Here is a 54779-nt window from a genome sequence, read left to right on the forward strand (position 1 = left end):
GGTCCACCGTGGGCGCCGCCACCTTCGCCGTGGACCCCGCCCAGCCGCTCAACCAGGCCCTCACCCAGTCGCTGCGCGTCACCACGAGCGCGGCCGGGGACGGCGTCGCCAACGAGGGCTTCTGGGGCATCCCGGTCCGCCCCGCCACCACCTACCGCGCCTCCCTCCACGTCAAGTCCCCCTCTCTCAAGGGCAGGTTGACGGTCTCGATCGTCGGCGCGGACGGCACGGTCCACGCCACCGCGACCACGGGGGCGCTGACCGGCTCCTGGCGCAAGCACGAGCTCACCCTGCGCACCGGACGCGCCGCCCCCACCACCCTCGACGCCCGCCTCGTCGTCACCGCCCCGGCCGCCGGCACGCTCTGGCTGAGCCAGGTCTCCCTCTTCCCGCCGACGTACAAGGGCCGCGACAACGGTCTGCGGGTGGACCTGATGGAGAAGCTCGCCGCCCTGCGGCCCGCGTTCCTGCGCTTCCCCGGCGGCAACTACCTCGAAGGCAACGTCATCGCCGACCGCTTCGACTGGAAGAAGACCATCGGCCCGGTCGAGCAGCGGCCCGGGCACCGCAACTCCGCCTGGGGCTACTGGTCCACCGACGGCCTGGGCCTGCCCGAGTACCTCCAGATGACCGAGGACCTGGGCTGCGCGCCCCTGCTGTGCGTCTACGCCGGATACTCCCTCCAGGGTGCCCATGTCACCGGGGACGCCCTGAAACCCTTCGTGCAGGACGCCCTCGACCAGATCGAGTACATCACCGGGCCCGCCACCTCCACCTGGGGCGCCCGGCGAGCCGCCGACGGGCACCCGGCGCCCTTCCCCCTGACCCATGTGGAGATCGGCAACGAGGACTGGTTCGACAGGTCGGGCTCGTACGAGGAGCGCTACGCGGCCTTCCACGACGCCATCAGGGCCCGGTACCCGAAGCTCAAGCTGATCGCCACGACGCCGGTCGCCTCCCGCCCGTACGACCTCATCGACGAGCACTACTACCTGTCGCCGTCCGCCTTCCAGGCGGGCTCACACAAGTACGACGGCCGGGACCGGCGCAGCCCCAAGGTGTTCGTCGGGGAGTGGGCCGCGCAGGAGGGCCGCCCCACCCCCAACCTCGACGCGGCACTCGGCGACGCGTCCTGGGTGGCCGGGCTCATCCGCAACTCCGACCAGGTCCTCATGGAGTCGTACGCGCCCCTGTTCAGCCATGTCAACGACAACACCTGGGCCACCAACCTCATCGCGTACTCCGGTCTGACCAGCTACAACTCACCCAGCTACTACGCCCAGCAGATGCTGCGCACCCGCCGGGGCACCGTGGTGCTGCCCACCGAGGTGCGCGCGCTGCCCGGCCTCAACGTCGTCACCACCCACGACCCCGCCACCCGCCGGGTCTATCTGGCCGTGGTCAACACGGGCGGCACGGCCCGCAGGACGGCCGTCTCCCTCAAGGGGATCGCCCGCACGGCGTCGGCCGGTACGGTCACGGTCCTGACCGCGGCGGACCGGAAGGCCACCAACACCCTCGCCGACCCGGAGGCGGTGGTCCCGCGCAGCCGGTCCGTCCGCGGTATCTCCCCGGCCTTCACGGCGACCTTCGCCCCGTACTCGGTCACGGTCCTCGAATTGCGGACCGCCTGAGCGGACGCCGCGCGGCCGCCACCGGCCGCCAGGCGCCCGGCCCCGGCCGCATCGCCCGAAGGACACGCAGACCGCGACCGGTCCTTCGGGCGGTGCCGCCCGGTGTGCGAGCCCCCACGGTGACGGCAAGGCGAAACACCCTGGTTGTCGTGCCTTCGCCGCCTTCGTGGGGGGCGCAATGCGGCGATTCGTGCACATCGGACGCCCGGGGACCCCGGTGGCCGCGGTCACCCACCGCTGCCGCATGATGACGCGCATGTCCCACACTTCCAGGCGCAGCCTGCTCGGTATCTTCGCGGCCTCGGCCGCCACCGTTCCGCTCGGCGCTCTCGCCGCCGCCCCGGCGCGCGCCGCCGTCTCCACCGCTTCCACCGGCTCCGCCGCCCCCCTCGCGGCGCCCGCCGGGCTCGCCTCGCCTCGTTCCTCGGTCACGCTGCCGCCGCTGAACGCGTCCTACTTCAGCCAGCTGACCCTGGCCGCCCCCCTCACCACCTCGGTGCTCGCGGGCACCCCGGCGCGCACCGAGGTCACCTCCGGCGGCAAGCGGGTGGCCCTGCTGACGCACGGAGCCCGTACCGTCGTCCTGCCGGGCCCGTCGCGGACGTTCACGGAGAACAAGAAGTCCTTCGTGGACGACTTCGCGCGCACCCTGCCGGACCCCTCCCTGCCCGAGGCCGACCGCGTGTACTGGGGCACCTCCCCGGGCGGCGGCAGTTGGTCGACGCTGGGACCGGCCGTCACCGACTACTCGGTCGTGCCGGGCGCCGGTGTCATCAGCCTCACCACCGACTACGCCAGCCGTCATGTCACCCTGCGCGACGGGGAGATCACCGACTTCGACGCGCGGTCCGTGGCGCACTTCGACAAGGTGCCCACCGGCCAGGCGTGCTCCTACGCCCTGTCCTTCGGCTACCAGGACACCAGCAACAACTACCGGGCCCGGCTGTCCTTCCTGACGACCGGCGCGGTCGAGCTGCGCGTGGAGAAGGAGGTCGCCGACAAGGTCGACCTGCTCGCGGGGTCCAGCGCCGTCACCCTCGCCACGGGCGTGACCGCGGGCACCGACTGGACGATACGGGTGCGCCGCGAGGGCACCCGCGTCCAGGTCAAGGCCTGGCGCACCGCCTCCACGGAGCCCACCGCCTGGAACGTCGACCTCAGCGACGACACCTTCGGCCGCAAGGGACGGGTCGGCCTGCGCGCGCTGGCCAACGACGGCTGCACCAACCTGCCGGTCAAGCTCTCCGTGAAGCGCTTCCAGGTCGACCAGTCGACCTGGGCCACGCCGCCGAGCGTCACGCACGGCGACTGGGTGCGGGTGCTGCCCGAGCCCTTCGACGGGACCTGGACGCCGGAGCTGGAGAAGACGATCCGCGCCTGGGCGGGCTCCACCGCTCCGGACGTCCTGGCGTACGCGGCGATGTTCCTCGCCGACGGTCCCGCCGTCACCAGCGGATCCGGGCCCGCCAAGGACAAGCCGGTCCTGGGCGAGGCGGGGTACGGCTATCTGGACCCGCAGGGCTTCCGCTACGAGGGCGCCGACTTCCACGAGTACATGAACACCGGCTGGACCTTCCCCGACGGCACCTACACCGGCCCCTCCAGCAAGCAGGTCGGCAATCTGGACTGCTCCGGCTTCACGCGCATGGTGTACGGCTACCACATGGGCGTACCGATGGCGGCGGGGCAGGACACCTCCCGCACCCGGCTGCCGCGCAAGTCGCGGGACATGGTGGACTACGCGCCCGGTGCGCGCATCGACCGGACCGACGGGACCAACCCGCCCGCGGCGGCGCTGCTCCAGCCCGGTGACCTGCTGCTGTTCAACGCCGACTCCGGTGACGACAACCCCACCGTCACCATCGACCACGTCGGCATCTACCTGGGCCTGGACGCCGCCGGACAGCGCCGCTTCGTCTCCAGCCGCAAGACGAACAACGGCCCCACCATGGCGGACCTGGGCGGCGCCTCACTGCTGGACGGCACGGGCACGTACGCCACGAAGCTGCACACCGTCCACCGCCTCTGACGGGAGGGCAGCGTGGGACGCCCGGGGCCGTGCGGGGAGCGCGGCCCGGGCGTCCGGGGGCGGTCAGTAGGGAAGCGGGCGTCCGCTGGGGGTGCGCAGATCCAGGGGCGGCCTGGGCGCGGGCGGCCGCGGCCGCCTGATCACTGTCTGTCGCATCACCGTCACCACCTGAACCGGGCCGGACCACCGGCCCCTCGGGTTCACCCCTGTCCGGGAAGGTGAATACCCCGATATCCGGGCCGCAGTCATCCGCGCCCGGTACGACTCGGCCGGAATGACTGGCCCGTCGCCGGGACACCCGGCGGGCGAGCGGGGAGCGAACCGGCAGAGCGGCCGGTGAAGGGCGGTGGACGACCGTGGCGGAGCGGGGTTCGGACGGACAGTCGGTGGACGGCGGCGGCCGTGCCGAACCTGCGGCACGGCGGTCGCGCGCGCCCCCGCCCGGCGCGGCCACGTGCCGGGGCTAGGCGGGCTGGTTGGTGACGTAGAAACCGGGGTCGTGGATGGGGGTGATCTCGGCGTCCTCGCCCTGGGCGGCCAGCCATTCGGCGCGCAGGCGCGCGGCCTCGTCGTCGGCCTGGGAGGCGGGGACGAGACGGCCGTCGGGGGTCAGACGCATCGGCGTGTCGCCCGCGGGGCGCCAGTCGAAGCGAGCGGCGATCTTGAAAAGGTCCTCCTGGGTGAGCGGACCGCCGTTGTCCTTCTCCGCCTGGAGCGCGGTGGGGTGGTAGTCCTCGTAACCGCCGGGCATGTGCAGGGTCAGGAAGTGGCAGCCCTCACCGGGCGGCGTGGCCCAGGTGTGGCGCGTGCCGCTGGTGATGTGCGCGAGGGCGCGCGAACGCAGCTCCACGACCTCGTCGTCGACCTGGACCAGGAGGGTGCCGGAAACGACGTAGTAGGTCTCCGTCGACTCGGCGTGGGTGTGCAGCGGAGGGCCCGACCAGGCCGGGCCCTGGCGGGTTTCCACCCAGGAGGCCGCTTGGCCGGTCATCTTGCTGGAGAGGACGATCTCGAACCCGCGGCGGCCTTCGGGGCGTTGGCCGGGGAGGACGATGTGCGTCATAGGAGGGCTTCTCTTTCCGCTTGATAATGGCTTGAGTTCTGATCTACCGCACAGCGGGCCTGTTCGTCTGCGGGCAGCCGTCCGCAGTCGAACGCGCCCGCCCCTGCCCGCCCCGCGCTGTTCCGCCGGTGCCTGGGACGCCCGTCACCTCCTGGGATTCGCCGGAGCGGACCCGGGAGAGGGTTCCCCGAAGCGGCCCGGTGCGGGGCGCGCCTGTGGTGAGGTGGGCTTCCTGACCGTTGCCCGCGCCCCGGGAGCCCGCCGTGTCCCGTTCCCCGCAGGAAATCCTCGGGGTCCTTCGTCCGCGCCGGCACGCCGACGCGGAACGCCGACGCCCTTGCCGAACTGTTTACCGGGGACGGCGTAGTTGGCGCCGGGACAGGTGAGTCGAAGGACGCGGCCCCCAGGGGCGGGGCGCTGCCGCCCGGTGTCTCGGCCCGCGTGGGATACTCGCGCTCATGACGGCCGCCGCCCCCGACACCGCACCCCTGTGGACACGCGCGGACGCCTTCCTGCGCGCCCGGGGGGCCGCGCGGCTGCCCCATCCGGGCGGGACGCTTCTGGAGCACCTCGGCCGGGTGCGCGGCCTGTTGACCGCGTGGGGAGCCGATCTGCGGACCCAGGCGGCCGGGCTGTGCCACGCGGCGTACGGAACGGACGGCTACGACGAGGCCCTGCTGCCGGTGACCGAACGGCACGTGCTGGCGCAGCTGATCGGCGCGCGGGCCGAAGCGCTCGTCCACCTGTACGGCAGCTGCGACCGCGGCGCGCTCTACCCGCGACTGGGCCGCACCGGCCCGGTGGTCTTCCGGGACCGCTTCACCGGCGCCGAGCACACGCCGGACGAGGCCGACCTGCGCGCGTTCCTGGCCATCACCGCCGCCAACGAACTCGATGTACTGGCCCACAACGCCGAACTGGCCGCCCGGCACGGTGCGGCGCTCCACGCGCTGTTCACGCGCTGCGCCGCGCTCCTCCCGCGCGCCGCCCAGGAAGCCTGCGCGCGACAACTGGGTCCGTACGCCGCGTAAGCCCCCGCCACCGTGCCGACCACCGCCACCCGCTCTCAGGTGTCCCGCCGTACCGGCCGCCTCCACAGCAGCACCGCCGTGGTGGCCGCCAGCAGCGCGACACACCCGCTGAAGACCAGCCCCGCCGGACGCAGGCCCAGGGTGACCGCCATGGCCCCCACCCCGACCACGGGGATCGAGATCGCCACGTACAGCACGACGAAGAGCGCGGAGGTGATCTCCGCCCGGCGTTCGGGCGGGCTGTGCTCGCCCACCTCGGTGACCCCGGCCCGGAACGACAGGCCCTGGCCCGCGCCCGCGGTGAGCGCCCCCGCCACCAGCAGGGGCAGCGAGGCCGCGAGCAGCGCCCAGGAGATCAGCGCCATGCCGGCCACCAGGACCACACAGCCCCACGGCAGCGCCCGGCGCACCCCCACCCGCCCCATCAGCAGCTGACCGGCCGTCGAGGCGGCGAAGACCGTGAAGACCACCGCGCCGGACACGGCCGGTCGGCTCACCCCGACCACCTCGCTCAGGAAGCTCGGTGCCACCGACGTGAACAGCCCCATGGTGGCGAACCCCGCGAAGCCCGCCAGGGCCGCGGGGACGAAGGCTGGGCGCACCGTCGGGGGCACGCGCAGCCGCCTCGGGCGGCGTGACCCGCCCCGCCGGTTCCGTACGGTCTCCGGGATCAGCAGGACGCCGACGACGCCCGCCGCGACGAGGCCGAGGTCCACGAGGAAGACCTGGCGCAGCGGGTCGGAGGCGAACTGGGCGATGAGCCCCGCAAGGAGAGGGCCGCTGCCCAGGCCGCCCATGTTGGCCGCGGTGGCGAGCAGCGTGGCCGACGTCGCCCACCGCGCGGGGGCGAGCTCCACCACGGCGGCGGTCGCGGTGCCCGTGAACAGGCCCGCCGACAGGCCCGACAGCACCCGTCCCGCGAACAGCTCCGGCAGCCCCTGCTCGAAGAGGAAGCACACCGCGCTGAGCGCCGAGGCCACCAGCCCCGCCAGCAGGACCGGCCGCCGGCCCACGGAGTCCGACAACTGCCCCAGCAGGAGCAGGGCCGCGATGACACCGACGGCGTACACCGCGAAGATCACCGTCACCATGAACGAGGAGAAGCCCAACTCCCGCTGGTATGCGCGGTACAGGGGAGTGGGCAGGGTCGTGCCGCACATCGCTACGGCGAAGGCGTAGGCGGCCACGGCGAAGGGCCAGGCGCGCCCGGTACCGCTGTGGCCGGTACCGGCGTCGTCCGCCTCGCGCGCGAATACGTGGTTGCTCACCCGCGACTGCCTATCAGGAAGATCGCGGCGAGGGCCGCGCGCCCCGCGCACCGGCGGTCATGACGCACCGGCTGGGCGAAGGCGCCGGCCGGCGGCCCGGCCCCCACGCCTAACCGGTCACCGCCGCGGCCCCCTACCGGCCGCTCTCGCCGGTCCCGGACGCGATCGGCCTCCGGAGCGGCTTCGAGAGGGCCCACCAGTGTGCTCTGCGGGCCACGCTCGTGCCCCTGGGCTCACGGGGCCCGCCGCGGTGACGGCTGGGGGCGGATCCGGCGTTCACGGTTCCCGCCCGCGCATACGTGGTCGGGGCCGACCGGCCCGCGCGTGCGGCACCGGCCCGCCCGTCCACGTGCGCGCGGCGGCCCGCGGCCGTGTACCACTGCCGGGCCAGGACGACGGCCAGCGCGATCTCCACCAGGTCACCGCCGTAGTACATCGCCTCCGCCGCGCGGGCCGCGTCGGGGCCGGGGAAGGCGGTGCCGGGCGGGGAGGCGCCGTAGAGGGTCTTGGCCAGGACGGCGTGGGCGGTGGCCGCGGCGACCAGGGTGGCGGCGCGCAGGGGCAGGCCGTGGCGGTGACGTACGGGGTCGAGCCGGCAGACGGCGAAGGTGAACAGCAGCCCGGTGGCCAGGACATGGACCAGGACGGCGGCGTGCAGCCACGGGTGGCCGTGGAGCCGGGCGAAGAGACCGGTGCGGTAGAGCAGCCACAGACCGCCCATGTCGAGCACCGCGGCCACCGGCGGCAGGAACAGCAGACCGAGCGGGCGGGAGCGGACCACGGCCCGCAGGCACCGCCGCAAGGAGCCCGCGGGCAGGGCACGCAGGACGAGGGTCACCGGGCGTCCCAGCACCAGCAGCAGCGGTGCCACCATGCCGATGACCAGGTGCTGGACCATGTGTGCCGTGAACTCCCCGCCCGGCAGGGGGGCCAGGGCGGCCAGGACGAGGCTCGCCTGGCCCGCGGTGAAGGAGGCGTTCCGTGCCCACGGCCACGCGTCACCGCGGCGCCTCAGCCGCCGCGTGGCCAGCAGGTATCCGGCTGCCCCGACGAGGGCGAGCACCGCGGCCGCCGCCGCCGGGGCACCCGCGGCCTGTCCCGTGTGCGTCGGCGTCACCCGCGCGGCTCCCGGGCCCGCGCCGCTTCGTCGTCGGGCGCCTCACCCGTGCCGGAGCGCCTCACCAGCACCGCGCCCACGACCAGCAGGACCACCGCAAGCACGTTCCACGTCCAGTCGTAGGGGACCAGGTCGACGTGGTAGCGGATCTGGTGCAGCTCGAGGAGCTTGTGCTGGACCGTCCCGTCGTAGAGCTGGAAGAACCCCGCGCCCAGCAGGATGCCGCCGGTCAGGCCCCGGCCGCTCAGCGCGGCGCGCCGACGCAGGTCCGCCACCAGCATCAGGCCGAGGACGACGGCCAGCCAGCCGAAGGCGTGGAAGAGGCCGTCGGAGACCAGTCCCACGCCCGGGGTGGACTTGTCGTAGAAGTGGTGCCAGTGCAGGAGCTGGTGGAAGACCGTCTCGTCGACGAACGCGGCGATCCCGACCCCGATGAGCACCCCCGACCACACCGAGCGCTTCGGGCGGACCGTCCCGTAGTCCGGGGGCGGCAGGCGACGAGGAGTTGAAGGGGTGGCCACAGGAGGCCTCCTGACGGGAAGTGGGACCGTACTCGCTCCCCTGCGGCTACCCTCCCCCGCCCGCGCCCACCGCCCACCGTCGCATTGCGGCGCACTTCCGCCCCTGTGGCCGCCCGCTCCGGGTCAGTCCCGCTTCGTCTGGTCCATGCCGACGACCTTGAAGTACGCGCGGTCGGTCGCCGCGTCCTCCAGGCAGCCGCGCAGCCGCATACGGTCGTGATCGGCGAGAGCGGGGTGGACGACACCGGCGTAGAGGCCGTCGCCGAGACTGCCCAGGGTGGTGTCGTAGAGGGGGACGGCGGTGGAGTGGCGGCAGCGGGTCCAGATCTCGTGGGCCAGCAGGCTCCGGTACTCCTGGCCGGAAACACCCCGGGTGGCGAGGCGTACCACCACGGAGGTCGCCACGGTGTCCGGGGCGCGCTCCTCGGGGCGGGTCTCAGTCAGCTCGCCGAGGCCGAGAACGAGTGCGGCCAGTGCGGTGCTTCCGGCGACGAAGCCGGTGACCCGGTGCCGGGTGCGCCGCCGGTCCGCTCGCGTCGGGGGCAGGGCGTCGAGGTCGGTGCCGAGGGGCGGGGCGGCCAGGATCGCGAGACGGCCCGCCACCCGTCGCTCGGCGGCGGGACGGACGGTGCTCCGGGCGATCTTCTGGACGAGCCGCGCGAGCCCCGAGAGCACGGCGCCCGCCGCCATCAGGACGGGAACGAAGACATGGGTGCGCTCCACACGGACGTCGTCCAGCCACCGGAAGCGCGTGGTGGGATCCGGGGCGTGGGGCTGTTCGAGCCGGGCCAGGACGTCGGCGTGACGGCGGTCGCCCTCGCCGATGCGCTCCTCGATACGGCTGAGGCGGCCCAGGACGATCAGGCCGAGCAGCAGCACCTCGGCGACGAGCAGCAGGACACCGCACATGATCGCGCGCTGCCACTGCCAGCGGTAGAGGTAGATGACGACATAGGTGCCCGCGCCGAGCCCGGCCGCGCCCGCGAAGAGGTGCGCCAGTCGCTTCACCGGTCGGCCGCCTCTGGGGTGCGGGTTTCGTCCAGCCGTATCTCGCCGCTCGTACCGTCGACGGTCAGGCGGGTTCCCGGGGTGAAGCGCCGCACGGCGTCGGCGGCGCCCACCACGGCGGGCACCTTGTACTCGCGTGCCAGGACGGCCAGATGGGACAGCGGGCTGCCGGTCTGGGCGACCAGCGCGGTCAGGTGCGGCAGCAGGGGAGCGAGGGCCGGGTCGAGGGTGCGGACGACCAGGACGGCGTCCTCGGGGCGTTCACCCCGGCCGTCCCAGGCGGTCCCGGTGGCACGGCCGCCGCAGACGCCCCGCGCCGGGGCGTCAGCGGCGCGCGGGCGCTCGGCGACCACCACCGCATCCTCGGCCAGACGGAAGGCGTCGGGCAGGGGCGGGGTGTCGGGGCGGGGGAGCCGCTGGGCCATGTCCTGCGGCAGGCCGTCGCCGTCGAGGGTGCTCAGCAGCTCGTGCCAGCGCAGCAGCGCGACGGCGCGGTGGGACAGGGTGATCCGGCGTGCGGCGTCGTGGACGAGATGCGTCTGGAGCTGATGGATCCAGCGGATGCGCAGCCGCAGGGCCTCGCGGGCGGGCAGGGCGTCGAGCCCCGGACCCTTCTCCGCGGCCGCGGGTCTCTCCCCGTTCTCCCGCCCGGTCGGCGGCAGCCGCAGCGGACCGGTCAGCCGCGGCGGGGTGAGCGCCAGGACGACGGGTGCGCCCGCGACGATCTCGGCGTCCGTGAGCCCCCGGGAGCGGTGCTGGGCCAGGGCGGTGAGTGCCGCGCTCGCGGCCGTACGGGTGCTGTCCTCGCGCAACAACGCGCCCGCCAGCGCCTCCTGGGCGTGCAGGGCTGCCAGGGCGGCGCGGGTCCAGCGCAGCAGGGCCGCCAGGTCGGCGCGGGAGAGCTCGGCCGGTGGCGGGGTCTCGGCCAGCCGGCGGTCGATGTCCGCCGTGAGGTCGAGGGCCAGGCCGGGCAGGGCGCGGGTCAGCCGCCCGGTGCGCCACGCCGCCGCCAGCCGACGGGCCCCCGGCAGCGGGTTGAGCCGGGCGAGCAGCCGGTGGCGCGGCGGGACGACGCCCAGCAGGCGCAGGTCGGCCGCGGCGCGACCGGCGACCGTGGTCACCACGGGGTGCGTGCGCAGCAGACGGCGCGGCGCGCTGCCGCCGATGTCCAGCGCCGCCGCGATCCCCCGGGCCATCGGTGCCACCCACAGGTCCTCCTCCAGGGGTTGCAGGGTGGCGGGGAGGGTCTCGGCGACGGGGCCGGGGCCGAGCAGCCGGGCGCCGCGTGCGGGCCGCGCGGTCATGGCCGTGATGGGACGGGCCTGGAACAGCCACAGCCGCCCGGTGCCGTCGAAGCCGAACTCCATGTCCTGCGGCCCGCCGAAGACCCGTTCCACCCGTCGGGCCAGCCGGGCGAGGCGGTACAGCTCGCCACGGGTCAGCAGCCGCTCCCCGGCGGTGTGCGGGGGTGCGGGGCGCAGCAGGCGGCCGGAGCGCGACAAGTGGTAGCTCGTGCCGTCCTGTTCGCCGCTGACCAGGGTGTCGGGTCCGCCGCGCACGGCGCTGACCAGCATCCGGTCCAGTCGCCCCTCGACGGGATCGGCGCCGAAGAGCACACCGCCCACGCGCGCGTCGAGCAGCGGCTGGACGAGGACGGCCATGGGGCCCCGGGTGCCGTCGGGCCGGTCCGCGGAGCCGAGGACCGTACGGACCGCCGCGCGGAAGGCGGGCCAGTCCCGGACGTCCAGCACGGACGCGAACTGCCCCGCCAGGGACGACTCCTCGGTGTCCTCCTGCGGGGACGAGGAGCGGACGACGAGCGGGACCGCGCCGTCCTGGGAGAGCTCGCGCCAGGCGTGCCGCAGGGCCTCGGCGTCGTCACCGGCGCCGTGCGGGACGACGAAGCCGGGCAGCACCGGCAGCCCGGCGACGGCGGCGCGCGCCAGGTTCGCGGCCTTGGAGCCCGCCGACAGCGGCAGCCGGGCGGCGGGGTGGTCGAGGGCGACGGCGGCACCGGCGGGGACGGCGGATTCCTCGCGCCGCGCCTTGCCGTGCTCCCCGCCGCGTTCGCGGCCACCGCGTTCGGCGAGGGCGGTCATCGCCCACCGCCCGTGGCCACCGCTGACGGGCGCTCACGCGCCGCGGCTGGGGGTCCGGGTGGGAACGTCGGCCTGATCCACGGCAGTGCGAGCATGTCTCTCCCCCTCCGACCCGGGGCGGGGATCGGGCCGATCCTTCGCGGCGGGTGCTGTGCGGCCTACGTGGGAAGCGGGAGGCCAGGGCCCTCGCCCGTCACTGCGGGGCCGTGGGTCGACGGCGTCCCGGGAGAGTGACGGGAGTCCCCGTGCGACGACCCGCTCCTTGGTTGTTCATGTCAGCTTCCGCTCGAGTCTGCCTTGCCTTGCGCAGGAGGTGGCGGCCGAGCAGTGCGGAACAAGCCACGGGCGCAACGACGTCCGCGCCGAGGCCGCGGATGGGCGGCTCGGCGCGGTGCGGGTGGCGGCGCAGGTCGTGCGGGCGGGTGGGGCCTACTCCTCGAAGTAGGCGTTCAGCACTTCTTCGAGCTGCTCGGACCACTGGTCGAGGTGGGCCCGGTCCTCGGCCTGGACGTCGTTGCGGAACCAGCGCGGGCGGGGCAGATGCACGGTGATCGTGAACCGGCGGGTCCAGCGCGAGGTCGCGTACTCGACGGCGCTCAGCTCGTCCCATCCGAACTCGGCCTCCTCGCCGTCCAGGCGGAGCCGGATCCCCGAGCGGTCGGCGCTGATGCCGCCCCTGCGGTCGGAGACGGAGAAGACGGGCCCGTCGTCGGCCCCGTCGGGCGCGGCGCGTTCGGGAGCGGGATCGTCGGTGGCGGCGTCCGGCGCCGGCGCGGGGACGGCTCCTTCGGCGGCGTGCTCCCCGGAGGCGCCCTCCCCGGCGTTGTCCGTCACCGCGTCCGTCACCGTGCCGTCGGTCACCGCGTCCTCGGGCTCCGGCTCCGGCTCGGTGCCGCCCTGCCGGTCCGTCGAAGCCCCGGGCGCCGGAGCGGGCGCGGGCATGAGCCCGGGGACGTGCGCCGGGTTCAGCGCGGCGGCGTTGAGGGCGGGGCTGAGGGCGGTGTGCTGGTCATCTGTTCGCTGGTCCACGGCGCGAAGTATGGCGAACACAGCTGTGTGAGAGCCATAAGGGGGTCGTCATCCATCCGGTCCGCGCTATCCGATCATGTCCGGGACTCGCCGTTCCCGAGTGCTCCGGCAGGCGGTCGGGTGACCCGCCGCCGGTCCGCCCGGGCTGCACGAGGGCCCGGGTCCGGCCGAGTTCGGGACGTTCCTGGTGCTGTTCTCGGGCGCGGCGGCGGTCGGCGCGTGCGGTCGGCGCCCCGCCTGGTGGGCGTGGGGGAACCTGAGAGCCTGTCTTTTTGAACCCCCGCCCGCGCCCCGACTCCCCCCTGCTCGCCAAGCCGTCGAGGTGGCGCACCCGGAGCGGGGCGGTGCCGGGGTGACGGGGCGACAGCGGTCCTCGCCGCAGCACCGATGAGTTTCCGCGGCCCCGGCCGTCTTCATGGAGCAGGCCGCAACGGCGGCCCTTCTGGGAGGACATCATGAGGAAGATCACGGCTGGCCTCTTCATCTCGCTCGACGGGGTCGTCGAGGCGCCCGACCAGTGGCACTTCCCGTACTTCGACGACGAGATGGGGGCGGCCGTCGGCGCGATGCTGGGCACGGCCGACACCGTCCTGTTCGGCCGCAGGACCTACGAGAGCTTCGCCGGGGCCTGGCCCGAGCGGGAGGCGGCCGGGGGTGAGGACGCGGGCTTCGCGAAGACGCTCGGCGACGCCCGCAAGATCGTCGTCTCGCGCCGGAAGCTGGACTTCACGTGGCGCAACTCCGAGCAGCTCCAGGGCGACCTCGTCGAGGCCGTCACCGCCCTGAAGAACGGTCCCGGCGGTGACATCGCCCTCAGCGGGTCGATCTCGGTCGTCCGCCGGCTCCTGGCGTCCGGCCTCCTGGACGAGCTGCACCTGCTGGTGCACCCCCTGGCCGTACGCAAGGGCATGCGCCTGTTCGACGAGGGGGAGCCCACGATCCCGCTGAGGCTTCTCTCCTCCGAGGCGTTCCGGTCGGGGGTGCTGCACCTGGTGTACGCACCGGCCGGGTCCACGGACGAGGGCACGTACGACGAGGCCAGGACGCATCTGCCGCAGAGCGACCAGGAGTGACCCCGGCACCCGGACCCCGCCCGTGCCCCGGCGGCCGGGATGTCAGTTGTTGACGTAGGCGAGGCTCGTCGCGTCGTAGCGGGTGCCGGCGACCTGCTCCGGCGGGGCGGCGGCCTCGATGGCCGCGAGGTCCTGCGGGGACAGCTCGACGGCCAGGGCCGCGAGGTTCTCCTCCAGGTACTTCTGGCGCCGGGTGCCGGGGATCGGCACCACGTCCTGGCCCCGGTGCTGGACCCAGGCGAGGGCGAGCTGCCCGGCGGTGACGCCCCTCGCCTCCGCCAGCTCGTTCAGCTTCGCCACGATGGCCAGGTTGCGCTCCAGGTTGCCGTCGGCGAAGCGCGGCTGGGTGCGCCGTACGTCGGTGGCGTCCAGTCCGTCCACCGAGCTGTACTGGCCGGTGAGGAAGCCGCGCCCGAGCGGTGAGAACGGGACGATGCCGATGCCCAGCTCCCGGCAGACCGGGGCGATCTCCGCCTCCAGGTCGCGGGTCCACAGCGACCACTCGCTCTGGAGGGCCGCGATGGGGTGCTCCGCGTGCGCCCGGCGGATGGTGTCGGCGCCCGCCTCGGAGAGCCCGAGGTGGCGCACCTTGCCTTCGCGTACCAGCTCGGCCATGGCGCCGACGGTCTCCTCGATCGGTACGGCGGGATCGACCCGGTGCTGGTAGTAGAGGTCGATGTGGTCGACCCCGAGCCGGCGCAGCGAGGCCTCGCAGGCCTGCCGTACGTAGGCGGCGTCACCTCGGATGCGGACGGGCTCGCCCAGACCGTTGGCGAAACCGAACTTCGTGGCCAGCACCACCTCGTCCCGCGGCCGCCCGGCGACCGCCCGTCCGATCAGCTCCTCGTTGTGCCCGGAGCCGTAGAAGTCGGAGGTGTCCAGCAGGGTGACCCCGAGGTCGAGGGCGCGGTGCAGGGTGGCGATGGACTGGGCGTCGTCCGTGGCCCCGTAGCCGTGGCTCATGCCCATGCATCCCAGGCCCTGTGCGGCGACCTCCAGGCTGCCCAGGTGTCGGGTGGGGAGAGCGGGGACGGTGGTCATGGTGGTGCCTCCTGAACTCGGAAACGATCTGTTCAGGACGCTAGGTGCTGGAGTGCGCTCGAAGTCAACCGCCGGTGCGGCCGGCCCCTTTCGGTGCCCCGGTCCGTGCAGCGAGTTCGCACACCGTCCGACGATCCGACCTAGGTCTCCCCTCGTGTCGCGCGGGCGCGGGCGTCGTTGTCCGGGTGGGCGAGGCGATCCGGCCTCGCCGTCCGTAGTTCCACCGTGTTCACCAGGGGATACCTCATGCGCCTCATCCGTCCGTTCACCGTCTGCCTCGTCGGTCTCGGCATGGCCCTCACCCTCTCCGCGGGGACGGCCGTCGCCTCCAAGGGCCCGTTCACCTTCCAGAGCGGCGGCCAGGTGTTCTACGTGCAGGACGTGCCGGACGGCAAGTGCTTCACGATGTCCCGGGGTTCCTTCGCACCCCACAACGGGACGCGGTCGCCCGCCACGGTGTTCGCCGGCAAGGACTGCAAGGGCAAGGCGACCCCCATCGCTCCCGGCCGGCAGGCGCCGAAGGGGCTGCGCTTCTCCAGCGTCCGGTTCGGCCGGTAGCCGCGCGGCGGGAGCGTCGAGGTGGGAGCGGCGGGGAGAAGGGTCAGCGGCACAGCGCCGTCTCGTGCCGCATGTGCGACAGCTTCGCGGGGTTGCGTACCGAGTAGAGCCCGCTGATGAGGCCGTCGTCGATGCGTACGGCCACGACCGTGTCGATCTCGCCGCCCACCCGCAGGACGAGCGCCGGGTAGCCGTTGACGTGTACCGGGCGCAGTGACGGCGCGGAGAACCTGCCGATCCTGGCCAGCAGACCGGCCACGTCGCGGGCCCCGGTGACGGGGTGGAGGATCGCCTGCCTGACTCCGCCGCCGTCACCCATGAAGACGACGTCCGGCGCGAGGATGTCGAGCAGGCCCCGCAGATCGCCCGTGGCGGCGGCCCGCTGGAAGGCGTGGAGCGCCTCGCGGGTCTCGGCCGGGGAGACCGTCCCCCGGGGCCGGCGCGCCGCGACGTGGACGCGGGCCCGGCGGGTGATCTGGCGGACCGCGGCAGGGCTCTTGCCGACGGCCTCGGCGATCTCCTCGTACGGGAGGTCGAACACCTCGCGCAGCACGAACACCGCCCGCGCGGTCGGTGCCAGGGTCTCCAGCACCAGCATCATCGCCATCGAGACACTGTCGGCCAGCTCGACGTCCTCGGCCACGTCGGGCGCGGTGAGCAGCGGCTCGGGCAGCCAGGTGCCCACGTACGACTCCCTGCGGCGGCCGAGGGTGCGCAGCCGGATCAGCGCCTGGCGCGTGGTGATCCGTACCAGGTACGCACGGGGGTCGCGCACCGCGGCGATCTCGACGCCCGCCCACCGCAGCCAGGTCTCCTGGAGGACGTCCTCCGCGTCGGCGGCCGAGCCGAGCATCTCGTAGGCGACGGTGAACAGCAGGTTGCGGTGGGCGACGAACGCCTCGGTGGCGCGGTCCGCCCATATGTCCCGCGCGGGCGCGCCCGCCGTGTCCCCGCTCCGCTCGTGCTCGCTCTCCACCGGCCGCTCCCGCCTGTTCGTCTTAGCTGCTGCCATGCGCACAGGACACCGGCCGCCGCGGTTGTGTGACAGCCCGCGGCGGTGGCCCTCGTCACAGCGCGGCCGCGTCACAGGGAGCGGGCCGCCGGCATCTCCTGGTCGTCAGTACGACACCACACGTGAGGACGACATCATGGAACCCCGTTTCCTCCTGTTCGAGAACGAGTTCGGCGCCAGGTTCGCCAAGCGGTTCGCCAACACCGGCACGCTGCTCCAGAAGTCGTCGCTGTCCGCGGCCACGCAGGAGCTGGTGGCGCTGCGCACCAGTCAGATCAACGGCTGCGGCTGGTGCGTCGACGTGCACACCAAGGAGGCGACGGCGGCCGGTGAGAGCGCGGACCGGCTCCACCTGGTCGCGGCCTGGCGCGAGACCACGGTGTTCACCGAGGCGGAGCGGGCCGCGCTGGCCTTCGCCGAGGAGGGCACCCGGCTCGCGGACGCCCACCAGGGGGTGTCGGACGAGACCTGGGCGCGGGTGCGCGAGCAGTACGACGACGACCAGATCGCCGCGCTGGTGGCGTTGACCGCCCTGATCAACGCCGCCAACCGGCTCGCCGTGACGGTCCGCCAGAAGGGCGGCTCGTACGAGGTCGGCATGCTCGCGGCCGCGTTCAGCTGACCGGTATCCGCGGGCGGCCCGGCCCGGGGTCATTCGCTCCGGGCCGGGCCCACGGGTGGTGGGGGCGGCGGGTCAGGCTCCGCAGCAGGTCCGGGTCGGCCAGCGTGGTGTGCAGGGCGTCGCCGGTGAGGTCCGGGCCGGGGCAGGGGGCGACGGCGACCACGTACAGGCCCGCCGCCCGGGCGGAGCGCACCCCGACCGCCGAGTCCTCCACCGCCACCGCGCCGCGAGGCCGGACGCGGAGCCGTTCGCAAGCGGTGCGGTAGAGGTCGGGGGCCGGTTTGGGGCGCTCGACGTCGTCGCTGCCCAGGACGAGCTCGAACGCGTCCGCCAGGCCGATGTGGCGGAGGTGCCGCAGGACGGCGTGACGCGGCGAGTTGGAGACCACCGCCAGGGGGCGGTCCGCGGCCAGCTGTGTCACGAATGCGACTGCGCCCGGCATGGCGGTGACCCCCTCGGCGAGCCCCGCCTCCACGAGCTCGTGGACCTGGCGGGCCAGCGCCCGGTGCGCGGCCGGCCGCCCGAGCAGCCGGGCCAGCGCCCGGCCCAGCTCCGGCAGGTGCAGGCCGACCAGGGCGAGCCGGTCCGCAGCGTCCGGCGACACACCGTGCAGGGCGCAGACGGCCGCGCAGGCCCGGTCCCAGTGCGCCTGGGTGTCGACGAGGGTACCGTCGCAGTCCAGGACCACGGCCTCGGTGGGCGGCAGACGGGTGGCACGGGTCCGCTCCATCGTCAGGCACCCGCTCCCATCGAGCCGGTACGCCGGCCCCGCCGGGCCATCAGACGGAACATCCAGGTCGCCGCGGTGAGCCAGGCGGCGCCGAGCAGCACCGCCCAGCAGGCCGGGACCAGGGCGTCTGCGGCCCCCGCACCGGCGACGACGGAACGGATCGCCTTGAGCGTCTGGGTGAGGGGGATCGCCTGCGCCACCGCCCGCACCCAGTCGGGCCAGTAGGAAGTCGGCACCTGGACTCCGCAGACCGCCATCATCAGCAGATAGGTGGCGTTGGAGATGATGTTGCGGGCGCCGTCGGCGTTGAAGGCCACCGCCGCGACGAACAGGCCGAAGCAGTAGGTGCTCGCCGCGGTGAGGACGACCAGGGCCGTCACGGGCGCGATCTGCCCCGCCTGCCAGCGCACCCCGAACGCCGGTCCCAGGGCGAAGAGCGCGGCCAGTGAGGTGGCCGTACCGCTGACCGGCCACTGCAGACTGCGGCCGATGAACACCCACGAGAGCGGGGCCGGGGCCGCGCTGAGCAGGCTGAGCGTGCCGACCCGGCGCTCCCAGGTGGTGGAGACGATCACCATCATCGACTCGATGACGCAGGTCATGACGGCGTTGCCGACGAGGAGGTAGCGGGTCTGCTCGGCGGAGCCGATGACGTGTCCGAAGACGGCGAAGAAGGTGACCTGGGCCAGCATCCGGCCCAGCCAGCCGAACGTCCAGGTCTTCCAGGTGTACATGGCGCGCATGTCGGCCAGCGCGTTGGCGGCGCTGTAGCGGATGATGCGCGCGGGCTCGGTGATCGATGTCGTCGGGCTCATGAGTGGGACAGCGTTCCCAGTCGGCGGACCCGGCGCAGTACGCGGTGCAGCAGCGCCGTTCCGATCAGATAGCTCGCGGAGCCCAGCGCCAGGACCGCGGCCAGCCGGGCGGCCACGTCGTGCGGTGCCGGGGTGGCCAGACTGTCGCGCAGCAGGTCCCCGCTCCAGGACAGGAAGATCGCGTGGGAGGCCGGACGGAGCCAGAACGGCAGCATCGCCACGGGGATGAGGACTCCGCTGAGCAGGTAGAACGGATAGGTGAGGGTGTTCTGGACCGTCCGGGCCGAGGGCATCAGGATGAACAGCGGGGAGAAGATCGTCGCCGTCGCGGCCATCGCCAGCGCCGTGACGACCAGGCACACGGCGAACACCAGTGGGTGGCGCACCGCCAGCCACCGGTCGAAGACCAGCCCGGCGACCAGCCACGCCTCCGCGAACGAGAGCAGACCGAGGGTGGTCACCGCGCAGATCCGCCCGATCACCAGGGTGGACAGCCGTGCCGGTACGGCGATCAGCGCCTCCAGGGTGCCGGACCTGCGCTCGTCGCCGATCAGCTCACCGGCGATGAACAGGGCCAGCGTCCACAGGGACATGAGGGTGGGTGACACGATGGCGAACGGGGCGAGGTCGGGCCGTCCCGCGTGCTCCGAGATGGCCATGAACACCAGCGTGAACAGCGGTGCGGTGACACAGATCTGGAGAGTGTCCGGGGCGCCCAGGGCGACGCGGAGCTGGAACCGGAAACCGGTGAAGAAGATCCGCATCAGCCGACCGCCATCCCTCGGTCGCCGATGAGGTGGAGGTAGGCGTCCTCCAGGTTGGGCCGCTGGGTGGAGAGTTCGGACACCCCGGCCTCCACCAGGAGCCGCAGCACGGTACGGGTGACCGAGGAGCCGGCCGTCTCCACCCGCAGCCGGCCGGACGGTTCGGCCTCGACCGCGAGGACGCCCTCCAGCGCGGTGAGCGCCTGCCGTGTCGCGGCGGGGACACCGCCCGCGACCACCCGCTCGTACCGGGGCACCACACGGCCGATCTCGGCCGGGGTCTCGGTGAGCAGCACGCGCCCCCGGTCGATCATCGTCACCAGGTCGCAGACCGCCTCGGCCTCGGCCATGTCGTGGGTGGTCATCAGCACGGTCCTGCGCTCCGCGCGCATCTCCCCGACCAAGCCGCGGAAGTCGCGCGCGGCCACCGGGTCCATGCCCACCGTGGGCTCGTCCAGGAGCAGCACCTTCGGATCGCCCACCAGCCCGCGGGCCAGGTGCAGCCGCTGCTTCATACCGCGCGAGAAGGTGTCGACGCGGTCGCCCGCCCGGTCGGCGAGGCCGAGGCGTTCCAGCAGCGCGTCGACCCGCAGGCGCAGCGCCAGGCCGTGCAGCCCGTACATGGCGGCCCAGAAACGCAGGTTCTGCCGGGCACTGAGCCGTCCGTACAGACCGCGGTCGCCGCCGAAGACGATCCCGATGTCGCGGCGGACGGCCGCCGCGTCCGTGCCGACGTCGTGCCCCAGCACGGAGGCGGTGCCGGAGGTCGCCTCCAGGACGGTGGAAAGGATCTTGCACAGGGTGGTCTTGCCCGCGCCGTTGGGGCCGACCAGGCCGTGCACCTCACCGGCCTCGACGGTGAGGTCCACACCGGTGAGGGCGTGGGCGCGTTTCGCGCCGGCCCGGCCCTCGCCGTAGTCGCGGCACAGCGCGCGTGTCTCGATCGCACTCATCGGGGTCCTTCGGGCAGGTGGGGGAGGGCGGCGAGGGCCGCCTCGTAGCGGTCCGGCGCGACCAGCTCGGACTCGACCAGCAGATAGTCGCCGACCGGGGTCAGCATCAGGGTGTCGCCGCCCGCGTGGTGCTCCACCGCGCGGCGCCAGTCGGGCCGGTGGGCCCGGCGCAGCCCCATGCCGTAGCGGACCCGTGGGGGCGGCGCGGCGGTCGCCGCGGAACGCCGCTCGCGCTCCTGCCCGGCGGCCGGCTCCAGCCGTCGGCGCAGCTCCTCGAAGGGGCCCAGCGGTGCGCACCGCCCGGCGTGGGCGAGGAGTTCCGTCACCTCCGGGGCCAGCCGGAACTCGCGGACCGTCGTCTCGGCCGCCGCGACCGACTCCGGGCCGACCTGGGACAGCACGATCACGTCGATCGCGTCGACGGCGTGGAAGGCGCGCTGGAACCGTTCCTCCGCTATCGCCAGGAGACTGGTGAGCACCTCGTCGGACGGCGGCCGGGAGCGCACGGGCAGCGCCGCGCCGTCCCCGAAGTAGGCGGCGGTGCCCACGTCGACCTTGGCGTCGCGGTCGAGCAGCGGATCCAGCGGCGCCCAGGACAGGGTGGCCATCATGTGCCGCCGCTCGCCGTCGACCACGGAGTAGTCGAGGTTCTCGACGGGTCGGTGGTCGAGCACCACCCGGACCACGGCCCAGAGTTCCCGTTCGTCCGCGACGACCAGATCGAGGTCGCCGGTGGGCCGCAGGACGCCCTCGGGGTAGTGCTGGGAGATCGCGGGGCCCTTGAGCACGTGGACCGGGTGGGCGGCACCGATCGCGGTGTGCAGCCGCCGGTAGTCGTCCGCGCGGGCGCGGGCGCGGCGCAGCTCGTCGGCGGAACCGGTGCCGAGGCGGTGCCCGGCCCGCTCGGCGACGGAGAAGACCAGTTGGACGAGGGCCTCCCGGGTGGCCCGGGCGCGGCGGACCAAAACACGCAGGTCCTCGTCGGGGGAGAGGTCGAACAAGCGGTAGAGCAGCGGCAGATCGACCGGGTCGACGCGGACGGTGGTGCTCATACGGGGGTCTCCTCGTCGGGGCGGGGGCGGCGCCAGAAGCGGTGGTCGAGGCGCCAGCCGCGCTCCTGGAGGGCGGCCACGACCCGGGCCCCGCCGTCGGGGCCGGTGCTGTCGTGCACGACGTTGCCGAACAGCGGACGGCCCCGTTCGGCGGCGAGCGCGGCACAAGCGGCGACCAGCGCCGCGGTGCCGGGCCGTACGGCGTCGGCGTCGTCGACCAGCAGGTCGAAGAGGTCGGCGAACTCGACGCCGGTGACCTCGTCCCGGGCGGCGGTGAGCACGGACGCGTGCCCGATGGGGCGGCCGTCGCGGGTCAGCAGGAAGGAGACCCGGTCGGGGGCGTCCAGTACCTCCCGGGCGGCGGTGTCGACCAGTTCGGCGCGCCGGGTGTCCCCGGACGCGGGGCCGTAGCCGTCGGCGATGGCGCGGACCAGCCAGTGGGCGATCAGTCGGTCGTGCTCCGGCCCGGCCGGTGCGACGGCGAGCCCGGCGGGGGGCTGCTGGGCGGCCTGCGGTACGGCGCCGGTGTGGCGCACGTAACTGACCGACGGACGCCAGGGAGCGGGCAGCGGGGTGTCACCGGGCGTCCGCAGCAACAGGGCTTCGGCGTCCGGGTGGGCTTCGGCGAGCCGCCGCTCCAGCTCGGCGAGGGCGGCGGGAGCGGCGAGCAGCTCCGGTGCCGCGTACTCCACCAGACAGCGCCGCTCCTGGGTGATGGGGTCGGTCTGCGCCCCCGCCACATAGGTGTGGGGGCCGATCTCGGCCCGCATGTCCTGCTCGTGGGCCCAGGCCAGATAGGCGGGGGCGGCAAGGGCGGGGGTGCTCATGACGCCTCCGGTCGTACGACGACGGTCAGCCCGTCCAGGACCTCGGCCGCGGCGGCGCGGACCTGCTCGGCGTCCACGCGGTCCAGGCCGGCCAGCTCCGTGGTCAGTGACCACGCGGTGGTGCCGGCACGGCTGCGCTGGGCGACCATGCGCAGCTGGTCCAGCGGCGACTCGCTGTCCAGGATCAGCCGCATCCGGGCCTGTCGGCGGGCCGCCGCCAGATCCTCCGGATCGGGGCCGGCGGACGCCAGTTCGGCGAGGAGCGCGCGCACGATGCCCACGACTGTCTCGCCGTTGCCGGGCTCGACACCGACCAGCACCCGCCACGCTCCGGCCTCCTGGTAGCCGCGGTCCCAGCACGCGAACGAGTACGCCAGACCGGCCTCGTTGCGCAGTCTGCGGTAGAGCGGGGACGAGGGGCTGTCGCCCAAGAGCTGGGCCAGGACCGCGAAGCGGCGGCGCCCGGGGTCGTCGGCCGCGGGGGAGCGGGCGCCGACGCAGACCCAGCCGTACTCCTCGGGCCAGACGACGGCGGAATCCGGGGCGATCGGGGGCAGGGGCCGGGCGGGAGCGGGGAGGGCGGCGGGTGCGACGGTCCGTCCCAACCCGTCCAGCCGCGGCAGCCGGGGTCCGATCACCACCAGCGTCATGGCACTGGTGAGGAACCTGGCGCGGTGTCCTTCCATGACGTCGGCCAGGCTGATGCGGCGGATCTGCTCGACGTCGCCGCCGACCGGGCGCCCCAGTGGGTGGCCGGGGAAGAGCTGGGCGAGGAAGGCGTCCTGGACGACGTCGCCCGGGTCGGCCCGGGCCGCGGCGAGTTCCTGAAGGACCGCGTCACGCTCGGTGTGCAACACCGCCTCGGTCAACGCCGGCCGCAGGACGGCCTGGTGCAGCAGCCGGACCACCGCGTCGGCGTCGTCGGCGTGCACCTGGGCGTAGAAGAGCATGATGTCGAGGCCGGTCTCGGCGTTGGCGTTGCCTCCGAGGCGCTCCACCTGCTCGCAGAACGAGGGCCGCCCGTCGAGTGGGGCCGACATCAGTGTGTGCTCCAGCAGATGGGCGAGACCGCCGTGTTCGGCCGGGTCGTCGCGGGAGCCGTAGCGGACGGCGAGGCAGACGCTCGTCGTGCGCAGCCGCTCGTCCAGCAGCGCGATCGTCGGCAGTGCGGAGGGTACGACGGCGGTGGGCGAGGGCGGCATCTCGGCCTTTCCATGGGTTTCTGGACGGGTTACAGCGGGTTTCCGGGACGTTTGCGCGAGGAGAGACAAAGCAGGGCGGAGCGCGTGCTCCGCCCTGCTTTTATGAGCGGAAATTACCGCTGCTTCGTCGACGTCTTGTCCAGACGCGGACGGAGCGAGACCTTGTGAGCGCGCATTTTCGTTTCCTCCCTCCTCGTTCTCGTTCGGTCGGGGGTGCCCCAGAAACATAGAGCGATGAAAAACGCCGGGTCAACCCCGGATCGAAGAGAATCGCTCGTTTTCCTCGTGTATAGATAATTCGTTGATGAGGTGTATATGCGGGGCTGTCGGAGCGTAGATCAGCGGTATATGGCGGCTTGCCAGTCTGGGCTGCTCACCAGCAGACGAGAGGGGTTCGACCAGCCATGACCGACCAGCTGCCGATGGCAGGCAAAGGCGCCCTGATAACCGGTGCGGGTTCCGGGATCGGCCGATCGATAGCCTGGGGGCTGGCCCGGTCCGGTGCCCGTGTGGTCCTCAACGACCGGGACTGGAGCAGTACGGACGGACTTCGCCGTGAAAAGGAGACCCGGGAATACCTGGACGCTCTCGGCGCCGACTACCGCCTCATCGAGGCGGATGTTTCGTCGGAAGGCGCGGTTAAGGACATGTTCCAGCTCGCACTGAGCGAAACGGGCTCTCTCGACTTTCTGGTCAATAATGCCGGCGAACAGCTCCCCTCGGCGGCCCATCTCCATTCTCTGGCGGATTTCTCCCGGGTCCTCGACACCAACCTGGTCGGCGCGTTCCTGTGCGCCAGGACGGCTCTGGAGCACTTCGTCGGCGCGGGCGTCCGCGGCGCGGTCCTGAACATCACGAGCGTCCACGAGACGGTGCCCAAGCCCGGGTTCGCCAGCTACGCGGCGAGCAAGGCGGCGCTGCGGATGCTCACCGCCACCCTGGCCCTGGAGTACGCGGCGCACGGCATCCGGGTCAACGCCATCGCCCCGGGTGCCATCGATACGGACATGAACCGGGACTGGGTGTCCGACCGGGACAGAAGGGCCCGCGCCGAGGCCCGCATCCCGCTGGGCCGGATCGGGCAGCCCGAGGAGGTGGCCACTCTCGCCCTGTTCCTGCTGTCGGACGCCGCGCGCTACATCACCGGGCAGTCCGTGCTCATCGACGGGGGCCTGAGCCTGCACACCGACTTCCAGCGGGACTGGGCCTCGTGAACGGCCACCGGCCCGCCGCGGGGCCCCGCAGCCCGGCCCGGCCCCGGGTCATCGCGCTCGACGGCGCCGACAACGCGGGCAAGACCACCCAGCTCCGGCTGCTGCGCGGCGCGACCGGCGAGGAGGTGTGCGTCGGCGCGGGTGTCCACCACTACCTTCCGCAGTGGCCGAAGCTCTCCGGCGACGAGCTGGCCCACTGGTGGTTCACCGAGTCGCGGAGCGAGGAGCTGGTCCGCCTGCTCCTCAAGGGCTACGGCCGACGGCTGGACGCGCTCACCGGCCGGCACCCCTGGGTGATCCTGGACCGGGGCCTGGCCACCGTGGAGGCGAGCTGCGTCGCCTCGGTGATGCTCAAGGACGGCCGGTCGGCGCGGGACGCGGAGGCCCTGGTCGCGGGCGTCCGGGCGGAGGTGCTGGGCGACTGGGACCCCGAGACGTACAGCGTGCTGCTGTCCCTGGGTTCACCGGCCGAGGGCGCCGCGCTCAGCATCGGACGGGAGAGGGCCGCGGACGAGCGGTACACGCACTACCAGCATCTGCTGCACGCCGCGCTCGAAACCCGCCGCTCCCGCCACGACGCGGTCATCGAGGCGGACCGCACGGGAATCATCGACGTGCAGAACCAGCTCCGCGCCCATCTCGCCGACGTCGGCCTGCACACCCGGCCGTTGCTGGAGGACGTCCGGCGGGTCATCGGTCTCGGCGGCCTGTCGGAGAGCGGCAAGAGCAGCGCGGGCGAGTACCTCCGCCGCCGGTTCGGGACCACCCGGCTGAAGCTGGGGTACCTCGTCGACCTGGCCGCCGCCCGGCACGGTCTCGCGATGCCGTACGAGGAGGAGCCCAGACGGCTGGCCGAGCTGGTGGTCGACGAACTGGACCGGTATGCCCGCGCGCACTACTACCTGCGCGACTACACCATCGAGAGCCTGCACAGGCCCGGGCTGACCCGGGAGCTGAAGCGGCTGCTCGGTGAGCGGCTCAGCGTGGTCTACCTGGACGCCGCGGCGCCCGTCCGGGCCCGGCGCTCGCTCGTCGGCCCCGACGCCCTGGCCCGCAACGACGAGGTGAAGCTGTCCCGGGGAGCCGACGCGATCGCGGGGGAGTGCGACCTGCTGATCGACAACACCGGCCCGCGCCCCGGCCTGGAACTCGCCCTCGACCGGCTGATGACCGGTGCCGCCGCGCCCGCCCCGGCTCCGCGGATGGCCGGCCCCCTGGAGCTGCCCGCCCCGGAGGCGCTGCGCCGGGCCGCGGCCACCACACTGACGGGGCTGCGGTCCGCGCTCGGCGAACGGCTGCTGCTGTTCGTCGTGGCGGGCAGCGTCGGATTCGGCACCGCCGACCCCGAACTGAGCGACCTGGACGTCCTGGTGGGCGTCGAAGCCGGTTCCACCGCCGCTCTCGCCGGGGAACTGGCGCGGCTGCGCTCCGCGGTGGACGTCAAACTCGGCGTCACCGTCCTGACCCGGCATGAACTGCTGCTCCAGCGCTGCGATTCGCGCACCTTCAGCACCCTGTACTCGCTCGGCCAGGGCCGGATCGCCTGCCAGTACGTCAGCGACGACCTCGAACTGCCGGAGTTCGGCGGACCCGAGCGCCACCAGCAGACCATCCAGTACCTGGCGCGGACGCTGCACGAGCTCCGGCGCCCCCTGCTGGGCGTCGAGACGAGCCCGTACGCCCTGTACAAGACGGTCCTGAACGCAGCCAAGATGCTGCTGCGGCTCGCCGGGGCCGAGGAGACCGACCCCAGCGCCATCTCCGCCCTCTTCGACCGGATGTTCCCGGCCCCGGACCGGGCCAGGATCCCGAGCCGGCCGGAGTACCGGGAGATGGGACGCGAGGAAGTCGCGGCGGTCGCCGTGTCCGTCCTGGAGTGGTTCGAGCGGTACCTGGCCACCGCGCCGGCAGTCACCCCCGCATCCGCATCCGCGTGACCCGATCCCCGGAAACACCGCACGACCCGTAGGAGTACCGCACTGTGAAGATCGACGACGACGTTCCCGGCCCCGCCGAAGTGATCCGGCCCTACCCCCGTCTGGCGCCCGTGCGCAACATCGGTGCGGCCGCCGCCGAGGCCGTGGTTCCGGGCCGGCTCATTGCGCTGGAAGGGCCCGACGGGGCGGGCAAGACCACCCAGATCGAGCTGTTGAGGGCGGCCCTGACCGAGGACGGCTGGTCCGTGCGGGTCTGCGCGTTCATCAGGAACCCGCTCATCTGGCACGCCAAGGCGCGCGGCAAGTACGACAACTGGGACCCGTACACCATGGCCCTGCTGTACGCCGCCTCGCTCACCGACCTCGTCAACCGGGAGGTGCTGCCGCACCTCGCCTCGGGCGGCGTGGTCATCATGGACCGCTACCTCTACTCGGTCATGGGCCGCTCGGAGGCCCGCGGCTGCGACCGGCAGTGGCTCAGCGCTCTGCTGGCCCCGGCCACCCTGCCGCACCGCACCCTGCATCTGCGCACCCCCGTCGCGGAGTGCTTCGACCGCAAGGCCGCCCTGGCTCCGACCTTCTCGTACTGGGAGTGCGGAGTGGACCTGCACGGCGACGACGCCCTGCGCTTCGCCGGGCCCAAGGAGGCCTACCGCGACAGCTTCCTGCTCTACCAGCAGCGCGTCCAGGACATCGTCGTGGACCTGCTGAAGGACGCCGACGCGCTGGGTCTGCCGGGAGCCGAGCGGGAGACGACCGCGGCCCGGGCGGCTGCCTGGGTGCGCGCGGGCCTGGCCGGGTCCCCGTGACCGCGCCCGCCACCGCCCGCTGTCTGCGGGAGGTGCTCGCCGAGCGGGCCGGGGCGCGGGACTGGGCGGCCGTCGAGGCGCTGAGCGGAATCGAGGTACTTCCCCCGCCGCCGGGACTCCCCGGCCCCCGCACCCCGGCCTGGCGGCACGCACTGGCGTCCTGGGGCTATCTGGTCACCGGCGTGAGCGAGCTGAAGAACTCGACCTGCGGGTTCGCCCAGCGGGACGGCCGGCCCCACTTCTTCAAGTACGTACGAGCCCGGAACGCCGTCGCCGAACTGGCCGGTTACCTGGAGTTCGGCGCCGCGGGCAACCGGGTGCCCGCCCTGCTGTCCCTGCTGCGCACCGGCGCGGGAACGGTCATGGTGTACGAGTACCTGCCCTCGATGGGGCTGGGGCGCGGCACTTTGTTCGACATGTTGTGCCGCGCCGAGCGGGGCGGGACACTGCTGCCCGAGCACGAGGTCGGCCCGCTGCTCGACCGTATCCGCGCGAACTGCGCCCGGCGCACGGTGCGTTCGTCCTCGCCCATCGACGCCTTCTTCGCCCACCGCGTCACCGAACGGCTGATCCCCTGGTACGTCGAGCGCCGACGACCCTGGCTGGACCAGCCGGTGGTGGTCGACCCGGTGCCGCGGCCGGTGACGGTGCGGGAGTGCCTGGAGGGCACCGCGGCTTACTTCGACGGCCTCGGCGGGCGCGCCTGCGTGCTGTCCCAGGGCGATTTCAGCGAGACCAACGTGGGCAGGGGCGCGGTCTTCGTGGACCTGAGCAACGCCGGGCACAACGATGTGCGCGGCGAGCTCGCGACCGCCTTCTGGTCGCTCTTCCTCGGCGGGGGGCACCTGTTCCCCAAGTACCACCCGGCCGCCTACCGCTGGCGGGAGGCACCCTTCGAAGGCGCGGCCCCGCGGTGCGCCACCCACCTGGACCCGCGCACCGGGACGCTCCACATCGACCTCGACCACCGGCTCTCGCCCGCCCGGGCGGACCTGCTCCACCGGCTGCTGGAGGTGTTCGCCGAGGCGTTCGGCCCCGGGCTGTTCGACCGCCGGCTAGCCCCCTACCTGGTGATGAGAGCGGTCGGCGTCCTCGACCTCGACACCCTCGAACCCACCGACCGGGCTGTCTGCACCGCCCTGGTCCTGCGCTTCTGGCACGGGCGCGACGACCTCGCTACCGTCCTGCGCACACTGATCGATCATGGGAGAAACCGATGAAGTCCCGGGCCGTGGCCATCGTCCGGCAGGACGACTCCGTCCTGCTGATCCACCGACGCAAGGAGGGGGTGGAGTACCACACCCTGCCGGGCGGAGGCGTCGAGGAAGGGGAGACGCCGCAGGAGGCGTGCGTGCGTGAACTGGCCGAGGAGACCGGGCTTTCGGCGGCCGTGGAGTCACCTCTGCTCACCTACGACAACGCGGGCCGCACCGAGCACTACTTCGTGATGGGCCCCGCCACCGGAACCCCGCGCCTGGGCGGCCCGGAGAGCGAACGGGACCGCGAGGACAACCAGTACCGGCTCGTGTGGGTGCCGCTGGCCGAGGTGGCGGCCGTCGGTGTGAAGCCGGCCGCCATCGTGCCCCACCTGGCCGAACTCCCCGGCAACGTAGAATGACCCTCCGTTCACCGGTTCGCGCCAGACCACTGGAGACCAGCGGCCGGTGAGAGTTGTGCGTGTGCACCGCCCGGGGGAACTGTGGAATTCTTCGTGCTCGGATCCGTGGGCATCGGGACCGAAGGGACCGTCGTGCCCGGCGGCCCGCCCCAGCAACAGGCCACCCTTGCGGCCCTGGCGCTCCGGTCCGGCCACGTCGTTCCGCTGCACGAACTGATGAGCGCCGTGTGGGGCGAGACGGCCCCCGGCTCCGCCGTGATGATCCTGCGGACGTACGTATGGCGGCTGCGCAAGATCCTGGAGAGCGGCGGCTGCGATCCGCAGGCGCTGGCCTCCGTCAACGACGGCTACCGCCTCGCCGTGCCGCCCGCCTCGGTCGACGCCTTCCGCGCCGAGCGGCTGGCTGCCGACGCGGCACGTGCGGGCGAGGCCGGACGCCACGACGAGGCGGCCGCCCTGCTCTCCGAGGCCGTGGCGCTGTGGCGCGGCGAACCGCTGGCGGGCGTGCCCGGGCCGTACGCCGAGCAGCAGCGCTCCCGGCTGTCCGAGCTGCGCCGACAGCTCCTGGAGGAACGTTTCTCCTTGGAGCTCCTGCGCGGGCGGCATACCCAGGTAATCCCGGAGCTCACCGCGTTCATCGGCGAACAGCCACTGCGCGAGCGGCCGTACGGCTTCCTGATGCGCGCGCTGTATGCCGCCGGGCGCCAGGGCGACGCGCTGGCGGTGTTCGGGTCGGCGCGCGAGGTGCTCGCCGGGGAGCTGGGCCTGGACCCCGGGCCCGAGCTGCGCGCACTGCACCAGCGGATGCTGGCCGGGGACACCGAACTGGCCGCCCCCGCCCCCGTCGCGGCGCCACCCGCCCGTGAGGAGCACCTGGACGCCGTGGCCCCGGCGCCCCTGCCGCGCCCGGCGCAACTCCCGGCCGACATCGCCGACTTCAGCGGCCGGGCCGACACGCTCGTGGCGCTGGGGGAAGCCCTCACCGACCGGGACCGCACCGCACTGGCCGTCGCCACGGTCAGCGGTATGGGCGGCATCGGCAAGAGTGCCCTGGCGCTGCGGGTGGCCCATCGCGTCAAGGAGGACTTCCCCGACGGCCAGCTCTACGCGGATCTGCGCGGCACGGGCGCGGACGCGGCCGACCCCGGCACGGTCCTCGCCAGCTTCCTGGCCGCGCTCGGCGTGCCACGCCAGGAGGTACCGGGCTCGGTGGAGGACCGCGCCCGCCTCTTCCGTACGGTCCTCGACGGACGCCGGGTCCTGCTGCTGCTCGACGACGCCCGCGACACCGCGCAGGTCAAGCCGCTGCTGCCCGGTGCGGTCCACTGCGCGGTCGTGGTGACCAGCCGCGCCCACCTCTCCGGCGTACCCTCCGGCACCCATGTGCAGCTCACCGAGTTCAGCCCGGGCGAGGCCCTGTCCCTGCTGCGGCACATTGTCGGCGCGCACCGCGTCGACCAGGAGGAGGCCGCGGCGGTCGCGCTGGTCGGGGCCTGTGCCCATCTGCCGCTGGCGGTACGGATCGTGGCCGCGCGGCTGGCGGCCCGGCCGGGCTGGACGGTGGCGTATCTGCTGGCCCGGCTGGCGGACGAACGGCGGCGGCTGAGTGAACTGCGCGCCGACGACCTGGCCGTCTCCGCCGTCTTCGAGCTCGGCTACCACCAGCTGACCGGACCGCAGGCGAAGGTGTTCCGCTCGCTCGCCCCGGTCGCCTGGCCGGGCATCGGTCTGTCCGCCGCGGCGGCGGCACTGGGGCTGGGGGAGGCGGAGACCGAAACCCTGCTGGAAGCGCTGGTGGACGCCGCTCTGCTGGAGTCACCGGAGGCCGGGCGCTACCGCTACCACGATCTCGGCCGGGACTTCGCGCTGCATCTGCCCCGGCCGGAGACCGAACGGGCCGCTGGGGCGGACGCCTTGGTGGAGCGCCGGCTGCTGGGCCATCTGCTGCGGATGGCTGCCGAGGCCTTCCAGCGGATGGTGCCCGGGGACCCGGTGCACGGCACGATCTCCGTCGCGGGCGGGGAGCCGGGGGAGCGGCGGCTGGCGACCCTGGGCCAGGCGCGAGCCTGGGTCGTGACCGAGTTCGACTGCGCCCTGCACGCCGTCCAGCTGCTGGTCGCCCGGGGTGACGGCGCGGACCCGGACCTGCTGACGGTGGCGGCCGACCTGCTGGTGGCCCTCAGCTCCTTCGGCCAGGACCTCCCGTACGGGCAGATGGCCCTCACCGCACGCTCGCTGGCCGAGGTCGCGGCGCTGCGCGGCAACCACCACGCGGCCGGGCGCGCCCACTTCATCTGCGGCAACGCCGCGCTCCAGGCGACCCAGCTGGCGCGGGCCCGCTCCGAGTCCCAGCTCGCCGCCGAGGCGTGCCGCCGGGCCGGGGACCGCGCCATCCTCCAGCAGGTGTACAACGACCTCGGCGTCATCGCCCAGTTCGAGCAGCGCTACGACGACGCGGCCGACCACTTCGACCAGGCGCTCGCCCTCGCACGGGAGCTGGGCAACCGCTCGGGCGGGCTGACGACCACCCTCAACGCCGCGCTGGCCAGGATCCGCGGCGGCAGGGCCGAGGAGGCGCTGCCCGCCTGCGACGAGGCGCTGAGCGAGCTGCGCGCGATGGCCGACCCCCACGGGATCGCCCACGCGCTGTGCGTACGCGGCCAGGCGTTGCACGAACTGGGCCGGTTGCCGCAGGCGCTGGCCGACTACGCGCAGTGCCTGGAGGTCTGTGAGGCGGAGAGGATCCCGGGCCGACGGGCTCAGGCCCTGTACCGGTACGCCGACACCCTGCGCGTGCTGGGCCGTGTGAAGTCGGCCAGGGAGGCGGCCGCCCGTGCGGTGGCCTACTTCCGGACCGTGCCCGACCGGGACCGCGACCGGGGCTACGCGCTGCTGATCCACGCCCGTGTCTGCGCCGACGCCGGGCAGCACGAACAGGCGCTGGCGCACGCCCGGGAGGCGCTGGAGGCCTTCACCCGGGCCGGTCTGCCCGAGGCGGCGCAGGCGCGGCTGCTGGTGGACGCCACCGGAGCCGTACCGGTGTAGTCCGGGCCCCGGCACCCCGCGCGGCCGGAGCGCTACCCGCGCCGACCGCTCTCACGCCTTGGTGTTGAACTCCTCGTGGTCGTTCTTGTGCCCCGGGTCGCCGGCCAGCGAGGTCCGTCCCGTGTCCGCCGAGTGCGTCGCCGACAGGGCCGGCGCCGAGACGGCGAGGAGCGCGGCGAGCAGGGCGGGGACGAGGACGACCAGTCGGCGGGCGGCGGACTTCGGGTTGTGCTGCACGGGGGTTCCCTGTCTGTCGAAGAGGCCTACGGCTGCGGCCTGGCCTGCGAGTTGTTCCGCGCCGAGTCTGGCGGCGGCGCATCTATGTTTCATATACGGGCGGTCGCGCGCCTGCCGCCGAGGGGCGCGGCCGCCGTACGCCGTCGCAGGGGGTCCGCGCGGTGTGGCCCGAGGCCTACTGGCCGGGCGCCACGCGGCCCGGGTCGCCTGCCCCCTGCTGGTCCTCGTCTGCGACCAGGACCAGGCGGCCCTTCCCGGTCCCGCCGTGGACGCGGCCGCGGGCCGGGGAGCTCGTCCGTATGCCGGGCGGCCACGACGAACCCTTCCTCGACGGCCACGAACGCGCCGTCGAGGCCGAGCCCGCCTTCCTGGGCCGGCATCTGCCCACCGACCCGGCGGCGCCTCGCCGCTCCCGGCGCCGAGGGCCCCTCGGCCTGAGAGTCGCGGACCGGGGGCCGGCCCGCCCTGATCCGCTGTGATGCGCCGCCGATCTGCGTCGATTCGCCCCGGGGCCCACCCTGAGCCGCTCGACGGGCCCGCACCCCTCCAGCGCGGTGCGGGCCCGTCGTCGCGAGGTCGTACGAGGGGCCTTCGGGGGTGATCCGGGTCTCACTCGGGCGGTGCGGCTTGGCTATGCAACGAGTTGCATAGAAGGATCGAGGTATGGCGCTCGAACACGCGATCCTCGTCTCCCTGCTGGAGAAGCCGGGCTCAGGCTATGAGCTGGCCCGGCGGTTCGAACGGTCCATCGGCTACTTCTGGACCGCGACCCACCAGCAGATCTACCGCGTGCTCAAGCGCATGGAGAGCGACGGCCTGCTCGCCGTCCGTGAGGTGGCCCAGGAGAGCCGGCCGGACAAGAAGGAGTACTCCGTCGCGGCCCCCGGCCGCGCCGCGCTCTCCCGGTGGCTGCACGAGCCGATCGAACCCGAGAGCCTGCGGCACGACCTCGCCGTGAAGATCCGCGGCGCGGCCTTCGACGACCCGGCCGCGGTGATCCAGGAGGTCGAGCGCCACCGCCAGGTGCACAGCGACCGGCTCGCCCACTACCTCGCCGGAGAGCTGCGCGACTTCACCGGGCCCGCCGCGCCCGCGCCTCTCGGCACCGGGCAGGAGCTCCAGCACGTCGTGCTGCGGGGCGGTATCGCGTACGAGCGGATGACCATCGCCTGGCTCGACGACGTCCTCGCCACCGTCCGCCGGCTCTCCACCGCTGCCCCGACCACCGATGACCACTGAACCCCCGACCGCGACCCTTCCCGAAAGGCGGACCTCCATGGCCGACGCCCTGCTGTTCAACCCGCGCACCTACGACCCGGCGCACTTCGACCCCGAGACCCGCCGCCTGCTGCGCGCCACCGTCGACTGGTTCGAGGCACGCGGCAAGCGCCGGCTCATCGAGGACTACCGCTCCCGCGCCTGGCTCGCCGACTTCCTGGCGTTCTCCGCCAAGGAGGGCCTGTTCGCCACCTTCCTCACCCCGGCCTCCGAAGGCTCGAAGGAGGACCAGCGCTGGGACACGGCCCGGATCGCGGCCCTCAACGAGATCTTCGGCTTCTACGGCCTCGACTACTGGTACGCCTGGCAGGTCACCATCCTGGGGCTCGGGCCGGTCTGGCAGAGCGGCAACGCCGACGCGCGCGCCCGCGCCGCCGACCTGCTCTCCCAGGGCGAGGTGTTCGCCTTCGGCCTCTCCGAGAAGACGCACGGCGCCGACATCTACTCCACCGACATGCTCCTGGAGCCCGACGGCGACGGCGGCTTCCGCGCCACCGGCTCCAAGTACTACATCGGCAACGGCAACGCCGCGGGCCTCGTCTCCGTCTTCGGCCGGCGCACCGACGTCGAGGGCCCGGACGGCTATGTCTTCTTCGCCGCCGACAGCCGCCACCCGGCGTACCACCTGGTGAAGAACGTGGTGGACTCCTCGAAGTACGTCAGCGAGTTCCGCCTGGAGGACTACCCGGTCACCCCGCAGGACATCCTGCACACCGGCCGGGCCGCCTTCGACGCCGCGCTCAACACCGTCAACGTCGGCAAGTTCAACCTGTGCACCGCCTCGATCGGCATCTGCGAGCACGCGATGTACGAGGCCGTCACCCACGCGAGCAACCGCATCCTCTACGGCCGCCCCGTCACCGCCTTCCCGCACGTGCGCCGCGAGCTGACGGACGCGTACGTCCGGCTCGTCGGGATGAAGCTGTTCAGCGACCGCGCCGTCGACTACTTCCGCACCGCCGGGCCGGACGACCGCCGCTACCTCCTCTTCAACCCGATGACGAAGATGAAGGTCACCACGGAGGGCGAGAAGGTCATCGACCTGATGTGGGACGTCATCGCCGCCAAGGGCTTCGAGAAGGACAACTACTTCGCCCAGGCGGCCATCGAGATCCGCGGACTGCCCAAGCTGGAGGGCACGGTCCACGTCAACCTCGCGCTGATCCTCAAGTTCATGCGCAACCACCTCCTGGAGCCGGTGGACTACCCGGCCGTGCCCAGTCGGCTGGACGCGGCCGACGACGACTTCCTCTTCCGGCAGGGCCCGGCCCGCGGCCTGGGTTCCGTACGCTTCCACGACTGGCGTGCCGCCTACGACGCCTACGCCGAGCTGCCCAACGTCGCCCGCTTCCGCCAGCAGGCCGACGCGCTGTGCGCGTTCGTCACCACGGCCGCCCCCGACGAGGAGCAGAGCCGCGACCTCGACCTCCTGCTCGCGGTCGGCCAGCTCTTCGCGCTGGTCGTCCACGGCCAGCTGATCCTGGAGCAGGCCCGGCTGACGGACCTGGACCAGGACGTGCTGGACGAGCTGTTCGCGGTGCTCGTACGTGACTTCTCCGCGCACGCCGTCGAGCTGCACGGCAAGGACTCGGCGACCGAGGCCCAGCAGTCCTGGGCGCTCGGCGCCGTCCGCCGCCCGGTCGTCGACGAGGCCCGCTCGGCGCGCGTCTGGGACCGGGTGGAGGCGCTGTCGGGGGCGTACGAGATGGCGCAGTGACCCGCGGGCCCGGCCGGCGGACGCACTGAACCAACGATCACCCGTCTCGGCCCACCGGCGCATCGGCCGCCGGTGGGCCGAGCGTGTTTTCGGCGGGGGCGAGGCCGACCGGTGATCTCGACGGCGCCGGGGCGGCAGGCCATCATGGCGAAACCATCGAAAGGATTTCTCATGCCGGACCTGCCCGCACCCCATGGACCTGCCGCCGAATCCGCCAACGGCCGCGCCCACGCCGGCCGTTCGGAGACACTCACCGGCACCGTCGACGTGGAGTTCCCCGAGTTCCTGACACCGCCGCCCGAGCCCATGGGGTTACTGACCTCCTGGCTGGACAGCAGCGTCGCGCACGGCGTACGGGAGCCGCGCGCCCTGGCCCTGGCCACCGCCGACGCCCGGGGGCGGTCCTCCTCGCGCATCGTGGCGCTCGCTTCCGTGACCAGGGACGGTCTCGTCTTCCTCAGCCACAGCAGCAGCCAGAAGGGACGCGAACTGGCCGAGAACCCCTGGGCGTCCGGCGTTCTCTACTGGCGCGAGACCAGCCAGCAGATCACCGTGGCGGGGCTGGTGGAGAAGCTGCCCGACGCCGAGGCCGAGCGCAGGTGGTCCGCGCGGCCCGTCTTCACCCACGCCATGTCCACCGCCTCCCGGCAGAGCCGGACGATGCACGGCCTCGCCGAGGTGGACGAGCTGCGGGCCACGGCAAGGGAGTTGGCGCGGCCCCAGCGCCCGTTGCCGCGCCCCGCCACCTTCACCGCCTACCGGCTCGTCCCCGAGATCGTGGAGTTCTGGGCCGACGGCACGGACCGTCTGCACGAACGGCTGCGCTACGACCGTAGCGACGGCGGCTGGGACATCAGCAGGCTCCAGCCCTGACACTCCCTTCGCGCGACCGGCCGGGGGCCGCCGACGAGCGACCCCCGGCCCGGCCCGGCGTACCCGGCTCTCAGCCCGCCAGGACCGCCTCGACGACCGAGGCGTGCGGTGAGGGTTCCAGGACGCGCGCGACCTCGAAGCCGGCCGTGGCGAGCAGCGCCTCGTACTCGGCGCGGGTGCGGCCCTTTCCGTTCAGGACCGTCATCATCAGCACGTCGATGGTCTTGCCGGGGTGCGGCTCGTTGCCCGCCGGGATCATCGCGTTGACGACCAGCAGCCGGGCGTGCGCGGGCATGGCCTGGCGGCAGGTCCGCAGGATGCGTACGCACTCCTCGTCCGGCCAGCTGGCCAGTACGTGCTTGAGGAGGTAGACGTCGGCGCCGGACGGCACGGAGGCGAAGAAGTCCCCGGCCCGCGCGCTCCAGCGGCCGGCCAGCTCCGGGGTGTCGAGCACATGCCCGGCCACCACACTCTCCAGGTCGACCAGGGTGCCGCTCAGGTGCGGGTTGCGCCGCAGGACGGCGCGCAGCAGACCGCCGCGCCCACCGCCGACATCGACCACGGTCGTGGCGCCGGAGAAGTCCACCGCGTCGACGACGTCGTTGCTGAGGGTCTCGGAGAACGCCGCCATGCTGGAGTTGAAGGCCCTGCCCAGGTCCGGGTCGGCGGCCACGTGGTCGTAGAAGGGGACGCCGTACACGTTCTCGAAGGCGGTGCTGCCGGTGCGGACCGCCTCGTGGAGCCGGGCCGCCGACTGCCAGAACACGGGCTCGCCGCGCACCATGATGTAGTCGCGCAGCGAGCGCTCGACGCCCGTGCGCAGCGGCTGCGCGAGCGGGGTGAGGTGGAAGCGGCCCTCGTCGTCCTCACGGAAGACCCCCTTGGTGGCGAGGAAGCGCAGCAGCCGGTAGAGGTGGGGGCCGTCGACGCCCGCCGCCCTGGCGAGTTCGTCGGCGCCGCGCGGACCCTTGGCCAGGTGGTCGGCGATGCCGAAGCGCGCGGCGGTGTGCAGGGCCGCCGAGTAGAGGTAACCCAGGGACAGTTCGAGTAACTCGCCGGTCACGTCTTCCGGCGCGGCGGGTGGGGCGCAGGGCTGGGGCCCGGCGCCGTGCGGGGTGCCGGACGTCTGCGGAGCTCCGGTGCCTGCGGGGCGAGCGTCTGCCATCGGTGGGTCCCCTCTCTCCACCCCCGTCACCGACACAGGTGCGGAGGCCATATGCGTACGAGCGCGTGAACGGCGTTTCAGCCTACGTCCGGTGCTTCCCGTCTTGCTCGAGAGAGACGGGAGTCCTGGAAGTCGCCACCGGGGGCGAGGGGCGCGCGCGAGGACGGGGCCTGTCGCGGGTCGCGGGCACCGGCTAGGGCAGGCGCGAGCCCAGCCGCTTCCTGAGCCGCTCTGCCCTGCGCCGCCTGGAAGGCGCGCACGGTCGGCAGCCCGGGCGGTGCGCCGCGCAGTGACTGGCGTACGAACGGCGGCGCGGGGCCGGGGCGGGTCAGTCGTGGGTCAGTCGCTCGTGAGGATGACGAGCTGCCGGGTCGCGCGGGTCATCGCCACATAGCGGTCGACGCCTCCTTCGACGCCGTCACCGAACGTCCCGGGGTCGACGAGGACGACCAGGTCGAACTCGAGTCCCTTCGACAGGGCCGGGGTCAGCGACCGTACGCGCGGCGCCTCGCGGAACCGGGGAGCACCGATGACACAGGCCACTCCCTCGTCGTGGGCCGCGAGCCAGCCGTCGAGGACCGCGTCCAGCTCCCTCACCGACCCGTGGTGCACGGGAATACCGCTGCTGCGGATCGACGTCGGCACGTTGGCGTCGGGCAGTACGGCCCGGATGACCGGCTCGGCTCGGGCCATGACCTCGACGGGCGTACGGTAGTTGACGCTCAGGGAGGCCACCTCGATCCGGTCGAGCCCGACCCGCTCAAGCCGCTCCCGCCACGACTCGGTGAACCCGTGCCGGGCCTGGGCGCGGTCGCCCACGATGGTGAAGCTCCGGGACGGGCAGCGGTGCAGCAGCATCTGCCACTCGGCGTCGGTGAGTTCCTGGGCCTCGTCCACGACGATGTGCGCGAACGGTCCGGCGAGCGGATCGGTTTCGGCGGTGGGCAGGACGCTCTCGTCGATGAGGGTGTCCTGGATGTCGCGCCCGTGCAGCATCCCCAGCGCGCCTTCGCTCTCGTCGATCTCGACGTTCTGCAGCATGCTCGCCATGGCGTCGGCCCGGCGTGCGCGTTCGGTGGCGGTGGCGGCCTCGCGCCGGCTCCTGCGCGCGGACGCCTGCGCGTCGCCGAGCCGCTGCCGCGCGGCGTCCAGCAGCGGCAGGTCGGACACCGTCCAGGCCCGCGCGTCCTCGCGCTGGAGCCTGCGTACGTCGTCGGCGCTCAGCCATGGGGCACACCTGCGCAGATACGCGGGCACCGACCACAGGTCCCCGACGAGGTCGGTGGCCTCCAGCATCGGCCAGGCGCGGTTCAGCGCGCCGTTGAGCTCCCGGTTCTGGAGCAGTGCCCTGCGCAGCAGCCGGGGCGAGACCTCGTCGTCCGCCTCTTCGTCCTCGTCCCCGTACTCGTCCGTGTGCTTGTCCATCAGGATCGTCAGCAGTTCCTCGCGGATCTGGTCGCGCGCCTCGTTGTGCGGGGTTCCGGGCTCCACGGCCGCGAACGCCGCGGCCCAGTCGTCCGCGCTCAGCCGGACATCGGACCAGTGGGTGGAGACCGTCATCCCCTCGGTGGGCGGCTCCTCGTACAGGGCGACGGCCGGCTCGATCGCCTTGACCATCTGCGCGGACGACTTCAGCCGGGCCACTTCGGCGTCGGTCTCGGTGGCGGCGGAGGCGCCCTCGGCGACCAGGTCCCGCACGACACAGGTACGGACCCCCTCCTCGCCGAGGCTGGGCAGGACGTCGGCGACGTACTCCAGATAGGGCCGGTGCGGGCCGACGAACAGCACCCCGCCGCGACGGTGACCGAGGCGGGGGTCGGCGTAGAGCAGATGGGCGGCGCGGTGCAGGGCGACGACGGTCTTGCCCGTACCCGGACCGCCGTCGACGACCAGGGCGCCCCGCGAGCCCGCGCGGATGATCGCGTCCTGGTCGGACTGGATGGTGGAGAGCACGTCCCGCATCCGCGCCGACCGGTTGCCGCCCAGGCTGGCGATGAACGCCGACTGGTCGTCGAGCGCGGCGCGCCCCTGAAGCCCCTCGGAGGTGAACACCTCGTCCCAGTAGTCGCTGATCCGGCCCCCGGTCCACCGGTACCTGCGGCGGCTCGTCAGGCCCATCGGGGTGGCGTGGGTCGCCGCGAAGAACGGTTCGGCGGCCGGGGAGCGCCAGTCGACGAGCAGCCGGCGGCCCGTGCTGTCGGTGAGCCCGAGGCGGCCGACGTACACGGGCTCGGCATCGTCCTCACGTACGAAGTGTCCGAGGCAGAGGTCCAGGCCGAAGCGGCGCAGCGTGCGCAGTCGGCCGGTCAGCCGGTGGATCTCCGTGTCCCGGTCCATGGCCTCCCGGCCCTTGCCGCCGGGCGCCCTGCGGGCGTCCTCCAGACGGTCGGACAGCTCCGCGACCGACCGATCGAGGCTCTCCGCGATCGCGGCGAAGTGCCGCTCGTCGCCGCCGACGAGCGCGGGATCGGCCTTGCGGGACAGCCGCTCGGGAAGGTCGAACGCGCTGGTGGTCAGGTTGGTCATGTCAGCAGCTCCGTTCCGGGGACGCGACCGAGGAGAACGACGGCGCGCACACCCGCCGCACGCCGGTGCCGGGCGCCCACGACGGCCGCACGGGTCCTGCCGTCGGGTCCACGTCACCGTTCGCCCCCGGAGCGTTCACCTGCTGAGCCGACGAGCACGGCCTGTACACCGACAACAACGCACACACGTCGCACATCCCCCTTTTGCCTGACGTTCTGAGCTCGGTGCGCGATTGTGCCCCACCTCGGGGGCCTTGCGGCAAGGCCCCCACTGCGCTATAAGTTGAGAGTGGCAAGGAGTGGGAACACCTCCTTGCCTTTCGTGTTTCCGGGCCTTTCGCGTTTCCGGGCTCCGAGGTGCGCCGCACCCCGGTTCGGCGGAGTCTGGACACCATGCAGCGCAAGGGCGAGCGGGGTGGCGCGGACCAGGATCCCGAGGCGGCCCTCGACCGGCTCTACTGCACGCCGCCCCCGGAATTCGTGGCCCGGCGCGAGGAGCTGGCCGCCGCGGCCAGGGCGGCGGGCCGTGCCGAGGACGTCCGCCGCATCCGCGCCGCCCGCCGCCCCACGCTCGCGGCCTGGGCCGCGAACCTGCTGCTGCGCTCCCGGCCCGGGGAGAGCGAGCGGTTCCTGGAGCTCGGCCGGGCGCTGCGCGAGGCCTACCGGACCCTGGACGCCCACGGCATCAAAGAGCTCGACGAGCAGCGCCGCGGTGTGGTGTCCGCGCTGTCCGCACAGGCCGCGGCGCTGGCCCAGCAGGCGGGCCACCGGCTGTCGGACGCGGCACGGCAGGACGTCGACAGCACGCTGCGCGCGGTCCTCGCCGACCAGGACGCGGCGGACCGGTGGGCCACGGGCCGCCTGGAGTCGGCGCTCACACCGCCGTCGGCGTTCCCGCAGACGACGGTCGCGCCACCCAAGGCGGCCACACGCAGGGCGGCCACCCCCAGGGCGGCGCCGCTCCCGCCGAAGATTCCATTGAAGACACCGAAGACACCGCCGAAGGACGAACTCGCCGACCGGCGCCGCAAGCGGGAACAGGAAGCCGAGCAGCGCGCCCGGGCCGAACTCGCCCAGGCGGAGCTCGCCCGGGCGGAGCTCGCCCGGGCCAAGAAGGCGGCGGAGGCGGCCCAGCGGCGTCTGCGCGACCGGCGCGCCGCCCACGCGCTGACGGACGAGCAGCGACGGCAGGCACGCACCCACCACGACGAGGCCCACCGACAGGTGTCTGCCCTGGAACGACAGCTCCAGCGGGCCCGGGAGGAGCTTCGCAAGGCCGAAGACGAACACCGGACAACAGAGGAACACCACCGGACGGCCGCCGACGCCCTGACGGAGGCCGAACGGGAGGCCCGTGAAGCCGCCCGCGCGGTGGACGACCTGCGCTGAACGCGAGGACGGCACCAACTGCCCGTACCCGTACGGGCATCGGCGCCCCACGCTCGTCCGGACGACCGTGCCGGCCGGACCGAGGAGCCGGGCCAGCCCGGGCGGGACCGAAGGGCCGCCCACCGGCACCGCGCCGGGCCGTTACGGTGGACGTGTGAGCGTGAGCGGTGAGACCTGGGACCCGACAGGAGCCGGGGTTCTGCGACTGCCCTCCGGGCGGCTGGTACGGGGCCGTGGGCTGCGCCGCCCGCTCCCGGACGGTCCCGCGCCCACGTACGCCGTGTATCTGCTGGGCGCGCGGCCCCCGGAAGTCCCCTGGCGGGCCGAGTGGCTGCGCTGGCCGGACTTCCGCCTTCCCGCCGACCGCGCGCGAGCGGTCGACGTGCTGCGCGAGGCCTGGGAGCGCGCGGTACACGAACGCGTCGAGGTGGCCTGTGGCGGCGGGCGGGGCCGCACCGGCACGGCGCTGGCATGCCTGGCGGTTCTCGACGGGGTGCCCGCCGAGGACGCCGTGGCCTATGTACGGCGCGCCTACGACCGCCGCGCCGTCGAAACGCCCTGGCAGAGCCGGTACGTACGCCGCTTCGGCCGTTGACCGGCAGCCACGGCGGCCGCTCAGAGCGGGGCCAGGAGCATCAGGACTTCGTCGCGGTCGTCCCCGGGGGCGAGGCGGAGGGCGTCCGGCCAGCGGCCTATCTCCTTCCAGCCGAGCCGGCCGTAGAAGTCCTCCAGCCCGACGCCGCCGCGCGCGGCCAGGTGGAGCGCTTCCAGCCCCATCTCGTCGCGGGCGATCTCACGCAGACGGTTCATGAGGGCCGCCCCGATGCCCCGGCCCCGCAGGCCGGTCCGTGTCTGGACGTGGTGCACCGTGCCCCAGTGGGCGGTGAGTTGGTAGAGCGTACGGCGGACGTTCAGCCATCCGGCGAGCTGTCCGTCGACCGACGCGACCAGGAGGCGGCTCGTCCGCGGGTCGAGGCCCGCGACGAGGGAGTCGACGGCGGGACCGGCCTGGGTCGCGTCGATGGGCGGGAAGGGGAACCCCGCCGCCCCGCCGGCGTTGGTGACCTCGATCCAGCAGTCGACGAGGGCGCGCCGCAGCTCGGGGGTGACGGCGTCGGGCGAGGTGACCTGCTGGAAGTCGGGAGATGCGCTGTTCATACGGGGATTCTGGCACCCGGCACTGACAGTGCCCGAGGGGCCGTCTAGGCGGGATGACCGGCCGTGATGTCGAGCGTCTGGTGCAGCGACAGGGGCGTGCCGCCGTTCACATGCGCGGTGAGCGGGGCCAGCAGGAAGCCGACGTGGTCGCCTCCGTCGAACCGTTCCAGGATCTCCCCGGTGAACCAGGCCGCCGCGTCCGCCAACAGGGGCGTGCCGTGCGGGCCTTCGGTCCAGGCGAGGCCGTCGAACTTGTTCACCTCGGCCCCGCACCGGGCGCCGAACCGCACGGCCAGATCGTGGTTCTGCGGCAGGAGGTGCACCGCCAGGACCGTTGCCTCCCTGGCCACCAGATAGGTGTGGTTGGCGGTGGAGAGCCACACCATGAACCGCTCGGGCTCCAGGGAGCACTGGCCGGCGAAACCCACCAGACACCCGGCCCGCCGCCCGCCCGCCGCCGCGGTCACCACGTAGACGGGAGAGTCAACCAACGCGGTGAAGTCGTCGAAACCCACCTGAAGCCTCCTCGATTCCGGGTCGTCGAACGAGAATACGCACGAGATCGCCCACCCGACGTCGTCCCGACATGCGTCGCGGCGGCGCGCCCTGGCCCGGGCGGCCCGCCCCGGCACGCACAATGGCCGTACACCGAACGCGGAGGTTGGCATGCCGGGATTCCTCGACCGGGCCAAGGAACAGGCCCAGTCCGCCCTCACCCAGGGAAAGCAGAAGGTCGACGAGGTCCAACAGCAACGAGCCGGGAACGACCTGCTGAAGAAGCTCGGCGCGGCGTACTATGCCGAAAAGCGCGGCTCGGGCACCCCGGAGGCGACCCAGCAGGCGCTGAGCGCGCTGGAAGCCCACATCGCGACGCACGGGGACGCGTTCCTGCGCGCGTAGCCGGCCGAGGCCGCCCCGGGACGCCGTCGTCGCACGGCGGCGTTCCGGGGTTCCTTCGGCCTGTTGCGGCGGTGCGATGCCATGTCTGTGCCCGGCGGCGGAAAACGCGTGGACCCCGGGCGCGGCGGCGCGGGAGACTCGTGTGCTCACCTGCCGGTCCGCGAAGACAGGGGTGGGGATGGGATCGACCGCATCGCGCGAGGGCTTACCGAGCAGGGGCTCGGTGCGCCTCGCCCTTCGCTACTACGGACGCGAACTGAAACGGCTGCGGCGGCTGAGCGTGCCCGCGATGCTGCTGCCGGCGCTCGGGAACATCGGTATCCAGTACGGGGCGCCACTCGTCGTCGCCAAGCTCGTCGGCCGCATAGCCGGGGAGGACGACACCCTCGGCATCGGGCCGATGCTGCCCTACGTCCTCGGCTTCGCCGGAGTGCTGCTGGTAGCGGAGGTGTTGTGGCGCATCGGGGTGCACTGCCTCAACCGGCTCGACGCGCGCGGCATCGAGCACCTGTACGTGACAGCCATGGACGAGCTGTTCGCCAAGGACGCCGCCTTCTTCCACGACAACTTCGCCGGATCGCTCACCAAGCGCGTCCTGAGCTTCGCCACCCGCTTCGAGGACTGCGTCGACACACTGACGTTCAACGTGGTCGGCAGCTTCGTGCCGCTGGCCTTCGCCTCGGTGGTGCTCTGGCGCTACGACCCGCTGCTCGTCCTCGGGCTCCTGGTGCTGATCGTGCTGACGGCGCTGTGCGCGGCGCCCCTGATCCGGCGCCGCCAGGCGCTGGTCGCCGAGCGCGAGCGGGCGATCGCCCGGGTCTCGGGGCATGTCGCCGACAGCCTGATGAACATGGACACCGTCAGGTCGTTCGCCGCCGAGGAGCGCGAGGCGGCCGAACACCGCTCCCGGGTCGCGGAGTCGCGGCGGCTCACCCTGCGGTCGTGGGACTACGGCAACCTGCGCATCGACACGCTGGTCGCCCCCCTGTCCGTACTGACCAATGTGCTGGGCCTGGTGCTGGCCGTCGGGCTCGGTGGCGGGGAGCACGGGGTCGAGGCGGTCGTCGTCGCCTTCACGTACTACGCCAACGCCACCCGGATCATGTTCGAGTTCAACCAGATCTACCGCCGTCTGGAGAGCTCGATGACGGAGGCGTCGCAGTTCACCGAGCTGCTCCTGGAGCCGCCGACCGTGCTGGACCCGGCCTCGCCGCAGCCGCTGCCCGCCCGGGCGGGAGAGGTGCGCTTCGAAGGGGTGACCTTCGCCCACGCGGGCGCCAAGCCGCTCTTCGAGGGCCTGGACCTGGAGGTCCCGACCGGGACGAAGATCGGTCTCGTCGGCCGGTCCGGCGGGGGCAAGACCACGCTGACGCGGCTCCTGCTGCGGATGACGGACGTCGACGGCGGCCGGATCCTGGTCGGGGGCCGGGACATCAGCACCCTGCGCCAGCGCGAACTGCGCGGCCTGATGGCGTACGTCCCGCAGGACCCGGCGATGTTCCACCGCACCCTGCGGGAGAACATCGCCTTCGCCCGGCCGGGCGCGACCGACGAGGAGATCCGTCGTGCGGCCGAGGCGGCGCACGTCACGGAGTTCGCCGAGGCGCTTCCCGACGGCTTCGACACCCTGGTGGGCGAGCGCGGGGTGAAGCTGTCGGGCGGCCAGCGCCAGCGGGTCGCCCTGGCCAGGGCTGTCCTGCGCGACGCGCCGATCCTGCTGCTCGACGAGGCGACCAGCGCGCTGGACTCCGAGAGCGAGATCCTCGTCCAGGACGCGCTGTGGCGGCTGATGGACGGGCGTACGGCGCTGGTGGTGGCGCACCGGCTGAGCACGGTCGCCACCATGGACCGGCTGGTCGTCCTCGACCGAGGGCGGATCGTCGAGCAGGGCACGCACCGTCAACTGCTCGCCGCCGGCGGTGCCTACGCCAGGCTGTGGCAGCACCAGTCGGGCGGCTTCCTGGACGGCGCTCCCGCGCGGGCGGACCGGCGCTGAAGCGGGGGCGTGCCGGGCCCGGCGCCCGGACCCGGCACGCCCCCGCCCGCGCGGGTGGGGCCTCACACCTCCAGCATGTCCTCCACCCGGCGCAGCTGGTGCCGGGCCATCGCCAGGTTGGCCCGGCTCTTGTCGAGGGCCAGGTAGAGGAAGAGACCGGCGTGCCCACGGCCCCGCAGCAGCCGGATGAGGTGGTACTGGCCGCCGAGGGTGATGAGGATGTCCTCGATCTCGTCCTTGAGGCCCAGCAGTTCCATGGTCCGCACCTTCGCGCGGACCACGTCGGTGTTTCCGGCGGCGGCCACCGACAGGTCCAGCTCCTTGCCGCCGCCCAGGGTGCCGAGGGCCATGCCGCTGCTGTAGTCGACGAGTGCCACGCCGATCGTGCCCTCGATGGAGGTCATCGCTTCCTTGAGCGCGGTTTCGGTGTTGCCCATGGGGTTCGCACTTCCCTTCCTGTGGGTGTTCGCTGTCGTGTTCCGGGGCCGGGCGGCCCGGGAGCCGGTGCTGGTCATGAGGTCTCCAGCCGTTCGAGTGCGCCGTCGACCAGTTCGCCGATGCGGGCTCCGGCCCGGCGGGCTTCCAGGTGCAGACGGCCGACGTTGGTGCGCGGCTGTGCGAGCAGGGTGAGCACGGCGGCGGAGCCCGCCGCGTAGGTGGCCGCGTAACCGTCCTCGCCCTGGACGAGGAGCTCGCGGAAGGCGCCGCGGCCGGTGGTGTGGGTGAGCCGCTGGGCGACGCCGAGGGCGGCGGCGGTCAGCGCGGCGACCGACTCGGCGTCCTCGACGGCGTCCTGGGCGAGGACGAGGCCGTCGACGCTGGCGGTCAGGGCGCCGGTGACCTGCGGCAGGCGCGCCCGCAGTCGGCGCAGTTCGGCGAGGATCTCCGCCTCGGCCGTCATCAGCTGTCTCCTTTCGGCGCGTTGGCGCAGGGCGCGGATCACGGCATGGCCTCCAGGGCGTCCCGCAGTCTGCGCAGCAGGGCTTCGTCCGAGGGGCGGGCCGCCTCCGCGGACGCGCGGGCGATCCAGTGGGGCACGGTCTCCGGGGGCGCGGGCGCCAGCGGCGTCTCGACCGCGCCGAGTGCGGCGAGCCTGCGTACGTCCACGAGGGTGTGGAAGGCGGGGCGGCCCAGCAGACGGGCGATGGAGCCCGGGGTGCGCGCCCCGTCCGCAGCCGCGAGGAGGGCGCGCTGGCGGACGGTGACCGGAAGACCCGGGCGGTCCGGTACGGGGACGACGGGCGCGGTGTCCACCTCGGGATGCGGCCAGATCCGGTCGAGCAGTTCTCTGCGGCGGGTGGCCTCCCGGGCCAGGGCCTGGGCGGGGACGGGCCGCACGGGGCCGATCCAGTGCAGGGCGCCGTATCTGAACCGGGTGGGGCCCTTGCCGGGGGCGAGGGCGAAGAACGCGGCGTCGTGGAGCGCGCCGAGGTGGCACAACTCCAGTTCGCCTCCGCTGACCTGGCCGCTGTCGACGAGGAAGCGTCCGACCGTACCGCGTGCGCCCGCCTGGTCCACGGCCCGCCGCCAGGCCTCCGGACGCATCAGACCGCTCGCGGTGAGCAGCACGTCGAGGCCGGGCGCGGCGGGGCTCTCGGCATGGACCACCTCCCCGTCCACGAGGTAGAGCGTGCCGGTGTCGCGCAGCAGTGCGCCGGTGGCCCGCTCGGCCACCAGTCGTACCAGCATGGGCGAGACGGGCACGCGGTCGCAGATGTCCTCGGAAGGTGTCATCCGAGGACCAGCCGGTGGGCGAGGTCGCGCAGGCGCAGCCGGGCCATGGCGAGGTTGCCCTGCTCGCGATCGAGCCAGAGGTAGAGGAAGAGGCTGCTGTCGAAGGTCGTCTCGACGAACCGCAGGAGGTGGTAGCCGGTGTGGGAGGTGACCAGGACGTCCTCGACCGGCAGGGGCCCGTCGGGCTCCGCCTCGTCCGCCACGAACGCGGGATGCTCCGCCGCGGTCCGGGCGAACTCGGCGGCCTCGGCGGCCGTCGTCTCGTGGTCACCACAGGGCGAGTCACCGATGGTTCCCAGGGCGAGCCCGCTGGTCCAGTCGACCACGGCGGCTCCCCGCACCCCGGGTAACCCCATGGTTTCCAGCAGGCACTCGTCGATTCCCAGCACGTGCGACTTCCTCCCCTGGCGCCGCCGTGGACGGACACCGCGCATGGTTTCCGGCGCGGCTTGAGGTGACGAGAGGTTACGCAGCGTGTCACCCACTGGGGGAAGTTCCGGCATTTTCCAGCGGAACATGCGCACGGTTGGCTAAGGTGCCCCGCCGCTCGCGCGGCCGTGTGGGGCGGGGAAGGCCGTCGGCGGAACACGCCGTTGCCACCTCGGTATATCCGCCGTGCCCTTCTGCTTTGCCTCCCGTATACCGGCGAGGGATCTTTACCGGGGCCGCGCCGAGAATTAACTGAAATGATGAGCGGATTTCCCTGCTCGTCGGTCTTCGTGATCCCGCAGGGAATCCTTCTCCGCCATGTCCGGATGGCCGATAACTCACCCGTGGAACTGATCCAATTGGCGCGCTCCGGGCGTCGGCTGACAGAGTGCGCGGCAGAACGACATTCCCGCAAGTCCACGAGAGAGAAGGAGGAGGGTAAGCCATGAAGGCAGCCCGCCTATTGGCTTCTATCGGCATTTCCACCCTGGCCGTGGCCGGTCTCACTTTCACCGCCGCGGCCCCGGCGAACGCGGCATCGCACGTGACGTGCCAGATCGGAAAAGGTGATTCCTTCACCACCGTCGGTATCCAGTGTGACCGGCAGGTTCCCTCCGACAGGCCCACCACGGTCACCCTGCGGGATCAGTCCGACCGCCAGACCTGGTGGTGCCTCAATGATCCCCCGGTGTACTTCTTCGTCAGCCCGGCCAGCACCTTCGCCCAGCAGCTGAAGGCGGAAGAGGGAAACACCTACGTCGGAACGCACTGCACGCGACTGCGCTAGACCTCGCCGACCCCAGCCCCCGGTCGTCGTCCGCGCGCCACTGACCGGTGCGGGCGGACCAGGTGAGTATCGCGGCGCCGCCCGGGCCGGAGCCGGGCCCTGGCGGAACCCGCCCCTCTTGCGCGGACCACGTCCGTCAGGCGCGTACGCATGGCAGGGTCGCCACTCCAGGCACCGGACAAGGAGACGAACCGTGCCCGACGCGCCGGACCGGCTGACCCGCCCCACCTCGCCCTTCCGGTGGACCAACGGCTGACCCCGGCCGGGCGGGTCAGGCGTCCACGGGCCGCCAGGCCGGGCCGGTCCCGTCCTGCTGGACGCGGCCGAACACCACGTCCGCGAAGTGGACGCCGAAGCCGATCGTGTCGGGTTCGGCCAGCTCGGCGACGAGCCGGCGACGGTGACCGGCGGTCAGGGCGGGGTCGTGGTCGAAGCCCGAGGACCACTCGGGGTGGTCGATCTGGATCGGCGAATGCACCGCGTCGCCGAACGCGATCAGCCTCCGTCCGCCCCCGGTGATGACGTACTCGGCGTGCCCCACGGTGTGACCGGGGGTGATCCGCACCCGTACACCGGGGAAGATCTCCTGTCCGTCCGTCACGGTGCGCACGCGTGGGGCGAGGGCCGCGACCTCCGCTCCCAGGCCCTGCTCCTCCAGGACCTCGCGCCCGGCCCACTCCGCCTCCGAGATGAGGTGGTCGGCGTGGGCGAAGAGGGGCTCCTGCTCGCCGGGGGCGGGGTGGCAGGCCCAGCCGAGGTGGTCGGCGTGCAGATGCGTGAAGGCCACCGCTTCGATGTCCGCCGGGGTGCGGCCGAGGGCGGCCAGGCTGTCCCGGAGCGCGCCTCCCCGGAGGGCCGCGAGCGGACCCTCGGGGGCTTCCAGCGTGCGCGGACCGAAGCCCGTGTCGATCAGCAGCGCGCGGTCACCGTGCTCCACCAGCAGGGCGCCGACGCTTCCCACCAGGTGGCCGGTGGCGTCCAGGTACTCCGGGTGCGCGGCCCACACCTCGTCGGTGGAGTCCTTCAGCAGAGCCAGTGGCCGCAGCCGCACATCGCCGTCCGGTACGTACGACACTGTCGTGCCGCCCAGGCGCAGCGAGCGGATCGCCGAGGGCCTTTGCAGTCGTATGCCCTGCTCAGCCGTCAAGTCGGCCATGGGTTCTCTCCCCTGAATCGTCGTCGTGCCGCCGCGTCTGCCGCGGCGACGCCCACCATAAGCATCAAGTTCGAATCATTCAAGCTGTAATTATGTTGCCTTGATGGACTTGATAGGATGGGGGCATGACGACGCCCCCCGAGCAGCAGGCCATCGCGGAGCGACAGCTGTGCGGGCTGGTGAACGGGCTGGCCCAGCGGATCGCCGAGCATGTACGGGAGCGTGCCGCCGCGCTGGGGCTCACCGCCTCCCAGGCGACCGCGCTGCGCGAGATGAGCGGGCCGATGACCATGCGCGAGCTCGCCGAGCGCATGAGCTGCGAGCCCTCCAACACCACGTTCGTCGTCGACAAGCTGGAGAAGCAGACCCTCATCGAGCGCCGCCCGCACCCCACCGACCGCCGCGCCAAACACCTCGTCCTCACCGCCGAGGGCACCGCGCTGCGCGGGCGCCTCCTCGACCTCCTGGCCGTGGACTCGCCGCTGTCCGGCCTCACCGCGCAGGAGCAGGGCGTGCTGCGCCGGCTGCTGGAACAAGCCATCACCGCCCGCTGACGGTGTGGGGTCGCGCCGCCGGCCCTCCTGGGGCCGCGCGGCGAATCGCCTGTTCACGCGGCGCGGTCACCGGGATCGCATGGACAACGCCCCGCGGCTGTCACCGGTGCCGGACACCGGTGACAGCCGCGGGGCGCGTGTGACCTCCCGTGGGCCCGGTGCCACGCGGGCGCCGGGGCGGGTCGGGCTACTTGCTGATGGCGAAGCGCATCAGGGCGTGCTCGTCGCCCTGCTTTATCTTCCCCGTCACGTTGATGACTTCGAGCTTCCAACTGGCGCCGACCCGTACGGCCTTGGCGACGGCGCAGCCGTTGTCCTGGGTGAGCAGGCTCGGCCAGATGTCGGCGACCTGCTGGGCGCTGCCGCCGGTCGCGTCGTAGACCTTGAAGCTGATGTTGCGGGCCTTCTGGAAGGAGCTGCCCTTCTTGAACGCGGCGGCGACGAACACGATCGAGGTGATCTGGTCGGGGACGCGGGCGAACTCGACCGTGACGGTCTCGTCGTCCCCGTCCCCGCGCCCGCTCTGGTTGTCGCCGCTGTGCACCAGGGAGCCGTTGCCCATGGGGTCGAGCGAGTCGAGGCCCGCGAGGCGCACCGGGTCCGCGCCCTGCATGGCGACGGCGATCAGGTCGAGGTCCGTGCCGGTCTTGCGGCGGAGCAGGCCGACCACCCCGCCGCTGCTGCCTGCTGTGGGGTCCCAGGAGACCCCGATGGACAGGTGGGTCACCCCGTCCAGGTCCGCCGGGCCGGAGTCCTTCGTAAGCGTGATCATGCGTGGCTCATCCTCTTCGGTAACGGACTACAACACGCAAAGTGTGCCTAACGCCCTGATGGGGGCGAGGGGGTGGGTCCCGGTGAACGCGATCGGCCCCCGCCGGGCGGCCCTTGGCGGGCGGTCCGCCGCCGGACGTGTCCGTGCCGGTCGCGGGGAAGACCTCGCGACCGGCGTCAGGGTGCGGTGGCGCGGCGGACAACGGCCGCCGGTGTCACTCGGCCGCGGCGATCCAGCCCCGCAACTGCTCGGCGGTGGTGGAGGGATCCGCGACGAGTACGGCGAGTTCGTCGTCGGGGGAGCCGAGGGTGGTGATGGCCGGGCACCGGTGGCAGGCGTCCACTCCCGCCTGGTTCCACCACTTGCAGTGCGGCCGCAGATGGCAGCGCGGCACGGCCGCGGTGGCGTCGGACGAGGGCAGGGTCCGGACGCGCTCGATCAGGCCGCAGGCGTCACCGACCCGGTTGGCGCAGCCGGACACGCAGTGCGAGGCGAACCGGAGCACCCGGTGGGGCGCGATGCCCTCGGGGACGGTGGGCAGGACCTGTGCGGCCGGCACCGGCTCCGACAGGTAGACGACTTGGCCGTTCTCCCCGGAACGGACCCCCAGAACGACGGATTCCGGCCGGTGGGCCGCCCCGCTGGGACACCAAGTGAGCTGCTCTTCCCCCGGCTTGTCCACGGTGCGCTCCCGCCCCGCTCAGGCGCCGGAGGTGTCGGCGTCGGCGGGGGTGGTGTAGACGACACCCAGGATGGGCCCGCCGGTGTTGCCGCCGCTCGCCTGCTCGGCGGCGACCGCCTTGTCCAGGTGTGCCGCGAGGTGCTGCGCGTCGATGCGCTGGGCCGCGTTGGCGGTACCGGCGGCGGCGAGGAGTCCGGTGAGGAGCGCCGCGGTGGCCGCGGCTGCCCGTATGTTCTGGTTCATGTCGTCCCTCCCTGAACGGTTCGTCACGACTGACAGAGGCGACCGTATGCACCAACTCCCGTTCGGGGAAGCCGTTTTGGGGCGTAACTTTTCCGCCGCCGCGGGGAGGCGGCGCGGCGGCCGAGGAGCCGGCGGGGATGCCCGCGGGCGGTCACCCCTCGCGGCGTGCCGCGCGCCACTCCCGTACGGCCTCCTCCACATCGACCGGCTTCCGGCCCAGCGGAGGTCCCGGCGGCGGCTGCCTGAGCATGGCCGTGATCTTGTCGTTGACCGGCTCCAGGAGCGCCCGTACGGCCCGCTCGGACGGTGCCTTCGCCACCGCGGCCAGCACGTCCTCGACCTCCTTGCGGAGCGCCAGCGCCGGCGGCAGCATCGCCGTGACGCCCTCACGGGCCATCTTCTGGCGGATCCACCACATCTCGTCGTAGGGCTGCGAGGCGTCGGGCAGGGGTTTGCCGAAGCCGGGCAGTTCGGCGAACTCGCCGCGCTCCTGTGCCTCGCGGATCTGCCGGTCCACCCACGACTCGACGCTCATTCCCGCGGGTTTGCGCTCGGTCATCGGATCACTCTCCTGTGTCGCGGGGAGCGGCGCCGCGGCCGCCGCGCGATTGGGGCGGCCTGCCGGTGCGCCCCCGCCGGGAACGGAACGGTCGTCGACACCCTCAACCCTAGCCGGGAGGCGGAGCGCACCCCCAGGGCAGTCCCGCGTCACGGCCCGGCCCGGCCGGAGGTGTGCCCGTCGTAGGACGTGAGCAGTTCTCTCCGGCGGTACGGCACCGCCGAGGACGGTCGGCCGCGAGCGGGATGCGGGAGAATCACGGCATGGTGATCACCGCGCGCGCCCTCAACCGTGCCACCCTCGCCCGGCAGTTGCTGCTCGGGCGTGAGCCGCTCGGAGCCGTGGAGGCACTGGGCCGCGTGGTGGCCCTCCAGGCGCAGCAGCCCGCCTCGCCGTACATCGCGCTGTGGAACCGGCTGCGGGACTTCGACCCGGCTCAGCTCGACGAGGCGCTGGCGAACCGCCGTATCGTCAAAGCGACACTCCTGCGGCTCACCCTGCACGCGGTCCTCGCCGAGGACTACCAGGGCTTTCGCGAGGCGATGGAGCCGACGCTGCGCTCCTCGCGGCTCGGCGACGCGCGCTTTCGCGCGAGTGGGCTGACCCCCGAGGACGCCGACGCCCTGGTCGCTGACCTGCTCACGTATACCCAGCAGCCGCGCACGAGCGCCGAGCTGGGGGACTGGTTCGAGGAGCGGCTGGGCCGGCCGCTGGAGACCGGGGCCCAGCGGATGCTTCGGCAGTACGCGCCGCTGTGGCACGCGCCCACGGGCGGGCCCTGGGCGTTCACCCAGCGGCTCTCGTACGTCACGGCGGCGCGGCGGCCCGCCCTGGCGGAGCCCGGGGCTGCCGACGACGGGCTGCGGACGCTGATCCCGCGCTACCTGTCGGGCTTCGGCCCGGCGTCGATGGCCGACATGGCGCAGTTCGCGCTGGTCCACCGGCCCCGGGTCAGGGCCGCGCTCCAAGCCCTCGGGGACGAACTGGAGCAGCTGGAAGGCCCCGACGGCACCGTCCTGTACGACCTCCCGGGCGCGCCCAGGCCCGACGAGGACACCCCCGCCCCATCCAGACTGATGGCGATGTGGGACAGCGTCCTGCTGGCCCACGCCGACCGCAGTCGCGTCATCCCGCCCGCCTACCGCAAGCACGTGACCCGGGTGAACGGCGACGTGCTGCCCACCCTGCTGGTGGACGGCCGGGTCGCCGGCGTGTGGCGCGCCACCGAGGGCGGCATCGAAGCCGCTGCCTTCCACCCGCTGCCCCCGCACGTCTGGCAGGAGCTGGCGGCCGAGGCCCGGTCACTGCTCGCCCTCCTCGCCGCCCGCGACCCGCGTGCCTACGCCCGTTACGACCACTGGTGGGCCAAGGGGATGCCCGCGGCCGAGACCCGGCTGCTCCCGGGGGACTGAAACGGCGACCATGGTCCGGCGGGCACGGGCGTGTCGCCCCCTCTCCCGTTCGCGCGAGGGACGTGCGACCCGTCGCGGCCCGCGAAGCTCCCCTCGGCCCACCGAGGGGCCGGGTGGCTTACGAGGGGGCGCACCCCTCCACGGTTCCGGGCCGGTCGCGCTCCAGCGCGTCGGCCAGCTCCGTCCTGCGCCGTATCCGCAACTTCCGGTAGGCGCTGGTCAGATGGGTCTCCACGGTACGGCGGGCGAGATGCAGCAGATCGGCGATCTCGGGGTTGGTGAGGCCCTCGGCGGCGAGTTCGGCGATACGGCGTTCACTGCCGGTCAGCGCCCCGGGGCCGGTGTGCACCACCACGGGGCCGCGCGCCCCGCTCTCGCGCAGCGCCTGACCGGCCTGGGTGACCATGCCCACGGCGCCCCGGCCCTCGGCGAGCTCGGCCGCCTCGCGCAGGCAGTCGCGGGCGTGGCCGCGTTCGCCCGCCGCGTGGAGCTGGCGGCCCTGTGCCAGCAGGGCGCGTACCAGCTCCATGCCCGCGTCGGCGGTCGCCTCCCGCAAGGTCGCCACCGCCTCCTCGGCCAGCTCCAGACCGCGCCGGCCCCCGGTCGCGGCCCCCAGCACACGCAGGGCGCGGCCCACCGTGCGCGGGGTGTTCCACACCCGGGCGAGCCGCAGCTCCTCCGCCGCCAGGGCCAGCGCGTCCCGGCCGCCGCCCAGCGCCAGCCGGCACTGCGCGGCAGCCGTGCGCCAGGGGGTGACGACCGGGCTGAGCACATCCCGCGCGGACTGGCGGCGCCCGCATTCGAGGAAGTCGTGCAGGGCGCCCGCCGGGTCGCCGGTGGTGGCGCGCAGCGCGCCCCGCGCGTAGAGGAAGCGGTTCGCCTCGAAGTTCCTGGCCGGTCCGCGCAGATCGAACGCGGTGGCGAACCGCTGGGCCTCCTCGAAACGGCCGGTGTGGACGAGCGCCAGCAGGGCGTTGGCGTCCCGGTTGGACGGGGTGGGGCGCGGCTCCTTGGGGCGCTGCACCACACTCGCGTCGTAGTGGGCGGCGAGCAGATGGTCCGCGTCGCCCCGGGCCGCGGCGATGTCGGCGCGGGTGTTGAGGAGCATGTGCCGCATCGGATGCAGCAGCAGGGGCTGCTGG

Annotated in this window: 54 protein-coding genes (2 of these 54 running past the window's edge); 23 read left to right on the plus strand and 31 right to left on the minus strand. The window is 73.2% G+C overall.

Going from position 1 to position 54779, the window contains the following annotated elements; all coding sequences use genetic code 11:
• Positions 1-1634: the 3' portion of an alpha-L-arabinofuranosidase C-terminal domain-containing protein gene (locus ACZ4MU_RS21870; RefSeq protein ID WP_467879086.1), read on the plus strand. Its footprint begins 961 nt before the window's first position; the window shows 1634 of its 2595 coding nt (coding positions 962-2595); its start codon lies beyond the left edge, outside the window; it ends in the stop codon at positions 1632-1634.
• A gap of 256 nt (positions 1635-1890) precedes the next feature.
• Positions 1891-3663 carry an NlpC/P60 family protein gene (locus ACZ4MU_RS21875; RefSeq protein WP_467879088.1) on the plus strand — a complete coding sequence of 591 codons (1773 nt, stop codon included), beginning with the start codon at positions 1891-1893 and terminating at the stop codon, positions 3661-3663.
• A gap of 463 nt (positions 3664-4126) precedes the next feature.
• On the opposite strand, the gene ACZ4MU_RS21880 is transcribed toward ACZ4MU_RS21875, so the two are convergent.
• Entirely contained in the window at positions 4127-4726 is a 600-nt protein-coding gene (locus ACZ4MU_RS21880) for a cupin domain-containing protein (RefSeq protein WP_467879091.1), read from the minus strand.
• Positions 4727-5184: 458 nt separating this feature from the next.
• On the opposite strand from ACZ4MU_RS21880, the gene ACZ4MU_RS21885 reads away from it, so the two are divergent.
• The gene (locus tag ACZ4MU_RS21885; RefSeq protein WP_467879094.1) at positions 5185-5757 is read left to right on the plus strand and encodes a DUF6817 domain-containing protein; all 573 of its coding nucleotides are present in this window, start codon (positions 5185-5187) and stop codon (positions 5755-5757) included.
• Between the two features lie 35 nt (positions 5758-5792).
• On the opposite strand, the gene ACZ4MU_RS21890 is transcribed toward ACZ4MU_RS21885, so the two are convergent.
• The 6 genes from ACZ4MU_RS21890 to ACZ4MU_RS21915 all read right to left on the minus strand — a co-directional run bounded on the left by ACZ4MU_RS21890 (position 5793) and on the right by ACZ4MU_RS21915 (position 12799).
• Positions 5793-6944, minus strand: coding sequence for an MFS transporter (locus ACZ4MU_RS21890; protein WP_467879339.1), 1152 nt, complete (start codon positions 6942-6944; stop codon positions 5793-5795).
• 214 nt (positions 6945-7158) lie between these two features.
• The gene (locus ACZ4MU_RS21895; protein ID WP_467879096.1) at positions 7159-8142 is read right to left on the minus strand and encodes a cytochrome c oxidase assembly protein; all 984 of its coding nucleotides are present in this window, start codon (positions 8140-8142) and stop codon (positions 7159-7161) included.
• Positions 8139-8663 carry a DUF2243 domain-containing protein gene (locus tag ACZ4MU_RS21900; RefSeq protein ID WP_467879099.1) on the minus strand — a complete coding sequence of 175 codons (525 nt, stop codon included), beginning with the start codon at positions 8661-8663 and terminating at the stop codon, positions 8139-8141. The genes ACZ4MU_RS21895 and ACZ4MU_RS21900 overlap by 4 nt, the downstream gene beginning before the upstream one ends.
• Positions 8664-8786: 123 nt before the next feature.
• The gene (locus ACZ4MU_RS21905) at positions 8787-9671 is read right to left on the minus strand and encodes a hypothetical protein (RefSeq protein WP_467879101.1); all 885 of its coding nucleotides are present in this window, start codon (positions 9669-9671) and stop codon (positions 8787-8789) included.
• Complete coding sequence (locus ACZ4MU_RS21910; RefSeq protein ID WP_467879104.1) at positions 9668-11770, minus strand: PEP/pyruvate-binding domain-containing protein; 2103 nt, start codon at positions 11768-11770, stop codon at positions 9668-9670. Before ACZ4MU_RS21910 ends, ACZ4MU_RS21905 begins: the two co-directional genes overlap by 4 nt.
• A 429-nt stretch (positions 11771-12199) precedes the next feature.
• A complete protein-coding gene (locus ACZ4MU_RS21915) occupies positions 12200-12799 on the minus strand; it encodes a hypothetical protein (RefSeq protein WP_467879107.1) in 600 nt (199 codons plus the stop codon).
• Between the two features lie 455 nt (positions 12800-13254).
• On the opposite strand from ACZ4MU_RS21915, the gene ACZ4MU_RS21920 reads away from it, so the two are divergent.
• On the plus strand, positions 13255-13872 hold the full coding sequence (locus tag ACZ4MU_RS21920; protein WP_467879110.1) for a dihydrofolate reductase family protein: 618 nt from the start codon (positions 13255-13257) through the stop codon (positions 13870-13872).
• A 42-nt stretch (positions 13873-13914) separates the two neighbouring features.
• On the opposite strand, the gene ACZ4MU_RS21925 is transcribed toward ACZ4MU_RS21920, so the two are convergent.
• Positions 13915-14913, minus strand: a complete 999-nt coding sequence (locus ACZ4MU_RS21925) for an aldo/keto reductase (RefSeq protein ID WP_467879113.1) — start codon at positions 14911-14913, stop codon at positions 13915-13917.
• A 246-nt stretch (positions 14914-15159) separates the two neighbouring features.
• Here ACZ4MU_RS21925 and ACZ4MU_RS21930 point away from each other — a divergent pair, with 246 nt between their 5' ends.
• Positions 15160-15471 carry a hypothetical protein gene (locus ACZ4MU_RS21930; protein ID WP_467879115.1) on the plus strand — a complete coding sequence of 104 codons (312 nt, stop codon included), beginning with the start codon at positions 15160-15162 and terminating at the stop codon, positions 15469-15471.
• A 43-nt stretch (positions 15472-15514) separates the two neighbouring features.
• Here ACZ4MU_RS21930 and ACZ4MU_RS21935 read toward each other — a convergent pair whose 3' ends face one another.
• On the minus strand, positions 15515-16483 hold the full coding sequence (locus tag ACZ4MU_RS21935; RefSeq protein WP_467879117.1) for an RNA polymerase sigma-70 factor: 969 nt from the start codon (positions 16481-16483) through the stop codon (positions 15515-15517).
• A 136-nt stretch (positions 16484-16619) separates the two neighbouring features.
• Between ACZ4MU_RS21935 and ACZ4MU_RS21940 the strand changes: the two genes are divergently transcribed.
• Entirely contained in the window at positions 16620-17105 is a 486-nt protein-coding gene (locus tag ACZ4MU_RS21940; protein ID WP_467879120.1) for a carboxymuconolactone decarboxylase family protein, read from the plus strand.
• Here the strand turns inward: ACZ4MU_RS21940 and ACZ4MU_RS21945 are convergent.
• The 7 genes from ACZ4MU_RS21945 to ACZ4MU_RS21975 are packed head-to-tail and all read right to left on the minus strand — an operon-like array spanning position 17098 to position 23448.
• Entirely contained in the window at positions 17098-17835 is a 738-nt protein-coding gene (locus tag ACZ4MU_RS21945; RefSeq protein WP_467879123.1) for an HAD family hydrolase, read from the minus strand. The genes ACZ4MU_RS21940 and ACZ4MU_RS21945 overlap by 8 nt on opposite strands.
• Before the next feature lie 2 nt (positions 17836-17837).
• Positions 17838-18650 (minus strand): ABC transporter permease, encoded by an 813-nt coding sequence (locus ACZ4MU_RS21950; RefSeq protein ID WP_467879125.1) that lies wholly within the window; start codon positions 18648-18650, stop codon positions 17838-17840.
• A complete protein-coding gene (locus tag ACZ4MU_RS21955; protein WP_467879127.1) occupies positions 18647-19414 on the minus strand; it encodes an ABC transporter permease in 768 nt (255 codons plus the stop codon). The genes ACZ4MU_RS21950 and ACZ4MU_RS21955 overlap by 4 nt, the downstream gene beginning before the upstream one ends.
• Positions 19414-20367 carry an ABC transporter ATP-binding protein gene (locus ACZ4MU_RS21960; RefSeq protein WP_467879130.1) on the minus strand — a complete coding sequence of 318 codons (954 nt, stop codon included), beginning with the start codon at positions 20365-20367 and terminating at the stop codon, positions 19414-19416. Before ACZ4MU_RS21960 ends, ACZ4MU_RS21955 begins: the two co-directional genes overlap by 1 nt.
• Positions 20364-21419 (minus strand): nucleotidyltransferase family protein, encoded by a 1056-nt coding sequence (locus tag ACZ4MU_RS21965; RefSeq protein WP_467879133.1) that lies wholly within the window; start codon positions 21417-21419, stop codon positions 20364-20366. The genes ACZ4MU_RS21960 and ACZ4MU_RS21965 overlap by 4 nt, the downstream gene beginning before the upstream one ends.
• Positions 21416-22246 carry a hypothetical protein gene (locus tag ACZ4MU_RS21970; RefSeq protein ID WP_467879136.1) on the minus strand — a complete coding sequence of 277 codons (831 nt, stop codon included), beginning with the start codon at positions 22244-22246 and terminating at the stop codon, positions 21416-21418. Before ACZ4MU_RS21970 ends, ACZ4MU_RS21965 begins: the two co-directional genes overlap by 4 nt.
• Complete coding sequence (locus tag ACZ4MU_RS21975) at positions 22243-23448, minus strand: M16 family metallopeptidase (RefSeq protein ID WP_467879139.1); 1206 nt, start codon at positions 23446-23448, stop codon at positions 22243-22245. The genes ACZ4MU_RS21970 and ACZ4MU_RS21975 overlap by 4 nt, the downstream gene beginning before the upstream one ends.
• A 404-nt stretch (positions 23449-23852) precedes the next feature.
• Here ACZ4MU_RS21975 and ACZ4MU_RS21980 point away from each other — a divergent pair, with 404 nt between their 5' ends.
• The 6 genes from ACZ4MU_RS21980 (at position 23853) to ACZ4MU_RS22005 (ending at position 32071) form a co-directional block, all read left to right on the plus strand.
• The gene (locus tag ACZ4MU_RS21980; protein ID WP_467879141.1) at positions 23853-24662 is read left to right on the plus strand and encodes a glucose 1-dehydrogenase; all 810 of its coding nucleotides are present in this window, start codon (positions 23853-23855) and stop codon (positions 24660-24662) included.
• A complete protein-coding gene (locus ACZ4MU_RS21985) occupies positions 24659-26599 on the plus strand; it encodes a hypothetical protein (RefSeq protein ID WP_467879143.1) in 1941 nt (646 codons plus the stop codon). Before ACZ4MU_RS21980 ends, ACZ4MU_RS21985 begins: the two co-directional genes overlap by 4 nt.
• 44 nt (positions 26600-26643) lie before the next feature.
• Positions 26644-27408: a dTMP kinase gene (locus ACZ4MU_RS21990; protein WP_467879145.1), complete on the plus strand. Its 765-nt coding sequence runs from the start codon at positions 26644-26646 to the stop codon at positions 27406-27408.
• A complete protein-coding gene (locus tag ACZ4MU_RS21995; RefSeq protein WP_467879147.1) occupies positions 27405-28628 on the plus strand; it encodes a hypothetical protein in 1224 nt (407 codons plus the stop codon). Before ACZ4MU_RS21990 ends, ACZ4MU_RS21995 begins: the two co-directional genes overlap by 4 nt.
• The gene (locus ACZ4MU_RS22000) at positions 28625-29026 is read left to right on the plus strand and encodes an NUDIX domain-containing protein (RefSeq protein WP_467879150.1); all 402 of its coding nucleotides are present in this window, start codon (positions 28625-28627) and stop codon (positions 29024-29026) included. Before ACZ4MU_RS21995 ends, ACZ4MU_RS22000 begins: the two co-directional genes overlap by 4 nt.
• 93 nt (positions 29027-29119) lie before the next feature.
• Positions 29120-32071 (plus strand): AfsR/SARP family transcriptional regulator, encoded by a 2952-nt coding sequence (locus ACZ4MU_RS22005; RefSeq protein ID WP_467879152.1) that lies wholly within the window; start codon positions 29120-29122, stop codon positions 32069-32071.
• A 51-nt stretch (positions 32072-32122) separates the two neighbouring features.
• On the opposite strand, the gene ACZ4MU_RS22010 is transcribed toward ACZ4MU_RS22005, so the two are convergent.
• Positions 32123-32308 (minus strand): hypothetical protein, encoded by a 186-nt coding sequence (locus tag ACZ4MU_RS22010; protein WP_467879154.1) that lies wholly within the window; start codon positions 32306-32308, stop codon positions 32123-32125.
• Positions 32309-32607: 299 nt separating this feature from the next.
• On the opposite strand from ACZ4MU_RS22010, the gene ACZ4MU_RS22015 reads away from it, so the two are divergent.
• From ACZ4MU_RS22015 to phzG, 4 genes are all read left to right on the plus strand, one after another.
• Entirely contained in the window at positions 32608-32787 is a 180-nt protein-coding gene (locus ACZ4MU_RS22015) for a hypothetical protein (protein WP_467879156.1), read from the plus strand.
• Positions 32788-32971: 184 nt separating this feature from the next.
• Positions 32972-33547: a PadR family transcriptional regulator gene (locus ACZ4MU_RS22020; protein WP_467879158.1), complete on the plus strand. Its 576-nt coding sequence runs from the start codon at positions 32972-32974 to the stop codon at positions 33545-33547.
• Between the two features lie 37 nt (positions 33548-33584).
• The gene (locus ACZ4MU_RS22025) at positions 33585-35303 is read left to right on the plus strand and encodes an acyl-CoA dehydrogenase family protein (protein ID WP_467879161.1); all 1719 of its coding nucleotides are present in this window, start codon (positions 33585-33587) and stop codon (positions 35301-35303) included.
• A 171-nt stretch (positions 35304-35474) separates the two neighbouring features.
• The gene (gene phzG, locus ACZ4MU_RS22030) at positions 35475-36176 is read left to right on the plus strand and encodes a phenazine biosynthesis FMN-dependent oxidase PhzG (RefSeq protein ID WP_467879163.1); all 702 of its coding nucleotides are present in this window, start codon (positions 35475-35477) and stop codon (positions 36174-36176) included.
• A gap of 70 nt (positions 36177-36246) precedes the next feature.
• Here phzG and ACZ4MU_RS22035 read toward each other — a convergent pair whose 3' ends face one another.
• A complete protein-coding gene (locus tag ACZ4MU_RS22035) occupies positions 36247-37341 on the minus strand; it encodes a methyltransferase (protein ID WP_467879166.1) in 1095 nt (364 codons plus the stop codon).
• A 339-nt stretch (positions 37342-37680) separates the two neighbouring features.
• Positions 37681-39867 carry an RNA polymerase recycling motor ATPase HelR gene (helR, locus tag ACZ4MU_RS22040; protein WP_467879168.1) on the minus strand — a complete coding sequence of 729 codons (2187 nt, stop codon included), beginning with the start codon at positions 39865-39867 and terminating at the stop codon, positions 37681-37683.
• Between the two features lie 392 nt (positions 39868-40259).
• Between helR and ACZ4MU_RS22045 the strand changes: the two genes are divergently transcribed.
• Complete coding sequence (locus ACZ4MU_RS22045) at positions 40260-41255, plus strand: hypothetical protein (RefSeq protein ID WP_467879171.1); 996 nt, start codon at positions 40260-40262, stop codon at positions 41253-41255.
• Between the two features lie 154 nt (positions 41256-41409).
• Positions 41410-41850, plus strand: coding sequence for a protein-tyrosine phosphatase family protein (locus ACZ4MU_RS22050; RefSeq protein ID WP_467879173.1), 441 nt, complete (start codon positions 41410-41412; stop codon positions 41848-41850).
• A 20-nt stretch (positions 41851-41870) separates the two neighbouring features.
• Here the strand turns inward: ACZ4MU_RS22050 and ACZ4MU_RS22055 are convergent, their stop codons facing one another.
• Together ACZ4MU_RS22055 and ACZ4MU_RS22060 are read right to left on the minus strand one after the other, a co-directional pair.
• The gene (locus ACZ4MU_RS22055; RefSeq protein WP_467879176.1) at positions 41871-42413 is read right to left on the minus strand and encodes a GNAT family N-acetyltransferase; all 543 of its coding nucleotides are present in this window, start codon (positions 42411-42413) and stop codon (positions 41871-41873) included.
• 44 nt (positions 42414-42457) lie between these two features.
• Positions 42458-42928, minus strand: coding sequence for a flavin reductase family protein (locus ACZ4MU_RS22060; RefSeq protein WP_467879178.1), 471 nt, complete (start codon positions 42926-42928; stop codon positions 42458-42460).
• 151 nt (positions 42929-43079) lie between these two features.
• On the opposite strand from ACZ4MU_RS22060, the gene ACZ4MU_RS22065 reads away from it, so the two are divergent.
• Both ACZ4MU_RS22065 and ACZ4MU_RS22070 read left to right on the plus strand, forming a co-directional pair.
• Positions 43080-43313, plus strand: coding sequence for a hypothetical protein (locus ACZ4MU_RS22065; protein ID WP_467879180.1), 234 nt, complete (start codon positions 43080-43082; stop codon positions 43311-43313).
• A 178-nt stretch (positions 43314-43491) separates the two neighbouring features.
• Positions 43492-45309 carry an ABC transporter ATP-binding protein gene (locus tag ACZ4MU_RS22070; protein ID WP_467879182.1) on the plus strand — a complete coding sequence of 606 codons (1818 nt, stop codon included), beginning with the start codon at positions 43492-43494 and terminating at the stop codon, positions 45307-45309.
• 62 nt (positions 45310-45371) lie between these two features.
• Here the strand turns inward: ACZ4MU_RS22070 and ACZ4MU_RS22075 are convergent, their stop codons facing one another.
• The 4 genes from ACZ4MU_RS22075 to ACZ4MU_RS22090 all read right to left on the minus strand — a co-directional run bounded on the left by ACZ4MU_RS22075 (position 45372) and on the right by ACZ4MU_RS22090 (position 47432).
• The gene (locus ACZ4MU_RS22075) at positions 45372-45746 is read right to left on the minus strand and encodes a hypothetical protein (protein ID WP_467879185.1); all 375 of its coding nucleotides are present in this window, start codon (positions 45744-45746) and stop codon (positions 45372-45374) included.
• A gap of 74 nt (positions 45747-45820) precedes the next feature.
• Positions 45821-46210 carry a roadblock/LC7 domain-containing protein gene (locus ACZ4MU_RS22080; RefSeq protein ID WP_467879187.1) on the minus strand — a complete coding sequence of 130 codons (390 nt, stop codon included), beginning with the start codon at positions 46208-46210 and terminating at the stop codon, positions 45821-45823.
• Positions 46211-46248: 38 nt separating this feature from the next.
• Positions 46249-47043: a transcriptional regulator gene (locus ACZ4MU_RS22085; RefSeq protein WP_467879189.1), complete on the minus strand. Its 795-nt coding sequence runs from the start codon at positions 47041-47043 to the stop codon at positions 46249-46251.
• Positions 47040-47432, minus strand: a complete 393-nt coding sequence (locus tag ACZ4MU_RS22090; RefSeq protein ID WP_358836460.1) for a hypothetical protein — start codon at positions 47430-47432, stop codon at positions 47040-47042. The genes ACZ4MU_RS22085 and ACZ4MU_RS22090 overlap by 4 nt, the downstream gene beginning before the upstream one ends.
• A gap of 485 nt (positions 47433-47917) precedes the next feature.
• Here ACZ4MU_RS22090 and ACZ4MU_RS22095 point away from each other — a divergent pair, with 485 nt between their 5' ends.
• Positions 47918-48259, plus strand: a complete 342-nt coding sequence (locus ACZ4MU_RS22095) for a hypothetical protein (protein ID WP_467879191.1) — start codon at positions 47918-47920, stop codon at positions 48257-48259.
• A gap of 271 nt (positions 48260-48530) precedes the next feature.
• Here ACZ4MU_RS22095 and ACZ4MU_RS22100 read toward each other — a convergent pair whose 3' ends face one another.
• On the minus strand, positions 48531-49415 hold the full coding sequence (locus tag ACZ4MU_RS22100) for an MBL fold metallo-hydrolase (RefSeq protein ID WP_467879193.1): 885 nt from the start codon (positions 49413-49415) through the stop codon (positions 48531-48533).
• Between the two features lie 125 nt (positions 49416-49540).
• Between ACZ4MU_RS22100 and ACZ4MU_RS22105 the strand changes: the two genes are divergently transcribed.
• Positions 49541-49969, plus strand: coding sequence for a MarR family winged helix-turn-helix transcriptional regulator (locus tag ACZ4MU_RS22105; protein WP_467879195.1), 429 nt, complete (start codon positions 49541-49543; stop codon positions 49967-49969).
• A 187-nt stretch (positions 49970-50156) separates the two neighbouring features.
• Here the strand turns inward: ACZ4MU_RS22105 and ACZ4MU_RS22110 are convergent, their stop codons facing one another.
• The 4 genes from ACZ4MU_RS22110 to ACZ4MU_RS22125 all read right to left on the minus strand — a co-directional run bounded on the left by ACZ4MU_RS22110 (position 50157) and on the right by ACZ4MU_RS22125 (position 52225).
• Complete coding sequence (locus tag ACZ4MU_RS22110; protein WP_467879198.1) at positions 50157-50741, minus strand: TerD family protein; 585 nt, start codon at positions 50739-50741, stop codon at positions 50157-50159.
• Between the two features lie 214 nt (positions 50742-50955).
• Positions 50956-51423: a hypothetical protein gene (locus ACZ4MU_RS22115; RefSeq protein WP_467879201.1), complete on the minus strand. Its 468-nt coding sequence runs from the start codon at positions 51421-51423 to the stop codon at positions 50956-50958.
• Between the two features lie 18 nt (positions 51424-51441).
• Positions 51442-51666, minus strand: a complete 225-nt coding sequence (locus ACZ4MU_RS22120; RefSeq protein ID WP_467879203.1) for a hypothetical protein — start codon at positions 51664-51666, stop codon at positions 51442-51444.
• 151 nt (positions 51667-51817) lie between these two features.
• Positions 51818-52225: a DnaJ family domain-containing protein gene (locus ACZ4MU_RS22125; RefSeq protein ID WP_467879205.1), complete on the minus strand. Its 408-nt coding sequence runs from the start codon at positions 52223-52225 to the stop codon at positions 51818-51820.
• A gap of 263 nt (positions 52226-52488) precedes the next feature.
• Between ACZ4MU_RS22125 and ACZ4MU_RS22130 the strand changes: the two genes are divergently transcribed.
• Positions 52489-53637 carry a winged helix DNA-binding domain-containing protein gene (locus ACZ4MU_RS22130; RefSeq protein ID WP_467879208.1) on the plus strand — a complete coding sequence of 383 codons (1149 nt, stop codon included), beginning with the start codon at positions 52489-52491 and terminating at the stop codon, positions 53635-53637.
• A gap of 118 nt (positions 53638-53755) precedes the next feature.
• Here the strand turns inward: ACZ4MU_RS22130 and ACZ4MU_RS22135 are convergent, their stop codons facing one another.
• A protein-coding gene (locus ACZ4MU_RS22135; RefSeq protein WP_467879211.1) for an AAA family ATPase crosses the window boundary here: on the minus strand, positions 53756-54779 show its final stretch. 1808 nt of this gene lie beyond the right edge of the window; the window shows 1024 of its 2832 coding nt (coding positions 1809-2832); its start codon lies beyond the right edge, outside the window; its stop codon occupies positions 53756-53758.

The organism is Streptomyces sp. NPDC026377 (assembly GCF_055567715.1).

Excerpts from the sequence above, each read along its gene's own strand:
- ACZ4MU_RS22080 (WP_467879187.1), bottom strand. The coding sequence starts at position 46,210 with ATGACGGCCGAGGCGGAGATCCTCGCCGAACTGCGCCGACTGCGGGCG.
- ACZ4MU_RS22035 (WP_467879166.1), bottom strand. The coding sequence starts at position 37,341 with ATGGCAGACGCTCGCCCCGCAGGCACCGGAGCTCCGCAGACGTCCGGC.
- ACZ4MU_RS21920 (WP_467879110.1), top strand. The coding sequence starts at position 13,255 with ATGAGGAAGATCACGGCTGGCCTCTTCATCTCGCTCGACGGGGTCGTC.
- ACZ4MU_RS21970 (WP_467879136.1), bottom strand. The coding sequence starts at position 22,246 with ATGAGCACCCCCGCCCTTGCCGCCCCCGCCTATCTGGCCTGGGCCCAC.
- phzG (WP_467879163.1), top strand. The coding sequence starts at position 35,475 with ATGCCGGACCTGCCCGCACCCCATGGACCTGCCGCCGAATCCGCCAAC.
- ACZ4MU_RS21975 (WP_467879139.1), bottom strand. The coding sequence starts at position 23,448 with ATGCCGCCCTCGCCCACCGCCGTCGTACCCTCCGCACTGCCGACGATC.
- ACZ4MU_RS22125 (WP_467879205.1), bottom strand. The coding sequence starts at position 52,225 with ATGACCGAGCGCAAACCCGCGGGAATGAGCGTCGAGTCGTGGGTGGAC.
- ACZ4MU_RS21910 (WP_467879104.1), bottom strand. The coding sequence starts at position 11,770 with ATGACCGCCCTCGCCGAACGCGGTGGCCGCGAACGCGGCGGGGAGCAC.
- ACZ4MU_RS22045 (WP_467879171.1), top strand. The coding sequence starts at position 40,260 with ATGCAGCGCAAGGGCGAGCGGGGTGGCGCGGACCAGGATCCCGAGGCG.
- ACZ4MU_RS22130 (WP_467879208.1), top strand. The coding sequence starts at position 52,489 with ATGGTGATCACCGCGCGCGCCCTCAACCGTGCCACCCTCGCCCGGCAG.
- ACZ4MU_RS21885 (WP_467879094.1), top strand. The coding sequence starts at position 5,185 with ATGACGGCCGCCGCCCCCGACACCGCACCCCTGTGGACACGCGCGGAC.
- ACZ4MU_RS22065 (WP_467879180.1), top strand. The coding sequence starts at position 43,080 with ATGCCGGGATTCCTCGACCGGGCCAAGGAACAGGCCCAGTCCGCCCTC.
- ACZ4MU_RS22095 (WP_467879191.1), top strand. The coding sequence starts at position 47,918 with ATGAAGGCAGCCCGCCTATTGGCTTCTATCGGCATTTCCACCCTGGCC.
- ACZ4MU_RS22055 (WP_467879176.1), bottom strand. The coding sequence starts at position 42,413 with ATGAACAGCGCATCTCCCGACTTCCAGCAGGTCACCTCGCCCGACGCC.
- ACZ4MU_RS21925 (WP_467879113.1), bottom strand. The coding sequence starts at position 14,913 with ATGACCACCGTCCCCGCTCTCCCCACCCGACACCTGGGCAGCCTGGAG.
- ACZ4MU_RS22110 (WP_467879198.1), bottom strand. The coding sequence starts at position 50,741 with ATGATCACGCTTACGAAGGACTCCGGCCCGGCGGACCTGGACGGGGTG.
- ACZ4MU_RS22105 (WP_467879195.1), top strand. The coding sequence starts at position 49,541 with ATGACGACGCCCCCCGAGCAGCAGGCCATCGCGGAGCGACAGCTGTGC.
- ACZ4MU_RS21980 (WP_467879141.1), top strand. The coding sequence starts at position 23,853 with ATGACCGACCAGCTGCCGATGGCAGGCAAAGGCGCCCTGATAACCGGT.
- ACZ4MU_RS22100 (WP_467879193.1), bottom strand. The coding sequence starts at position 49,415 with ATGGCCGACTTGACGGCTGAGCAGGGCATACGACTGCAAAGGCCCTCG.
- ACZ4MU_RS21965 (WP_467879133.1), bottom strand. The coding sequence starts at position 21,419 with ATGAGCACCACCGTCCGCGTCGACCCGGTCGATCTGCCGCTGCTCTAC.
- ACZ4MU_RS22015 (WP_467879156.1), top strand. The coding sequence starts at position 32,608 with ATGCCGGGCGGCCACGACGAACCCTTCCTCGACGGCCACGAACGCGCC.
- ACZ4MU_RS22000 (WP_467879150.1), top strand. The coding sequence starts at position 28,625 with ATGAAGTCCCGGGCCGTGGCCATCGTCCGGCAGGACGACTCCGTCCTG.
- ACZ4MU_RS22075 (WP_467879185.1), bottom strand. The coding sequence starts at position 45,746 with ATGGGCAACACCGAAACCGCGCTCAAGGAAGCGATGACCTCCATCGAG.
- ACZ4MU_RS22070 (WP_467879182.1), top strand. The coding sequence starts at position 43,492 with ATGGGATCGACCGCATCGCGCGAGGGCTTACCGAGCAGGGGCTCGGTG.
- ACZ4MU_RS21875 (WP_467879088.1), top strand. The coding sequence starts at position 1,891 with ATGTCCCACACTTCCAGGCGCAGCCTGCTCGGTATCTTCGCGGCCTCG.
- ACZ4MU_RS21880 (WP_467879091.1), bottom strand. The coding sequence starts at position 4,726 with ATGACGCACATCGTCCTCCCCGGCCAACGCCCCGAAGGCCGCCGCGGG.
- ACZ4MU_RS21940 (WP_467879120.1), top strand. The coding sequence starts at position 16,620 with ATGGAACCCCGTTTCCTCCTGTTCGAGAACGAGTTCGGCGCCAGGTTC.
- ACZ4MU_RS21950 (WP_467879125.1), bottom strand. The coding sequence starts at position 18,650 with ATGAGCCCGACGACATCGATCACCGAGCCCGCGCGCATCATCCGCTAC.
- ACZ4MU_RS21935 (WP_467879117.1), bottom strand. The coding sequence starts at position 16,483 with ATGGCAGCAGCTAAGACGAACAGGCGGGAGCGGCCGGTGGAGAGCGAG.
- ACZ4MU_RS22020 (WP_467879158.1), top strand. The coding sequence starts at position 32,972 with ATGGCGCTCGAACACGCGATCCTCGTCTCCCTGCTGGAGAAGCCGGGC.
- ACZ4MU_RS22085 (WP_467879189.1), bottom strand. The coding sequence starts at position 47,043 with ATGACACCTTCCGAGGACATCTGCGACCGCGTGCCCGTCTCGCCCATG.
- ACZ4MU_RS22025 (WP_467879161.1), top strand. The coding sequence starts at position 33,585 with ATGGCCGACGCCCTGCTGTTCAACCCGCGCACCTACGACCCGGCGCAC.
- helR (WP_467879168.1), bottom strand. The coding sequence starts at position 39,867 with ATGACCAACCTGACCACCAGCGCGTTCGACCTTCCCGAGCGGCTGTCC.
- ACZ4MU_RS22120 (WP_467879203.1), bottom strand. The coding sequence starts at position 51,666 with ATGAACCAGAACATACGGGCAGCCGCGGCCACCGCGGCGCTCCTCACC.
- ACZ4MU_RS21930 (WP_467879115.1), top strand. The coding sequence starts at position 15,160 with ATGCGCCTCATCCGTCCGTTCACCGTCTGCCTCGTCGGTCTCGGCATG.
- ACZ4MU_RS21955 (WP_467879127.1), bottom strand. The coding sequence starts at position 19,414 with ATGCGGATCTTCTTCACCGGTTTCCGGTTCCAGCTCCGCGTCGCCCTG.
- ACZ4MU_RS21945 (WP_467879123.1), bottom strand. The coding sequence starts at position 17,835 with ATGGAGCGGACCCGTGCCACCCGTCTGCCGCCCACCGAGGCCGTGGTC.
- ACZ4MU_RS21960 (WP_467879130.1), bottom strand. The coding sequence starts at position 20,367 with ATGAGTGCGATCGAGACACGCGCGCTGTGCCGCGACTACGGCGAGGGC.